General features: G+C 60.5%; 60 protein-coding genes and 1 pseudogene (2 of these 61 cut by a window edge). 4 read left to right on the top strand and 57 right to left on the bottom strand.

Annotation, left to right across the window (positions count from 1 at the left end; genetic code table 11):
- A protein-coding gene (locus C6382_RS15150; protein ID WP_107025223.1) for a DMT family transporter crosses the window boundary here: on the bottom strand, positions 1-332 show its beginning. It extends 610 nt beyond the left edge of the window; only the first 332 of its 942 coding nucleotides appear in the window; its start codon is at positions 330-332; the stop codon falls past the left edge of the window.
- A 154-nt stretch (positions 333-486) separates the two neighbouring features.
- Between C6382_RS15150 and C6382_RS15145 the strand changes: the two genes are divergently transcribed.
- Positions 487-1,380 carry a LysR substrate-binding domain-containing protein gene (locus C6382_RS15145; protein WP_107025222.1) on the top strand — a complete coding sequence of 298 codons (894 nt, stop codon included), beginning with the start codon at positions 487-489 and terminating at the stop codon, positions 1,378-1,380.
- Between the two features lie 70 nt (positions 1,381-1,450).
- Here C6382_RS15145 and C6382_RS15140 read toward each other — a convergent pair whose 3' ends face one another.
- The 14 genes and pseudogenes from C6382_RS15140 to ccmA form a co-directional block, all read right to left on the bottom strand.
- Positions 1,451-1,870, bottom strand: a complete 420-nt coding sequence (locus tag C6382_RS15140) for a hypothetical protein (protein ID WP_107025221.1) — start codon at positions 1,868-1,870, stop codon at positions 1,451-1,453.
- Positions 1,871-1,924: 54 nt separating this feature from the next.
- A complete protein-coding gene (locus C6382_RS15135; protein WP_107025220.1) occupies positions 1,925-3,166 on the bottom strand; it encodes a hypothetical protein in 1,242 nt (413 codons plus the stop codon).
- Between the two features lie 147 nt (positions 3,167-3,313).
- Positions 3,314-3,721, bottom strand: coding sequence for a GFA family protein (locus C6382_RS15130; protein WP_107025219.1), 408 nt, complete (start codon positions 3,719-3,721; stop codon positions 3,314-3,316).
- Between the two features lie 112 nt (positions 3,722-3,833).
- Positions 3,834-4,025: pseudogene (locus tag C6382_RS15125) on the bottom strand (2-hydroxyacid dehydrogenase); the annotation flags it as partial.
- 45 nt (positions 4,026-4,070) lie between these two features.
- Positions 4,071-4,487, bottom strand: a complete 417-nt coding sequence (locus C6382_RS15120) for a hypothetical protein (RefSeq protein ID WP_107025218.1) — start codon at positions 4,485-4,487, stop codon at positions 4,071-4,073.
- Positions 4,488-4,497: 10 nt separating this feature from the next.
- Complete coding sequence (ccmI, locus tag C6382_RS15115; protein WP_107025217.1) at positions 4,498-5,703, bottom strand: c-type cytochrome biogenesis protein CcmI; 1,206 nt, start codon at positions 5,701-5,703, stop codon at positions 4,498-4,500.
- Complete coding sequence (locus tag C6382_RS15110) at positions 5,696-6,172, bottom strand: cytochrome c-type biogenesis protein (protein ID WP_107025216.1); 477 nt, start codon at positions 6,170-6,172, stop codon at positions 5,696-5,698. The genes ccmI and C6382_RS15110 overlap by 8 nt, the downstream gene beginning before the upstream one ends.
- Positions 6,169-6,705, bottom strand: coding sequence for a DsbE family thiol:disulfide interchange protein (locus tag C6382_RS15105; RefSeq protein WP_107025215.1), 537 nt, complete (start codon positions 6,703-6,705; stop codon positions 6,169-6,171). The genes C6382_RS15110 and C6382_RS15105 overlap by 4 nt, the downstream gene beginning before the upstream one ends.
- Positions 6,702-8,675 carry a heme lyase CcmF/NrfE family subunit gene (locus C6382_RS15100; protein WP_178082788.1) on the bottom strand — a complete coding sequence of 658 codons (1,974 nt, stop codon included), beginning with the start codon at positions 8,673-8,675 and terminating at the stop codon, positions 6,702-6,704. Before C6382_RS15100 ends, C6382_RS15105 begins: the two co-directional genes overlap by 4 nt.
- A gap of 11 nt (positions 8,676-8,686) precedes the next feature.
- Positions 8,687-9,142: a cytochrome c maturation protein CcmE gene (gene ccmE / locus C6382_RS15095; RefSeq protein ID WP_107025213.1), complete on the bottom strand. Its 456-nt coding sequence runs from the start codon at positions 9,140-9,142 to the stop codon at positions 8,687-8,689.
- Positions 9,139-9,315: a heme exporter protein CcmD gene (ccmD, locus tag C6382_RS15090; protein ID WP_107025212.1), complete on the bottom strand. Its 177-nt coding sequence runs from the start codon at positions 9,313-9,315 to the stop codon at positions 9,139-9,141. The genes ccmE and ccmD overlap by 4 nt, the downstream gene beginning before the upstream one ends.
- Complete coding sequence (locus C6382_RS15085; RefSeq protein WP_107025211.1) at positions 9,312-10,088, bottom strand: heme ABC transporter permease; 777 nt, start codon at positions 10,086-10,088, stop codon at positions 9,312-9,314. The genes ccmD and C6382_RS15085 overlap by 4 nt, the downstream gene beginning before the upstream one ends.
- Before the next feature lie 43 nt (positions 10,089-10,131).
- The gene (ccmB, locus tag C6382_RS15080) at positions 10,132-10,800 is read right to left on the bottom strand and encodes a heme exporter protein CcmB (RefSeq protein ID WP_038616869.1); all 669 of its coding nucleotides are present in this window, start codon (positions 10,798-10,800) and stop codon (positions 10,132-10,134) included.
- Complete coding sequence (gene ccmA, locus C6382_RS15075; RefSeq protein ID WP_107025210.1) at positions 10,797-11,429, bottom strand: cytochrome c biogenesis heme-transporting ATPase CcmA; 633 nt, start codon at positions 11,427-11,429, stop codon at positions 10,797-10,799. Before ccmA ends, ccmB begins: the two co-directional genes overlap by 4 nt.
- A 163-nt stretch (positions 11,430-11,592) precedes the next feature.
- Here ccmA and C6382_RS15070 point away from each other — a divergent pair, with 163 nt between their 5' ends.
- From C6382_RS15070 to C6382_RS15060, 3 genes are all read left to right on the top strand, one after another.
- Positions 11,593-13,161, top strand: a complete 1,569-nt coding sequence (locus C6382_RS15070; protein WP_107025209.1) for a flagellar hook-length control protein FliK — start codon at positions 11,593-11,595, stop codon at positions 13,159-13,161.
- Positions 13,158-13,490 carry an EscU/YscU/HrcU family type III secretion system export apparatus switch protein gene (locus C6382_RS15065; RefSeq protein ID WP_107025208.1) on the top strand — a complete coding sequence of 111 codons (333 nt, stop codon included), beginning with the start codon at positions 13,158-13,160 and terminating at the stop codon, positions 13,488-13,490. Before C6382_RS15070 ends, C6382_RS15065 begins: the two co-directional genes overlap by 4 nt.
- 73 nt (positions 13,491-13,563) lie before the next feature.
- Complete coding sequence (locus C6382_RS15060; RefSeq protein WP_107025207.1) at positions 13,564-16,317, top strand: dermonecrotic toxin domain-containing protein; 2,754 nt, start codon at positions 13,564-13,566, stop codon at positions 16,315-16,317.
- A gap of 66 nt (positions 16,318-16,383) precedes the next feature.
- Here C6382_RS15060 and C6382_RS15055 read toward each other — a convergent pair whose 3' ends face one another.
- The 42 genes from C6382_RS15055 to rffA form a co-directional block, all read right to left on the bottom strand.
- Positions 16,384-16,779 carry a DUF2802 domain-containing protein gene (locus C6382_RS15055; protein ID WP_107025206.1) on the bottom strand — a complete coding sequence of 132 codons (396 nt, stop codon included), beginning with the start codon at positions 16,777-16,779 and terminating at the stop codon, positions 16,384-16,386.
- 1 nt (position 16,780) lies between these two features.
- Positions 16,781-17,260: a chemotaxis protein CheW gene (locus C6382_RS15050; RefSeq protein WP_028945467.1), complete on the bottom strand. Its 480-nt coding sequence runs from the start codon at positions 17,258-17,260 to the stop codon at positions 16,781-16,783.
- 61 nt (positions 17,261-17,321) lie between these two features.
- Positions 17,322-18,188, bottom strand: coding sequence for a CheW domain-containing protein (locus C6382_RS15045; RefSeq protein ID WP_107025205.1), 867 nt, complete (start codon positions 18,186-18,188; stop codon positions 17,322-17,324).
- Positions 18,188-18,976 (bottom strand): ParA family protein, encoded by a 789-nt coding sequence (locus tag C6382_RS15040; protein ID WP_107025204.1) that lies wholly within the window; start codon positions 18,974-18,976, stop codon positions 18,188-18,190. Before C6382_RS15040 ends, C6382_RS15045 begins: the two co-directional genes overlap by 1 nt.
- Before the next feature lie 44 nt (positions 18,977-19,020).
- Positions 19,021-19,908: a flagellar motor protein MotD gene (gene motD / locus C6382_RS15035; protein ID WP_107025203.1), complete on the bottom strand. Its 888-nt coding sequence runs from the start codon at positions 19,906-19,908 to the stop codon at positions 19,021-19,023.
- Between the two features lie 3 nt (positions 19,909-19,911).
- Positions 19,912-20,652: a flagellar motor protein gene (locus tag C6382_RS15030; protein ID WP_107025202.1), complete on the bottom strand. Its 741-nt coding sequence runs from the start codon at positions 20,650-20,652 to the stop codon at positions 19,912-19,914.
- Positions 20,652-21,758 (bottom strand): chemotaxis response regulator protein-glutamate methylesterase, encoded by a 1,107-nt coding sequence (locus C6382_RS15025; protein ID WP_107025201.1) that lies wholly within the window; start codon positions 21,756-21,758, stop codon positions 20,652-20,654. The genes C6382_RS15030 and C6382_RS15025 overlap by 1 nt, the downstream gene beginning before the upstream one ends.
- Positions 21,759-21,803: 45 nt before the next feature.
- Positions 21,804-24,023, bottom strand: a complete 2,220-nt coding sequence (locus C6382_RS15020; RefSeq protein WP_107025200.1) for a chemotaxis protein CheA — start codon at positions 24,021-24,023, stop codon at positions 21,804-21,806.
- Between the two features lie 12 nt (positions 24,024-24,035).
- Complete coding sequence (locus tag C6382_RS15015) at positions 24,036-24,824, bottom strand: protein phosphatase CheZ (protein WP_107025199.1); 789 nt, start codon at positions 24,822-24,824, stop codon at positions 24,036-24,038.
- Between the two features lie 19 nt (positions 24,825-24,843).
- Positions 24,844-25,218 carry a chemotaxis response regulator CheY gene (locus C6382_RS15010; RefSeq protein ID WP_036990294.1) on the bottom strand — a complete coding sequence of 125 codons (375 nt, stop codon included), beginning with the start codon at positions 25,216-25,218 and terminating at the stop codon, positions 24,844-24,846.
- 104 nt (positions 25,219-25,322) lie between these two features.
- Complete coding sequence (gene fliA, locus C6382_RS15005; RefSeq protein ID WP_107025198.1) at positions 25,323-26,063, bottom strand: RNA polymerase sigma factor FliA; 741 nt, start codon at positions 26,061-26,063, stop codon at positions 25,323-25,325.
- The gene (fleN, locus tag C6382_RS15000; RefSeq protein ID WP_016393812.1) at positions 26,060-26,893 is read right to left on the bottom strand and encodes a flagellar synthesis regulator FleN; all 834 of its coding nucleotides are present in this window, start codon (positions 26,891-26,893) and stop codon (positions 26,060-26,062) included. The genes fliA and fleN overlap by 4 nt, the downstream gene beginning before the upstream one ends.
- 119 nt (positions 26,894-27,012) lie before the next feature.
- Positions 27,013-28,323, bottom strand: coding sequence for a flagellar biosynthesis protein FlhF (flhF, locus tag C6382_RS14995; protein WP_107025197.1), 1,311 nt, complete (start codon positions 28,321-28,323; stop codon positions 27,013-27,015).
- 11 nt (positions 28,324-28,334) lie between these two features.
- Positions 28,335-30,464, bottom strand: coding sequence for a flagellar biosynthesis protein FlhA (gene flhA / locus C6382_RS14990; RefSeq protein WP_107025196.1), 2,130 nt, complete (start codon positions 30,462-30,464; stop codon positions 28,335-28,337).
- 126 nt (positions 30,465-30,590) lie between these two features.
- Positions 30,591-31,724 (bottom strand): flagellar biosynthesis protein FlhB, encoded by a 1,134-nt coding sequence (gene flhB / locus C6382_RS14985; protein WP_107025195.1) that lies wholly within the window; start codon positions 31,722-31,724, stop codon positions 30,591-30,593.
- 2 nt (positions 31,725-31,726) lie between these two features.
- The gene (gene fliR, locus C6382_RS14980; protein ID WP_107025194.1) at positions 31,727-32,503 is read right to left on the bottom strand and encodes a flagellar biosynthetic protein FliR; all 777 of its coding nucleotides are present in this window, start codon (positions 32,501-32,503) and stop codon (positions 31,727-31,729) included.
- A gap of 7 nt (positions 32,504-32,510) precedes the next feature.
- Entirely contained in the window at positions 32,511-32,780 is a 270-nt protein-coding gene (gene fliQ, locus C6382_RS14975) for a flagellar biosynthesis protein FliQ (protein ID WP_038613343.1), read from the bottom strand.
- A 21-nt stretch (positions 32,781-32,801) separates the two neighbouring features.
- Entirely contained in the window at positions 32,802-33,554 is a 753-nt protein-coding gene (fliP, locus tag C6382_RS14970; RefSeq protein ID WP_107025193.1) for a flagellar type III secretion system pore protein FliP, read from the bottom strand.
- A complete protein-coding gene (gene fliO, locus C6382_RS14965) occupies positions 33,554-33,958 on the bottom strand; it encodes a flagellar biosynthetic protein FliO (protein ID WP_107025271.1) in 405 nt (134 codons plus the stop codon). The genes fliP and fliO overlap by 1 nt, the downstream gene beginning before the upstream one ends.
- A gap of 48 nt (positions 33,959-34,006) precedes the next feature.
- Positions 34,007-34,474 carry a flagellar motor switch protein FliN gene (gene fliN, locus C6382_RS14960; RefSeq protein ID WP_107025192.1) on the bottom strand — a complete coding sequence of 156 codons (468 nt, stop codon included), beginning with the start codon at positions 34,472-34,474 and terminating at the stop codon, positions 34,007-34,009.
- Positions 34,475-34,522: 48 nt separating this feature from the next.
- Positions 34,523-35,491, bottom strand: coding sequence for a flagellar motor switch protein FliM (gene fliM, locus C6382_RS14955; protein WP_107025191.1), 969 nt, complete (start codon positions 35,489-35,491; stop codon positions 34,523-34,525).
- A gap of 9 nt (positions 35,492-35,500) precedes the next feature.
- Entirely contained in the window at positions 35,501-35,998 is a 498-nt protein-coding gene (fliL, locus tag C6382_RS14950; protein WP_107025190.1) for a flagellar basal body-associated protein FliL, read from the bottom strand.
- 185 nt (positions 35,999-36,183) lie between these two features.
- Positions 36,184-37,482: a flagellar hook-length control protein FliK gene (locus C6382_RS14945; protein ID WP_107025189.1), complete on the bottom strand. Its 1,299-nt coding sequence runs from the start codon at positions 37,480-37,482 to the stop codon at positions 36,184-36,186.
- 82 nt (positions 37,483-37,564) lie between these two features.
- Positions 37,565-37,912, bottom strand: coding sequence for an Hpt domain-containing protein (locus C6382_RS14940; RefSeq protein WP_178082785.1), 348 nt, complete (start codon positions 37,910-37,912; stop codon positions 37,565-37,567).
- Positions 37,913-37,937: 25 nt separating this feature from the next.
- Positions 37,938-39,638, bottom strand: a complete 1,701-nt coding sequence (locus C6382_RS14935) for a fused response regulator/phosphatase (RefSeq protein WP_107025188.1) — start codon at positions 39,636-39,638, stop codon at positions 37,938-37,940.
- An 8-nt stretch (positions 39,639-39,646) separates the two neighbouring features.
- Positions 39,647-39,952 (bottom strand): STAS domain-containing protein, encoded by a 306-nt coding sequence (locus tag C6382_RS14930; RefSeq protein ID WP_107025187.1) that lies wholly within the window; start codon positions 39,950-39,952, stop codon positions 39,647-39,649.
- Between the two features lie 93 nt (positions 39,953-40,045).
- Positions 40,046-40,498, bottom strand: coding sequence for a flagellar export protein FliJ (gene fliJ / locus C6382_RS14925; protein WP_107025186.1), 453 nt, complete (start codon positions 40,496-40,498; stop codon positions 40,046-40,048).
- A gap of 6 nt (positions 40,499-40,504) precedes the next feature.
- Positions 40,505-41,869, bottom strand: coding sequence for a flagellar protein export ATPase FliI (fliI, locus tag C6382_RS14920; protein ID WP_107025185.1), 1,365 nt, complete (start codon positions 41,867-41,869; stop codon positions 40,505-40,507).
- Positions 41,859-42,620 (bottom strand): flagellar assembly protein FliH, encoded by a 762-nt coding sequence (fliH, locus tag C6382_RS14915; protein WP_107025184.1) that lies wholly within the window; start codon positions 42,618-42,620, stop codon positions 41,859-41,861. The genes fliI and fliH overlap by 11 nt, the downstream gene beginning before the upstream one ends.
- Before the next feature lie 86 nt (positions 42,621-42,706).
- Complete coding sequence (gene fliG / locus C6382_RS14910) at positions 42,707-43,726, bottom strand: flagellar motor switch protein FliG (protein ID WP_107025183.1); 1,020 nt, start codon at positions 43,724-43,726, stop codon at positions 42,707-42,709.
- Entirely contained in the window at positions 43,719-45,500 is a 1,782-nt protein-coding gene (gene fliF, locus C6382_RS14905) for a flagellar basal-body MS-ring/collar protein FliF (RefSeq protein WP_107025182.1), read from the bottom strand. Before fliF ends, fliG begins: the two co-directional genes overlap by 8 nt.
- 15 nt (positions 45,501-45,515) lie before the next feature.
- Positions 45,516-45,842 carry a flagellar hook-basal body complex protein FliE gene (gene fliE, locus C6382_RS14900; protein WP_010224994.1) on the bottom strand — a complete coding sequence of 109 codons (327 nt, stop codon included), beginning with the start codon at positions 45,840-45,842 and terminating at the stop codon, positions 45,516-45,518.
- Between the two features lie 120 nt (positions 45,843-45,962).
- Complete coding sequence (locus C6382_RS14895; RefSeq protein WP_107025181.1) at positions 45,963-47,342, bottom strand: sigma-54 dependent transcriptional regulator; 1,380 nt, start codon at positions 47,340-47,342, stop codon at positions 45,963-45,965.
- On the bottom strand, positions 47,339-48,553 hold the full coding sequence (locus tag C6382_RS14890) for a PAS domain-containing sensor histidine kinase (RefSeq protein WP_107025180.1): 1,215 nt from the start codon (positions 48,551-48,553) through the stop codon (positions 47,339-47,341). The genes C6382_RS14895 and C6382_RS14890 overlap by 4 nt, the downstream gene beginning before the upstream one ends.
- A 204-nt stretch (positions 48,554-48,757) precedes the next feature.
- Entirely contained in the window at positions 48,758-50,233 is a 1,476-nt protein-coding gene (locus C6382_RS14885) for a sigma-54 dependent transcriptional regulator (protein ID WP_107025179.1), read from the bottom strand.
- 170 nt (positions 50,234-50,403) lie between these two features.
- Positions 50,404-50,700, bottom strand: coding sequence for a flagellar protein FliT (fliT, locus tag C6382_RS14880; RefSeq protein WP_107025178.1), 297 nt, complete (start codon positions 50,698-50,700; stop codon positions 50,404-50,406).
- Between the two features lie 9 nt (positions 50,701-50,709).
- Positions 50,710-51,105, bottom strand: coding sequence for a flagellar export chaperone FliS (fliS, locus tag C6382_RS14875; protein WP_107025177.1), 396 nt, complete (start codon positions 51,103-51,105; stop codon positions 50,710-50,712).
- A 126-nt stretch (positions 51,106-51,231) separates the two neighbouring features.
- Entirely contained in the window at positions 51,232-52,617 is a 1,386-nt protein-coding gene (gene fliD / locus C6382_RS14870) for a flagellar filament capping protein FliD (protein ID WP_107025176.1), read from the bottom strand.
- A gap of 69 nt (positions 52,618-52,686) precedes the next feature.
- On the bottom strand, positions 52,687-53,043 hold the full coding sequence (locus C6382_RS14865) for a flagellar protein FlaG (protein WP_107025175.1): 357 nt from the start codon (positions 53,041-53,043) through the stop codon (positions 52,687-52,689).
- A gap of 73 nt (positions 53,044-53,116) precedes the next feature.
- A complete protein-coding gene (locus C6382_RS14860) occupies positions 53,117-53,980 on the bottom strand; it encodes a flagellin domain-containing protein (protein ID WP_107025174.1) in 864 nt (287 codons plus the stop codon).
- A gap of 261 nt (positions 53,981-54,241) precedes the next feature.
- Entirely contained in the window at positions 54,242-55,177 is a 936-nt protein-coding gene (locus C6382_RS14855; RefSeq protein ID WP_107025173.1) for a ketoacyl-ACP synthase III, read from the bottom strand.
- A gap of 276 nt (positions 55,178-55,453) precedes the next feature.
- Positions 55,454-56,462, bottom strand: the 3' portion of a protein-coding gene (rffA, locus tag C6382_RS14850) for a dTDP-4-amino-4,6-dideoxygalactose transaminase (protein WP_107025172.1). Its footprint extends 137 nt past the window's final position; only the last 1,009 of its 1,146 coding nucleotides appear in the window; its start codon lies beyond the right edge, outside the window; it ends in the stop codon at positions 55,454-55,456.

Raw genomic sequence — 56,462 nt, 5'->3', positions numbered from 1 at the left:
TGGCGGCCATAGAGGGTGATGGTCAACGGCAAGACACCGACAATCAGCGAAGCTGGCGCCACACCAAGGTGTTGAATGGCCGCCACCAGGCAGATGAAATAAAGCAAATTACCGACCAGCGCCAAGCGCCCAAGCATCCACAGGTCTGCCAGGGTCAAGCGCCCTACGGCCCGGCGCATTGGCAGCGCCAGAATCAGGGTGACCAGGCCGAACAGCACGAAGCGCGCACAACTGAGCAGCACTGGACTGAACTCTGGCAACAATTGCGGCACCATCAGCACCATTCCCCACATCGCCCCGGCTATCCCGGCGTAGGCCACACCCTGTTTCACTTGCCTGCTCCTGTTCAAAGAAGTGCGCAGGCTAACGCTTGGTCAGTGTCTGGACAAAAGATCATTCGGCACGCAGCCATTCCCATAGGGAATGGCTTTAACCCTGAAAGTATCGACTCTATGATGTAGCCATTCCTCAGAACGGACCATCAACATGAGTCGCTTCAGTCGTCACCTGCCCCCGCTGGACACCCTGATCGCTTTTGAGGCGGTGGTACGCACCGGCAGTTTCACCCGTGCCGCCAGCGAGCTGTACCTGACCCAGAGCGCCGTGAGCAAACAAATCAAGCTGCTGGAACAACACCTCGGCGCGGTGCTGTTCGAACGCCGGGCCCGCGGCATCGCCCTGACCTCGGCCGGGGAAGGCTTCAACGCGATTGTCGAGCCGATGCTGGAGAGCCTGTTGGCCAACGTGCTGCGCCTGAAAGCCGGCCATAGCAGTCGCAATGTCAGCGTCATCTGCACCCATGCCGTCGCCCAGTACTGGCTGTTCCCGCGCTTGCTGCGCTTCAACGAGCAGCACCCTGAGCTGACCGTGAATATCCATGCCAGTAACGAGATCAGTGAAAGCGATATTGCCCACTACGATTTCGGCATTCTCTATGGCCACGGCCATTGGAGCTCACTCAAGGCCGACAAGCTGTTCGACGAAACCATCTACCCGATTGCCAGCGTCAAGCGCGCCCTGCCCGCGATCGACTCGCTGGAGGCGCTGCAAACCTTGCCACTGATTCAACTGGATGCTTCGGCCTGGAACTGCCTGGACTGGCAGGACTGGTTCAGCCACCAGGGCCTGCGTTACCAGGCGCCCGCCGATGCGGTGACCTTCAACCAGGTCAATCTGGTGTTCGAAGCGGTGTTGCAAGGCATGGGGGTGGGGCTTGGCTGGGAATTCATGGCCCGCGAGCGCATCGATCAGGGTGCGATCCGCCAGGTATCGGCGTTTGTCGTGCACACCGGGCAAGCCGACTATCTGGTGCACGATAAACAAGCGCCCTGCTCACCGGCAGCGCTGGTATTTGCAGACTGGTTGCTGGCGCTCAGTTGAACAGAGCTTCGACTTCGGCACCGGTCATGATTTTCATCTGGTTGGCAATTAACGGTGTATTTTCTACCTGTTACCAGTCTATCCGGTACAACGCGGGGAAACGGTTACCGCCCTGGAATGAGGCCCCGTCGAAGTTGGGAGCAGGGTTTTGCAGGTCAACCGCCCATGCATGATCATTGGTGCCAATATTGTCCCCCGACCAGTAGTGCTTCAGTGGCCATTTCAGTAGTGCTGGCACACTCTTGCTTTGATCCTCATCCTTGTATTGTTCCCAAAATTGGCGCATCTGGGCCCGACTCAAAGCATTGCCTTGCGGGCGCACGTAGCTGCCTGGCGTGGTCCACCAACGATCATCTTCCCGCTTAACCAAGCGCACCCCGCTAAACGTGATGGTGTAACTCGCCTGATCACCGTTAGCATCGATCACTGTGATCACTGACGAGCCATTGTTAGCTGCGACCACAAAGCCTGTCTGATCTACAGTGGCCATTTCGGGTTTGCTTGACTGATAGATGTAAGGTGGCATACCGCCCGTGGCCTGCCGCTAGCTCCCTGCCGAAGTAGCGGCTGGGCGTAGAGGTGGACGATCAATTGCGATGATGTAGGAGGCATTCACAACTTGTGTATGCGCCGCTCCGATGTCCAACGACGTGTTAACCACGACGAACGTACTCTGGGAACTGATAACGTGGGCCCCAGCTGTTTTTTCTGGATCAGGGACTATCGCTCCTGCATTCGTTTCGTCAGGAGACATCCGTGACTTGAGCCCTTCCACGGTTGCACCGAAAGCCACCTGCACCTGCACTGTCAACTGTGAGTTACGCCCTAACCTCTCCAGTTCTGTTCGCAGCATGCTTTTGCTCAACCCCGCACCTACCTCGCTGTCGCTGACGCTCTGGTTCTGCGCAACGTAGAAACTGTACGGCGCTTCGTTCTCCAGTGTGCCGCTGACCTTGATCCAATAGCGCTGCCCTGCGGCAATCAACGGCCAGACCTTGACCGTGACGCTGGCATCGCCCGTGAAACGGGCGAGATCAAGCGGGCCGGCGCTGGCCTGGGGTACGCTTGGAGGTTGCAAAGCGCCCTGGGGCAGCTCACCGACAACCAGTGAGAGCGCCTTGGACAGCACACCCGGATTGCCCCTGCGGACAACGGCATAGCGCACCGTGATCGTCTTGCCTTGACTGGCTGCCACCACTGCGACCGGAATGGCGAAGTCAACGTAACCGAAGGGGCTGCCTGGCTGTTGCGCGGATTGATATGAATCCGCCCCGCCCTCACCCTGCCAGTCCACGGCCAGTTCGTCGTCAAGCAGCATGCCGGTGTAGGCGACGCGGACAGTGGCACCGTTTCTCGCCTGGATAGGGTTGAGCGTGGCGCCCGATGCTTCTCTCACCATTGGTGCCACCAGGTTTTGCTCAAGCTGCCGCTTGATCAGAAACGACAGCGCCTGCGAGGTGGCGGTGCGGCCGTTCTGGCGTTTGACCTCGTAGATCACCGATACAACATTATCGAGGTTGCCGATGATGTATGGCTCATAAGCGATCCTGACCGGAATCGGAACATTGGCATTGCCCTCATCCACAGTGATGGTGGTGGTAAAGGTGGGGCCGAGGGCGCTCTTAAACGTGAAGGTGATTACATCGCCTACAGCTTTGCGCGCGTACTGGGGGATGTTGGCGTTGGTCCCGTTGCGAACTTCGTCGAGATCGAGGATCAGGTTTCGCAGGCCGACGATGGCCTGGGTGGTGAGGCTGTCTGGGTGGGACTCATTGGACGTTGCCATCAGTGACTCCTGCAAATGAACAGCGCAGCATTAGTAGATTGCTGGGTATTCTGCAGGGAGCCTGGGCATCGGGTAACTGGTAAAAATACTAGGTGGCCTGTCCCTGGCCAACCGCAAACCGGGTGCAATCCGCCAGGTTGCTGGCGCTCAGTTGAACAGGGCTTCGACTTCGGCGCCGGTCATGGTTTTGGTATCGTTGGCAAAGCAGTAGTACGTCGGCTTCTCGTCGATGTACACCTGCAGGTCGAACACCCAGTCGGTACCGCCTTCCAGCACACCTGCCGACACCGAATCGAATTTGCCGTTTTTCAGCCGGTACAGCAGATGCGTACCGCAGGTGCCGCAAAACCCGCGCTGGGCCCATTCGGAAGAGTCGTAGAACACCGGTTGTCCGGCAGTGAATGTTACCGGCTCCATACAGTGCACCGAAAACAGCGGTCCACCGCCCCATTGCCGGCACATGCTGCAATGGCAGACGTCGACGCTGGCTTTTTCCAGGCTGACGCTCAGTTTGACGGCGCCACACAGGCAGCTGCCGTGTTTTTCCAGGGCCATGGTCAAGGCTCCTTGCTGGGAAGGTAGGCGATTAGTCTAGCACCGGAATCAACACCGGCTCACCGGCAAAAAACGCCTGCACCATATCAGCCGTGCTGACCACACTGGCGCGGGCGATGATTTCATCGGCTGTCAGGCCCAATGGGCCACAGGTCCGTACGGGCGTCGACTTCATTGGCGTGGTGGGAGATGGCCTCGGCGCGCCGTTGTGGCGTCTGGGCACGAATCAGACGATAACCCGCCTGTTCCAGCAAGGCAGGTAATCGTCAACGCTTTCCACCAGTACCAGAACTGTATTGCTCATGCCACCCTCCGGCTCAATGCGAGGAGGCATTATGCGCAGCTTGGGCTATTGCGCGAAAGCCCGGCCCAGACCGCCTGGCACACCGCTGCTGTCGGTTTCCTGCCAGGGACCGTTGAGGTTGGTCGACCAGCTCCAGCCGTTGTTCCAGCGGTAGTAGGTACGCTGCCGATAGAAGGTGTTGGTTTTACCTTCAAGCACATACACCCCCAAGCGCGGGTCCCAGTGACTGGCGCCACCGGGCGGTGGTGCGAAGCTGGCCGAGGTGCGCGGCATGGGTTTGGGCGCCGGAGTGACCACTGCCGGTTTGCTCGGTACCGTGCTCGGGCGCGGCACCGGTTTAGTACTTGGCCCCGGCGGTAACGTCTCGATCGGCGGCGCGGTCGGTTCGGAGGGCTGATGAACAGTACACGCGCTCAGGCCCACGGCCAGGGAAAGAAGGGCAAGGCGTGCGATGCTGTTCATAGTGATTCTCTTACTGGTCCGGGCTGTCGATGGTCAGGTGCTGCGCGGCGGTAGTGCTGCTGGCCAGCGGGCTGCTGCGACCGATCCACTCACCCTGGGTCGGCTGGCCAGCGCGTGAAACACGCGCAACCAGTTGGACTTCAGGAAAGCTCGACAGTTTCATGCTCGGCATCATGGCGTCGCTGTCGCTGAGTTCCACTTCAATCGGCAACTGCGCCACAGTCACGCGCTTGGCCGCCAGCGGCATGGGCGGGCCGGAGCTGGCGCGGGCGAAGATGAACACTGTGTCGTCAGGCTTGACCTTGTCTTTGAGCGCTGGTGCCAGCTCGACCCGCACTTTCAACCGGGCACCCGCTGCCGCCACTGGCGGCGCAGAGGCGACTTTGCCTTCGCCCGCCTTGAGCTTGTCCTGGGCGCGCTCGATGCCGCCCTGCAAGGCAGCCCGCGAGGCATCGCCTTCCGGCAACTGCACCAACAGCCGATTCCAGTAGTCGATGGCTTGCTGGTAACGCTCGCTCTCAAAGGCTGCGATACCCAGCAGGCCAAGGCTGGTGACCTCGTTAGGATCGGCCCTGAGTGCTTCGTCGGTGAGGGCCTGCAACTGCGCCGTCCACTGCTTGCCGTTGGCGAAATACAGCGCCTGGGCCCATTGCCCGAGCAGCTCCGGCTGCCGATCGGCCAGGGCGGCGGCACGCTCGAAGACCTTGGCGGCATCGGCTGCCCGCTCCTGGGCCATATAGGCGCGACCAAGGAAGTACAGGCCTTCGGCTGAATCCGGTTGCGCTTCGACGGCACGCTCAAGACGCGTGGTCATCTCTTCCATGGACTGCGGCGCCTTGGCAAACTGCTGGGTCAGTTCGACCTGCTCGCTGGCACCGAAATGCAGGTACAGGCCCAGACCCATTAGCGGCACCAATACTGCGGCCAGCAACGGCAGCGGCTTGCCCATACGGCCCAGGCGCTGGGGTTCAGCGTTTTCGGTGTCGGCCAACAGCTCGCGGGCGGCTTCATCCCGGCCCTTGGCCAGTTGCGCTTCATCAAGCACGCCAGCCACCTGCTGGGCAGTCAGCTCGGCAACGCGCTCCTGATACAGGGCGACGTTCAGTGCGGTACGGTCTTCTTCCAGTTGCGCACGACGGCCACGCAACACCGGGATCAGTAAAAAGCTCAGGGCCACCAGCAACAGCAGGCCTGCAGCAAGCCAGAAATCAGTCATGGGTGTGTTCTTTGTCCAGCAATTTGGCGAGGCGCTCGCGCTCCTCGGGGGAAAGGTCGACAGAGCCACCAGCGCTCTGCGCCCGACGCTTGCGCACGATCAGCGCGAGCAGGCCGAAGCCGCCCACCAGCAACACGCCCGGACCAAACCACAGCAACCAGGTGCGGGCTGTCAGCTCAGGCTTGTAGCGCACGAAATCACCGTAACGATCAACCATGAAGTCGATGATCTGCTGATTGCTCTTGCCCTCGCTGAGCATACGGAAGATCTCCCGACGCAGGTCAGCGGCAATTGGCGCGTTGGAGTCGGCAATGTCCTGGTTCTGGCACTTGGGGCAGCGCAGTTCCTTGGTCAGGTCGTGGTAACGCTCGCGTTCGGCGTCATCGGCGAACTGATAGGTATCGATCGCCGCCTGAGTCACCCCGGCCAGGCTCAGGCCAAGCACAGCGGCTGCAAGCCAGCGCTTCATGGTTTGGCCTCATCGACCAGGCCCTGATACAGCGGCGCCAGTTGTTCACGCCAGACGGTAGCGTCGACCACACCGACGTGTTTGTAACGGATGATGCCCTTGGCGTCGATCAGGAAGGTTTCCGGTGCGCCGTAGACGCCCAGGTTCAGGCCCAGACTACCTTGGTCGTCAGCGATATTCAGCTGATAAGGGTTATGGAGCTCGGCCAGCCACTTGATCGCTGCGCCGTTGTCATCCTTGTAATTGACCCCGTGGATGACCACGCCCTGCTCGGCCAGCTTGTTCAGGTACGGGTGCTCGACCTTGCACGACGGGCACCAGGTGGCCCAGACGTTGACCAGCGCCGGTTTACCGATCAGCTCGGCCTGGGTCAGGGGCTTGCCGTCCTGCACCGATTTCAGCGCAAAGGCCGGGAACGGCTTGCCGATCATCGCCGACGGCAGCTCGCTGGGATCGAGAAACAGACCGCGGTAGAGAAACACCGCCACCAGCAAAAACACCGCCAGCGGCAGCACCATGATCCAACGCTTCATGCAGTTGCTCCAGACATGCCCAGTACTTCACGCACACGGGCTTTGACCTTGACTCGATAACGCCCGTCCATGGCCGCCAGCAGGCCACCCAGACCGGTCAGCAGACCGCCCAGCCAGATCCAGCGCACGAAGGGTTTGACGTGTACGCGCACAGCCCAGGCGCCGTTGTCCAGCGGCTCACCGAGGGCAACGTAGAGATCACGGGTGAAGCCGGCATCGATGCCGGCCTCGGTCATCATTGACTGCTGCACGGTATACAGGCGTTTTTCCGGATGCAGCACGCTGATTTCGCGGCCATCCTCGACGACCCGCACGGTGCCTTTGTCAGAGGTGAAGTTCGGCCCTTCGAAGTGCTTGGCGCCTTCGAAGATGAACTGGTAACCGCCCAGCTCAACCGATTCGCCCGGCGCCAGGCGCAGGTCACGTTCGGCACTGTTGTTGCTCGACAACACCACACCCAAGGCACAGACCGCCAAGCCCAGGTGCGCCACGTGCATGCCCCAGTAGCTGCGATTGAGGCCACGCAGGCCTTTGAGCAGCCCCTTGTGGCGGGTCTTGTCGAAAATATCACGCACGCCGGCGAGGACGATCCACGCGGCCAGGGCGAAGGTGGTCAGCACCTGCCAGTCAAAGTCATCAACCAACAGTCCACCCATCGGTGCCAGCACGGCTGCGCCGATAAGCACCGGGGTCAGCATGCTCAGCAGCCATTTGCTTGGTGTGTCTTTCCAGCGTACCAGCACACCGATCGCCATCACCGCCATGAGCAAGGCCATCAGCGGGATGAACAGCGCATCGAAGTACGGCGGACCGACCGACAGCTTGGCGCCGGTCAGGGCATCAAGGATCAGTGGGTACAAAGTGCCGAGGAGGATCATCGAGGCGGCGACCACCAGCACGATGTTGTTGGCCAACAGCAGCGTTTCACGCGACCACAGGGCAAAACCGACCTGGCTCTTGACCACCGGTGCGCGCAGGGCGAACAGGGTCAGTGAGCCACCGACGACAAACAACAGGAAAATCAGGATGAACACACCGCGCTCTGGATCCGAAGCGAAGGCGTGCACCGAGGTCAGCACCCCGGAACGCACCAGGAAGGTACCCAGCAAGCTCAACGAGAACGCCGCAATTGCCAGCAGCACGGTCCAGCTCTTGAACACGCCACGCTTTTCCGTGACCGCCAGCGAGTGGATCAGCGCCGTACCCACCAGCCAAGGCATGAACGAGGCGTTTTCCACCGGGTCCCAGAACCACCAGCCGCCCCAGCCCAGTTCGTAGTAAGCCCACCACGAGCCGAGGGTGATGCCGATGCCCAGGAAAGCCCAGGCGACCAGGGTCCAGGGCCGTGACCAGCGCGCCCAGGCGGCATCCAGACGACCGCCGAGCAAGGCAGCGATGGCGAAGGCAAAGGCCACCGAAAAGCCGACATAGCCCATATACAGCATTGGCGGATGCACGATCAGGCCGATGTCCTGCAGCAGTGGGTTGAGGTCGGCGCCGTCAGTCGGCACCTGCGGCAGCAGGCGCTGGAACGGGTTAGAGGTGACGATCAGGAACGACAGGAAACCGACGCTGATCATGCCCATCACCGCCAGTACGCGGGCCAGCATCACCTGTGGCAGCTGTCGGGAGAAGATCGAGACGGCGAAGGTCCAGCCACCGAGGATCATCGCCCAGAGCAACAGCGAGCCTTCGTGGGCTCCCCACACGGCGCTGAACTTGAAGTACCAGGGCAAGGCGCTGTTGGAGTTGTTGGCGACATAGGCGACCGAGAAGTTGTCGGTCATGAAGGCATGGGTCAGGCAGGCAAAGGCAAAGGCCAGGAAGGCGAACTGGCCCCAGGCTGCGGGCCGCGCCAGGCTCATCCACAAGCTGTCGCCGCGCCAGGCGCCGAGCAGCGGCACCGTGGCCTGCACACAGGCGAAGCAGATCGCCAGAATCATTGCCAGCTGGCCGAGCTCAGGAATGATCAGCGCCGCGTTCATGGCTTGGCTCCCGCGTCGGTTGCCGCCTGACCGCTTTCCTTGAGGGCTTTGGTCACCTCTGGCGGCATGTACTTCTCGTCGTGCTTGGCCAACACCTCATCGGCCACCACCACGCCCTCGGCATTGAGCTTGCCCAGGGCGACAATACCCTGCCCTTCACGGAACAGGTCAGGGAGAATGCCACGGTAGGTGATCGGCACCGACTTGCTGAAGTCGGTGACCACAAAACGTACGTCGAGCGAGTCACCCGAACGCTGCAACGAGCCCTTCTCAACCATGCCGCCAGCACGAATGCGGGTATCGAGCGGTGCTTCGCCGTTGGCGATCTGGGTCGGGGTGTAGAACAGGTTGATGTTCTGCTGCAGGGCGCTCAAGGCCAGGCCCACGGCGATGCCGACCCCGGCCAGCAGGCCGAGAATGATAAACAGGCGCTTCTTGCGTTGCGGATTCACTGGTTGTTCTCCCGGCGCAGACGACGCGCCTCTTCTTGCAGGTAACGACGCCGGGCCAGCACAGGCGAGGCAACGTTGACGGCCAGCACCAGCAGGCAGATGCCGTAGGCCGACCAGACGTACAGGCCGTGATGGCCCATGGCGAGAAAATCACTGAAAGAGGCAAAACTCATCGTGCCACCTCCCGGCCCAGGCTGTTCATCACCTCCTCCCTGACCCAGCTGGTGCGCGCTTCGCGCTTGAGCACTTCAAGGCGCATGCGCAGCAACAGCACGGCACCGAAGAAACAGTAGAAACCCAGCACCGTCAGCAGTAGCGGCATCCACATTTCGGCCGGCATGGCGGGTTTCTCGGTGAGGGTGAAGGTGGCGCCCTGGTGCAGGGTATTCCACCACTCCACCGAATACTTGATGATCGGGATGTTGATCACCCCGACAATCGCCAGCACCGCGCAGGCCTTGGCCGCGCTCTCGCGATTGCTGATGGCCTGGCCCAGGGCAATCAGGCCGAAATACAGGAACAGCAGAATCAGCATCGACGTCAGGCGCGCATCCCAGACCCACCAGCTGCCCCAGGTCGGCTTGCCCCAGATAGCTCCGGTGACCAGCGCCACGGCGGTCATCCAGGCGCCAATCGGCGCGGCACACTGCAAAGCGACGTCGGCAATCTTCATTTTCCACACCAGCCCGACCACCCCGGCCACCGCCAGCATCACGTAGCAGGACTGCGCCAGCATGGCGGCCGGTACGTGAATGTAGATGATGCGAAAACTGTTGCCCTGCTGATAGTCCTGGGGGGCGAAGGCCAGGCCCCAGATCACACCGATGCCGATCAACAGGATCGCGGCCACCGTCAGCCACGGCAGCATGCGCCCGCTGATGGCATAGAACCACTTGGGCGAACCCAGTTTATGAAACCACGTCCAGCTGATAACGCTGCTTTTCATCACGGTACATCCAGGGTCTTTGCTGGGCAGGGCCCAGACCTCATTATTCGCCGACGCTGATCTTCAGGCCAGCCGCTATTGCAAAGGGTGCCAGAGTTACTGCCAGGGCGGTCAGGCTGCCAAGCCAAAGCAGATAACCGGTCGCCGGCATAGCTTGCAATGCCGCCTGCAAGGCGCCACTGCCCAGGATCAATACCGGGATATATAACGGCAAAATCAGTAGCGCCAGCAGCAGGCCGCCACGTTTCAGACCGACTGTCAGGGCCGCACCCACAGCGCCCAGCAGGCTCAGCACCGGCGTGCCGAGCAACAACGATGCCAACAACACCGGCAGGCAGGCCGACGGCAAACCTAGCATCAGTGCCAGCAAGGGTGCCAACAATACCAGTGCCAGACCGGAAAAGGCCCAGTGTGCCAGTACTTTTGCCAGTACCAGAAGAGGCAGGGGGTGCGACGAAAGGACCCACTGCTCCAGCGATCCATCCTCGAAATCACTGCGAAAAAGCCCGTCCAGCGAGAGCAGAACCGATAAAAGGGCCGCGACCCAGACCAGTCCCGGAGACAAGGTTTGCAACAATTGAGTCTCGGGGCCGACCGCCAGCGGAAACAAAGCGATGACGATGGCGAAGAACACCAGCGGGTTAGCCAGCTCCGCCGGACGTCGGCACAACAGACGCGCTTCACGACGTAACAACAGGACAAAGACACTCATGCGGCCCACTGCCCCAGGTTCAGTTCACGGTAACCGGACGGCTTGCGCTCGAGGCTGTGGTGAGTGGTCAGCACGACCATTCCGCCCTGCTCGCAATGGGCCGCCAGGTGCGCCTCAAGCTGGGCCACACCCTGCTTGTCGAGGGCGGTGAAGGGTTCATCGAGGATCCACAACGGCGGGCTGTCCAGATACAAGCGGGCCAAGGCTACACGGCGCTGCTGGCCAGCCGACAGGGTGTGACAGGGGACGTCCTCGAAACCGCGCAGACCGACCGCTTCAAGGGCCTTCCAGATCGCATCAGGTGCCGCCGGACGATGCAAGGCGCAGAGCCAGGCGAGGTTCTCTTCAGGGCTGAGCAGGTCTTTGATACCGGCGGCATGGCCGATCCACAGGAGGATTTTCGCCAGTTCGTGGCGTTGTTCAGCCAGAGGGTTACCGTCGAGGCGAATCTGCCCGGCAGTCGGGCTCATGAGCCCGGCCAACAGGCGCAACAAGCTGGTTTTGCCACTGCCATTGGGGCCGCTGATCTGCAGCATGTCGCCTGCAGCCAGATGCAATTCGAGGTTTTCGAACAGCATTCGCCAGTCGCGCTCGCAGGCCAGGCCCACGGCTTCGAGATGAGGGGTCACAGTTTCGCCTTATGCTTGGGGTGCCTGTCTCAAGTCGGCCCTGGCCCTGCCGTTATACTGGCAGTGCAGATACAGCCCGGCCGCTCTGATCGCGAAAGATCGGGCGGCATTATACATGTGATGTCCTACTGCAAAGAGGGCTATTTCAACAGGTTGGCAGCTGATGACAGGCGAAATTAACAGCCTTGGCCCACAGATTCCGGCAGCGCCCCAGTTGCGTTCGGCGATGACTGGCGAACTGTTGCGTCTGTTGCAACCGCAACAGGCCTTGCTGGCCCCCGGTGAAACCGCCAAGGCCGAAGTACTGGCGCTGCGTCAGGTTGGCCAGGATTTCCAGATGCTGCTCAAACTGACTCAGGACAACGGCAGGCAGACCAACGTCCAGGCCAGCAGCAAGCAGCCACTGGCGCAAGGTAGCCAGTTGGCGGTGAGCCAGAGCAGCAGCTCGAACCTGACCATCAGCGTGCAACAGGCGATCGCCAGCAACGTTGCCAGCCTGACCCGTATCGACACCCGGGAATTGCCCGTCGGCACCTTGCTGCAAGGCAAGGTCCTGACCAGTCAGGCGCTGCCCCAGGCCGTCGGCCAGCTCGCTCAGTTCCGTTCGCTGGTGAGCCTGCTCAGCGGCCCTCAGGCAGGCGCCACCCTGACCATCGACAGCCCTCGCCCACTACCAGTGGGCAGTCTGCTCAGCGCCCGGGTGCAGGGCGATCAGTCGTTGACGTTCGTGCCGCTGAGCGGGCGCCAGGAGCAGTTGGCTATCACCCAGCACTTGAGCACCCAGCAGAGTCGCCAGGCGTCGCTGCAAGGCTTGCTCAGTGGCCTGCAACAGATGCGCGACGACAACAATTCGTCCAGCGAACTGCGCACCACGGTGGACAAGCTGCTGTCCAGCCTGCCGGACGTGCGTCAGCTCAGCGACCCCAAAGGCCTGGCCCAGGCCTTGAACAACAGTGGCGTGTTCCTGGAGGCCAAGCTGGTTGCCGGCATGCCCGCCGACCTCGCCCCCGACCTCAAGGCCCAGGTGGTGCGTCTGGTGGCACAGTTGCTGCCCGGCTTACCCGGCAACACTCAGTTCAACCCGGTCGCCGCTGCCAACACCTTGGCCCAGGTGATGCCGGGCATGGTTCGCAATGCCCTCGGCATGCTTGGCCAGGTCAGCCCGCGCCCGCTGCCTGGCGGCTTCCCCCTGCCCTCGCGACCGCTACAAAACCAGGACGGCGAAGGCGACCTGGAGCACCTGCTGCGCCTGGCCGCCGCCGCTATCTCTCGCCTGCAAAGCCATCAGCTGGCCAGCCTGGAGCAGACCGGCACCACCGCCGATGGCAATCGGCAGACCACCTGGCAGTTGGAAATCCCCGTGCGCAGCGGCCAGGATTTCCTGCCACTGCAAGTCAAGCTGCAACGTGAAGAAACGCCGGAGCAGCAAAGCGATCCGCAACGCGAGCGTCGCGAACCGCTGGAAATGCTATGGCGTATCGAACTGTCTTTTGATCTGCATCCGCTGGGGCCACTCCAGGTTCAGGCACAGATTAGCCAGGGTAGCTTGTCCAGCCAGCTGTGGGCCGAACTGCCAAGCACTGCACAGCTGATCGACAGTCAGCTGGGTAACTTGCGCGAACGCTTGCTGGCCCGCGGCCTTAACGTAGCTGAGCTGCACTGCCATCACGGCACACCGCCGCAAGGGCCGCGTACCCGATTGGAACAACGCTGGGTGGATGAAAACGCATGAGCGACAAGACCCCACGCCAGGCCATTGCCCTGAGCTACGACGGCCAGCAGGCCCCAACCCTGACAGCCAAGGGCGATGACGAGCTGGCCGAAGCCATCCTGGCTATCGCCCGCGAACACCAAGTGCCGATCTACGAGAATGCCGAGCTGGTACGCCTGCTGGCACGCATGGAGCTAGGCGAGCAGATTCCCGAGGCGCTGTACCTGACCATTGCCGAAATCATCGCCTTTGCCTGGCAGTTGCGCGGCAAGGTGCCGGACGGATTTTCCGACGAACACGCCACTGAGCGAGACGTGACGCCCATGGCGTTACAACTGCCACCCAAGTAATAACTAATTAGGCCCAAGCAGCGCAACATCAGGTTCACCTTTGCCCCTTCAATCCTCGGCAAAGGCAACCAACATGAGCGCCGCCCATGTAAACGCAGCAGGCGTCCAGTACGTCCGCGAGCATCTTGTGAACTTTCCCCGCCCCGACCGGGCCGCCGCCGATACGCTCAAGCAGTTGCTATCAGCGCGGGGCATCAGCATCGATCCCGACCAGCTTGATGTCGTTACCTTGCATTATCAGGTCGGAAAGGACTACGGCTGGACAGGTATCGTCGCACAACGGCTCAGCCTCACCCAGGCAATGCTGAGCAACTGGCAAGCCGAACGCAACAACAACGCCGTCCCTCATTTCCTTGAAACCCAACAGCCGAGCGGCAGCGACCGGGAGATTCGTCTTGTTCCTACGCTGCGACCACCTGCTCACGAAGGCGCGCAGAACTATTACGTGTTCAGCGGAGTATTTCGCCGCACACACACCGAAGAATACAGCGACAAAACCCGTATAGACCTGCCGATCGAAGTCTTCGAGCGCTTCGTCTGGAACCTGGATTTCCATACTGTCTACAAAGCCATGCTGAAAGACTATTGGTCAAATCATCTGGAAAGCTACGGCACCAGCGCAAAGCTCAACTTTCTTGCAGCCTGCAACCAGCAAGCTGGCGAAGGTAAGCTCAGCCGTGCCGGCACCCAGCTAGCCTGGCGGGCAGCGGGAGTGCTGAGCGATGGCGTTCAGGTCCAGGTGCGCCCCCTGAACGTCTATGGCTACGTCGCGACCGATCTGTTGTGTTTAAAGGGCAAGGGCAGTCCGCTCATGCTGCTCTACATTCCCGGCAATACCTACCCTCTGCACGAGTTTACCGATCAAGGTCAACTGCAGGACTGGTTTGCACAGCAGTGCAAAGACCCGGAAAAACGCCAGGCACTGATGGCGCACTTCGCCCATGGGGATGAACCCGATGGCTTGAGTTTCAGTGGCCTGGCCACAGCCCTCGAAGGGCTTGCGGTGTACCCGCGCAGCGTTCACCTGGACAGCCATCGGGAGGGATTCACTACCGAAGGCGTCTGGGCGCCGCGAACCTACATCAACTACAAGATGAGCACCTACAGCCCAGCCCTGTCCGCGGATCTGTTTCGCGCCTTGGCCGAGCGTCAGCGCCGCCGCAGCTATAGCGACGCCGACTCGATCATCACCAGCGACAGCGAGGTGAGCAAAGCCAGATGGCGAGGCTATCTCAACTCGGCGATCAACTACCTCTCGCCATTGGCACTGATAGTACCGGAGCTGGCGCCGTTGTTTGCCCTTGGTGGCATCGCCCAATTCGGCCTGGGGCTTGACCAGGCCATCAACGGCAAGCACCAGCAGCAGCAAGCCGCCGGCGTCGGTGATGCGGTGTTCGGCCTGCTCAATGCGGTGCCGCTGGTGCATGCGCTGGTCACCGAGCGGCCGCTGCTGTTTCGCTTCAAGAGCGAACGTTTTGTTGCGCCAAGCCGCATCAATGGCCAGCTGGGCTATCCCATGGGCCCGGACAGCCCTCCACGCTTGCCAAACCCTGACTTACAGAGCTTCTTTGTCGACGCGGACGCAATCCCACCCTTGCCTGAAGCGAATTCGGCGGTCGCCGGCGCTGTGATCAGGCTGCCAGAGTATGACGGCAATCCCGACCGCCTCGAAGCCTGTATTGATGGATACAACTCGAACGTCGTCTATGATCTGGAACGTGATGCTTTTTTACTTGAAAGGGAGCTGAACGAAGTCACCCACAACTACTACATTGCTCCCGAGTCAGGCATCAATATGCAGCCGCTGAAAAATGCCGATTCGCGCCTGGTCACTGATGAAATGCGCATGGCCAGCCTTCGCGCCCTGGGGGTAGACCTGCGCTTGCCAATCGAGCTACCGCCAGCACCTGCCGAGCCGCTCCAGCCGATTCCAAAACGGGTCATGGGCATCTGGGTCGGCGACCGGGTGATTAGCGATGATCTGCTGGCCAACATCGGGCGCAACGCCGAACAGCTCAAAAACACTGAATATGCCTTCCAGTTGTATCTATCGAACGCCAATACCGCAGCATTCGAAGAAAACCTGCGCCTGCTGGCCGAACATGCACCTTCCCTTGAGGTTTTGCCCTTGGAACAACAACCGTTCTTCGAACAGTTTCGGCAAAGCCCGTACCACGCTCAGTATCAGGCTGCCCTGGAGGGAAACGGCAGTACAAGCAGCAACCCGGCCTCCGCTGCAGATATTCTGCGTTATCGTCTGCTCGATCATCAGGGCGGTCTTTACATGGATGTCGATGACACCCTGCTGGCCCCAGGCGAGCACCCGTACACCCACGACGGTAACACCGAGGGGCTGCCCGGTGAGGCGCTGGACCAGGTGGACCTGTCCACTGCTCCGGACGGACTACTTTTATTCCCACCGGCGTCCAACCAGAAGATGGGCATGAACTGGTTGTACAACAACAGCCTGATCGGAAGTCACGCCAACAACCCTACGCTCACGGCCATCTCCGAAGAAATTCTGACGCGCTTTCGCAGCGAGCCCGAGTTCTACGCCAGCAAGCCATCCCTTTCACAAGACCCGCAGGCTTTCTACCGCTATGCCAACAAACTCTGTCGCCTTACCGGGCCCGGGGTGCTCACCGACATCGTCGACCGACGCTTGCCCGCACTGCATACGCTACGCCAGATCAATAATCTGTTTGCGCTGCGGCAAGTAAACGCAGTGGCTTATCTCGACTCGGAGCACTACCTGAGTGCAGTAAGCAGGCTGCTGCCGCTTGACCGCATCGCCAAAATCGGCGGTGCCCAAACCTGGGCGAAGTAGCGCAGATCAACGACCATCATGAAAGGGATGAGGCAAAAAAGCGGCGACCCACGGGTCGCCGCTTTTTCACTCGCTACGATGCACCTTGCTCATCAACTCCGCCTCAGCCTGAGTCAGGCCGCAGGACTGGGTGAGTTCGTCAACGCTGGCACCCATGCCCACCAGCCGCGCCGCTTGAGCGAACGACAAGCTGTTGGGATCACGCTGCTCCAGTTGCAGGAGCTTGTCCGGCAAGGGCGCCACCGTCGCGCGCAATTCGTGCAGGGCCTCGCCCATGCGCACGCTGCCGTTCTGGTAGTCGTCCAGACGTTTGGCCAGGTCTTTGATGCGTTGATCACGCAGCGCATCACCCTGGGCCTGCTGGACAGCCAGCTCGCGCTGGCGCTTGCTGTGGTTGAGGAAAAACCACACGCTAAGCGCCCAGAGCAGCGCCAGAAATATGACTGCAACCTCAAAGATCAACTCAGATATTCTCCAGCTCGGACCACTCTTCCTCGGTCATCATCTTGTCCAGCTCGACCAGGATCAGCAGTTCGTTGTTCTTGTTGCACACCCCCTGGATGAACTTGGCCGACTCTTCGTTACCGACATTCGGTGCGGTCTCGATTTCCGACTGGCGCAGGTAAACCACTTCGGCAACGCTGTCGACCAGGATACCGACCACTTGCTTGTCGGCCTCGATGATGACGATGCGGCTATTGTCGGTGATTTCACTCGACATCAGGCCGAAGCGCTGGCGGGTATCGATCACAGTCACCACGTTGCCACGCAGGTTGATGATGCCCAGCACGTAGCTCGGAGCACCGGGAACCGGGGCGATTTCGGTGTAGCGCAGGACTTCCTGCACCTGCATCACATTGATGCCGTAGGACTCGTTGTCCAGCTTGAAGGTTACCCACTGCAGGATCGGATCTTCGGAACCTTGTGCAGACGACTTTTTCATTCCCCTATCCCTCAAAATCCGCCTTCGGCGGAGTGCTCAGTGCGATCGCAGGCGCGACCGATTAGTTATGCTTGGCATGCAGTTGCTTGACCGCACCGCTGGCGATCAACTCGGCCAGTTCGGCAACGTCGAGCAACGCGCACATGTGTTCAATGACGGTACCGGCCAGCCACGGCCGTTGGCCGCGCTGGCTACGCCACTTGATCTCGTTGGGGTCCAGGCGCAGCGAACGGCTGACCTGATGCACCGCCAGGCCCCACTCATAGCCCTGAACCGAAATCACGTACTGCAGGCCCTGGCGAAAGTCCTCGCGGTAACGGTCGGGCATGACCCAGCGCGCAGTGTCCAGGACCTTAAGGTTGCCGCTCTGGCTCGGCAGGATGCCCAGGAACCAGTCGGGTTGGCCAAACAGCGGCGTGAGCTCGTGACCGGCCAGCGAATAGATCGAGCCCAGGCACACCAGCGGCACCGCCAGGGTCAGCCCGGCGACATCGAACAACAGGCATTCGAACGGCTCGGCTGCCCAGGCCGGGCGACCGTCAACGGTGCTCGGCGGTACTGGCTGGTTGGGCGCCGGGGGTAGATGGACTTCCACCAACGGTTCGACCGGTGCAGGCAGTTCGGCGACCACTTCGACACTGACCGGCTTTGGCGCTGGCTCTGGCGCTACAACCGACATGACTGCCGGGAGTACCACGAGCGCAGGCTCGGCAAAGGGCAAAGGCGCGACCTGGACGGCTAACGGCTTGTGCAGCCGGACGACCTGGGCGTCACGTACCTGCTCCTCAAGCACCGCCGCCTGGAAATCATCGATCTCAACCGACGGTTCGGCCAGTTCAAGCACTTCGGTGGCCTCGTGCAGCAAGCCATCAAGGTACGACTGCAGCGCCAGTTGTGGGCCAGTAGCAAGCTTTTGCGGGCGATTCATCAGGCCACCTGCTGGGCGGTATTGTGCGTCAACAGGTGCTTGAGCAGCGCCCGGTAGGCCACCACCCCGCGGCTCTTACCATCGAACTGCGACGGCGTCAGGCCGGCCCGACTGGCATCGCGCAGACGAGTATCGACCGGGATGTAGCCTTGCCAGATGCTCTCCGGATACGCGTCGCGCAACACCCGCAAGGTGCCCATAGAGGCCTGGGTGCGACGGTCGAACAGGGTAGGCACGATGTGGTAAGGCAAGGCCTGCTTGCGCGAACGGTTGACCATCGCCAGGGTGCTGACCATGCGCTCCAGGCCCTTGACCGCCAGGTATTCGGTTTGCACCGGGATCACCAGTTGCTGGCTGGCCGCCAGCGCATTGACCATCAGCACGCCAAGCAAGGGCGGGCTGTCGATGATGGCGTAGTCGAAATCCTGCCACAGCTGCGCCAGAGACTTGGCGATCACCAGGCCCAGGCCACTTTGCCCGGGCGACTGGCGCTCAAGCACGGCCAGCGCGGTGCTGGAGGGTAACAGGGATATTTTTTCGTCACTGGTCGGCAGCAGCAGTTGCCCCGGCAAGCCTTCGGGGACCTTGCCTTTATGCAGGAACAGGTCGTAGCAGCTGTGCTCCAGCGTGTCCGGGTTGTGTCCGAAGTAACTGGTCATGGACCCGTGCGGGTCGAGGTCGACCACGACCACGCGCTTGCCCGCCTCGGCCAGCAAGCCGGCCAGGGCGATGGAGGTGGTGGTCTTACCGACACCACCTTTTTGGTTGGCTACTGCCCAGACTCTCATTCGTTGCTTCCTCCCGGTACGGCAACCTGCCCTGCCGGGAACGGTTATAGGGTCGGTGACGGAGGATTGACGCGATTGCCCCCCACCGTCGGTGATAGCGCTGGCGGTGCAGTTTGTGTGCCAGCCCGCTTCATTGCCGCGTCTGGCGTGGCGTTGGCGCTGCCGGTACCGGTCAGGCTGCGGCGCACTTCGAGGTTGCGGGAAATCACCAGCACCACCCGGCGATTGCGCGCGCGGCCTTCGGCGGTGTCGTTGGTCGCGATCGGCTGGAACTCGCCATAGCCGACCGAGGCCATGCGCGCCGGGTTGACCCCTTCCATTGCCAGCAGGCGGACAATACTGGCGGCACGTGCCGAGGACAGCTCCCAGTTGGTCGGGTATTGCGCGGTGCGGATCGGCAGGTCGTCGGTGAAGCCTTCGACATGCACCGGGTTGGCGAAGGGCTTGAGAATCTTCGCCACCTTTTCAATGATATTGAACGCAACATCACTGGGCATGGCGTCACCACTGCCGAACAGCAGCGAAGAGTTGAGCTCGATCTCGACCCACAGCTCGTTACCGCGCACGGTCATCTGGTTGGATCTGATCAAGTCGCCAAACGCGTCGCGCACGTCATCGGTGATGGTTTTCAGCGGATCGCTGCTGGTTTGCGCAAGGCCGGCGTCCACCTGATCACTGTCCTTGATCAGCGGCTCGGCCGGCTTGACAGTCAGCGGCCGCTCATCGCCGATAGGGATCGGGCGCATGCTCTTCTCAGGGTCGTTGAACACCCCGATCAAGGCCTGGGAGAGGATCTTGTACTTGCCCTCGTTGACCGAGGAAATCGAGTACATGACCACGAAAAAGGCGAACAGCAAAGTGATGAAATCCGCGTAGGACACCAGCCAGCGTTCGTGGTTTTCGTGTTCCTCAGGTTGTCGACGGCGCGCCATGTATTACTCCATGAAGCCCTGAAGCTTCAACTCGATCGAGCGCGGGTTCTCGCCCTCGGCAATCGACAGCAGGCCTTCCAGGAGCATTTCCCGGTAGCGCGACTGACGCATGGCCAGTGCCTTGAGCTTGTTGGCAATCGGCAGCAGGATCAGGTTGGCACTCGCCACACCGTAAATGGTGGCGACAAAGGCCACGGCAATACCGTTACCCAGTTGCGAAGGGTCGGCCAGGTTGCCCATCACATGAATCAGGCCCATGACCGCACCGATGATACCGATGGTCGGTGCATAGCCACCCATGCACTCGAACACCTTGGCAGCCTGGATGTCGCGGCTTTCCTGGGTGTAGAAATCCACCTCAAGGACGCTGCGGATGGCTTCAGGTTCAGCACCGTCTACCAGCAATTGCAGGCCCTTGCGCGCGTAGGGATCAGGTTCGGCATCGGCCACGCCTTCCAGACCCAGCAGGCCTTCCTTGCGTGCGGTCAGGCTCCAATTGACCACCCGGTCAATGCCGCCAGCCAGGTCGATGCGTGGCGGGAAAAGAATCCAGCGCACAATCTGCAACGCCCGCTTGAAGGCACTCATGGGTGACTGCAGCAGCGCTGCGGCCAGGGTGCCGCCCAGCACGATCAGGGCCGCTGGGCCGTTGAGTAGCGCCGAGAGGTGACCACCCTCGAGGTAATTACCACCGACGATCGCGACAAACGCCAGGATGATCCCGATCAGGCTCAAGACATCCATCAGACGCACGCCTCGACCAGGTGTTTGCCGATCTCGTCCAGGCTATAGACCGCGTCGGCCAGATTGGCTTTGACGATGGCCATGGGCATGCCATAGATCACGCAACTGGCTTCATCCTGGGCCCACACCGTGCTGCCGCCCTGCTTGAGCAGGCGCGCACCTTCACGGCCATCGGCGCCCATACCGGTGAGCACTACCGACAGCACCTTGTCGCCATAGGATTTGGCCGCCGAACCGAAAGTGATATCCACGCACGGCTTGTAGTTCAGGCGCTCGTCACCCGGCAGGATTTTCACCGCACCGCGACCGTCGACCATCATCTGCTTGCCCCCGGGAGCCAGCAAGGCCAGGCCGGGACGCAGCATATCGCCGTCTTCGGCTTCCTTGACGCTGATCTTGCACAGCTTGTCGAGGCGCTCGGCAAATGCCTTGGTGAACGCGGCGGGCATATGCTGAATCAGTACGATCGGCGCCGGGAAATTGGCTGGCAGCTGGGTCAGGACCCGCTGCAGCGCCACCGGGCCACCGGTGGAGGTGCCGATGGCCACCAGCTTGTAAGGCTTGCGCTTGGGTGCAGGCGAGGCCGCAGACACCGCACGTGCCGGTGCTGCAGGCCGTGGTGCCGGGCTGCTGCCCAGGCTACTGACACTTGGCTGAGTGTGGCTGACCGGTTGCGGCGTCGGCGCGGCATAACTGCTCAGACGCCGGTTGCTGCGGGAAATGGTATGCACCTTTTCACACAGCAGCTGCTTGACCTTCTCCGGATTACGCGAGATGTCTTCGAAGTTTTTTGGCAGGTAATCGACGGCACCGGCATCCAGGGCATCGAGGGTCACCCGCGCGCCTTCGTGGGTCAGCGAGGAGAACATCAACACCGGGGTCGGGCAACGCTGCATGATATGACGGACAGCGGTGATGCCATCCATCATCGGCATTTCGTAGTCCATGGTGATGACATCGGGCTTGAGCGACAGTGCCTGGTCGATCGCTTCCTTGCCGTTGGTCGCGGTACCGACGACCTGGATAGTCGGGTCCGCTGAAAGAATTTCCGAGACTCGGCGGCGGAAGAAACCGGAATCATCCACCACCAGGACCTTGACTGCCATAAACACTCCATTAGGGGGCGCGGCGTGCGGGCCGCGCCACCAGAATCAAATACGCCGGGCGGCGTAACGCTTGAGCATGCTCGGAACGTCGAGGATCAGCGCAATGCGCCCGTCACCGGTAATGGTGGCGCCCGACATGCCCGGCGTGCCCTGGAGCATCTTGCCCAGCGGTTTGATGACCACTTCTTCCTGACCCACCAACTGGTCGACGACAAAGCCGATCCGCTGGGTGCCGACCGAAAGGATCACCACGTGCCCTTCGCGTTGCTCTTCATGAGCGGCGGAACTGACCAGCCAGCGCTTGAGGTAGAACAGCGGCAAGGCCTTGTCGCGAACGATGACCACTTCCTGGCCGTCGACCACGTTGGTGCGCGACAGGTCCAGGTGGAAGATCTCGTTGACGTTGACCAGCGGGAAGGCGAACGCCTGATTGCCAAGCATGACCATCAGGGTCGGCATGATTGCCAGGGTCAGCGGCACCTTGATGACGATCTTCGAACCCAGGCCCTTGGTCGAGTAGATATTGATCGAGCCGTTGAGCTGGGAGATCTTGGTTTTCACCACGTCCATGCCCACGCCACGCCCGGAGACATCGGAGATCTCGGTCTTGGTCGAGAAACCCGGGGCGAAGATCAGGTTGTAGCATTCGGTTTCGCTCAGGCGATCGGCGGCATCCTTGTCCATCACCCCACGCTTGACCGCAATGGCGCGCAGGACGTTGGCGTCCATGCCCTTGCCGTCATCGGAGATCGACAGCAGGATGTGATCGCCTTCCTGCTCGGCCGACAGCACCACTTTACCGCCACGGGACTTGCCCGCCGCTTCGCGCTCTTCCGGGGTTTCGATGCCGTGGTCGACTGCGTTGCGCACCAAGTGCACCAACGGGTCGGCCAAGGCCTCGACGAGGTTTTTGTCGAGATCGGTCTCTTCGCCGACCAACTCCAGGTTGATCTCTTTCTTCAACTGCCGGGCCAGGTCGCGAACCAGGCGCGGGAAGCGCCCGAAGACCTTCTTGATCGGCTGCATGCGGGTTTTCATCACCGCGGTCTGCAGGTCGGCGGTCACCACGTCGAGGTTCGACACCGCCTTGGACATGGCTTCATCGCCGCTGTTCAGGCCCAGGCGTACCAGGCGGTTACGCACCAGCACCAGTTCGCCGACCATGTTCATGATCTCGTCCAGGCGTGCGGTATCGACCCGTACGGTGGTTTCCGCTTCGCTGGCTGCCTTGTCGCCAGCCAGCGCAGCTTGCCGCGCCGGGGCTGGCGCTGCGGCCTTGGCCGGTGCGGCGCCAGCGGGTGCGGCTGCAGGCTTGGCTACAGCTGGTGCCGGGGCTGCGGCAGGCTTGGCGGCAATGACAGCAGCGGGCACGGCGGCAGTTGCAACGCTGTCCGGGGCGAACTTGCCCTTGCCGTGCAGCTCATCGAGCAAGGTTTCGAATTCATGCTCCGAGATATGATCGCCTGACGCAGCAGCGGCTGGCTCTGGAGCGGGCGCTACAGCACCCGGCAAAGCATCGACGGCGAAGCTGCCTTTGCCATGCAGCTGGTCAAGCAACGCCTCGAACTCATCATCGGTGATTTCGTCGCTGGTGCTCTGAGCGGGTTGCGCCACCGGCGCAGGGGCGCTGACGCTGTCGGGAGCAAATTGGCCCTTACCGTGCAACTGATCGAGCAGCGACTCGAATTCAGCATCGGTGATTTCGTCGCTGGCCGCAGCCGGCACCTGCACCTGCGCCTGCACTTCGGCTTCAGCCTTGACCGCATTGAGCGAGTCAAGCAGCTGTTCAAATTCGGTATCGGTAATGTCCGCTTCGGCGGGCGCTTCCGGCGCCTGTTCCAGCACTGGCTCAGGTGCGGCGACCGGCTCGTCACCGGCAGGCTCGGCCAAACGCGACAAGGCCGCCAGCAGCTCAGGCGTGGCCGGGGTGATATCGCTGCGCTCGCGTACCTGGCCGAACATGCTGTTGACCGTGTCCAGGGCTTCCAGGACCACATCCATCAGTTCGGCATCGACGCGTCGTTCACCCTTGCGCAGGATGTCGAAGACGTTTTCGGCGATGTGGCAGCACTCCACCAGCTCGTTAAGCTGGAGGAAGCCGGCGCCCCCTTTTACAGTGTGAAAACCGCGAAAGATCGCATTGAGCAAATCGGCATCATCCGGACGGCTTTCCAGCTCGACCAGTTGCTCGGACAGTTGCTCAAGAATCTCTCCGGCTTCTACCAGAAAATCCTGAAGGATTTCTTCATCGGCGCCGAAGCTCATTAAACGTGCTCCCTAAAAACCCAGGCTGGACAGCAGATCGTCGACATCGTCCTGACCGGACACAACGTCTTCACGTTTATCGGCATGAATCTGTGGACCTTCACCCCGAGTCGGATGTTTTTCTTGATCTTTTTCAGCACGTAGCTGCTGGTGGTCATGTTCGATACCGGCAAAGCGGTCGACTTGACTGGCCATCAGCACGAGCTTGAGCAGATTGCTTTCTACTTCGGTGACCAGTGCTGTGACACGCTTGATCACCTGACCGGTCAGGTCCTGATAGTCCTGAGCCAGCAGAATGTCGTTGAGGTGACCGGCGACCTTGCGGCTGCCTTCCTCGCTGCGCTCCAGGAAGCGGTCGACGCGGTGCATCAGCTCGCGGAACTCCGGCGCGGCCACTTCACGGCGCAAGAAGCGCTGCCAGTCGGCGCGCAGATCGCGGGCTTCGTCACTCAGCTCGTGGAGTACCGGAGTACTCTCCTCGACCAGGTCCATGGTCCGGTTCGCCGCGCCCTCGGTCAGCTTGACCACATAGGACAAGCGCTCGGTCGCATCAGTGATCTGTGAGACTTCCTCGGCCTGCGGCATTTGCGGGTCGATCTGGAAACTGACGATCGCACTGTGCAGCTCGCGCGTAAGCTTGCCGACTTCCTGATACAGGCCACGGTCACGGGTCTGGTTCAGCTGATGGATCAGTTGCACCGCGTCGCCGAATTTGCCCCGTTCGAGACTGTCAACCAGTTCTTGGGCATGCTTCTTCAGTGTCGACTCGAAGCCGTCCAACGATGAATGTGTTTGCTCCATAGCGCCCCCGTGGCGTGTCTTAGCTGTTGACGCGCTCGAAGATCTTCTCGATCTTTTCTTTCAGCACCTGGGCGGTGAACGGCTTGACCACATAGCCGTTGACGCCAGCCTGGGCCGCTTCGATGATCTGCTCGCGCTTGGCTTCGGCAGTCACCATCAGCACTGGCAGGTGCTTGAGGCGCTCGTCGGCACGCACTTTGCGCAGCAGGTCGATACCGGACATACCCGGCATGTTCCAGTCGGTCACGAGAAAATCGAAATGACCGCTTTCGAGCATCGGCAGCGCCGTGTTGCCGTCGTCGGCTTCCTGGGTGTTGGTGAAGCCCAGGTCACGCAGCAGGTTCTTGATGATCCGCCGCATCGTCGAAAAGTCGTCGACGATGAGGATTTTCATGTCTTTGTTCAATTAGACCTCCAAGCAGTCTTTAACGCGCTCAATGCTGAACGCGCATTCAATCAATTCGGGCACTACATTTCACGACTGCATTGAACCTGCGTTCAACGCGCCCGCCATTCCCCCAGGCGACCACGCAAACGCGCCGCGCACTGGCTGTGCAACTGGCTGACGCGCGACTCGCTGACACCCAGGACCTCACCGATTTCCTTGAGGTTCAGCTCTTCGTCGTAGTACAGCGCCAGTACCAGACGCTCGCGTTCAGGCAGGTTGGCGATGGCATCGGCCAGGGCTGCCTGAAAACGCTCATCTTCCAGATCGCGCGAAGGCGAGAGCTGGGCACTGGCGCCGTCCTCGTGCAGGCCTTCATGTTCGCCGTCCTGTAACAGGTCGTCGAAACTGAACAGGCGGCTGCCCAGGGTGTCATTCAAAATCCCGTAATAATCATCGAGACTCAATTGAAGTTCGGCAGCAACCTCGTGATCTTTAGCGTCACGGCCGGTTTTTGCTTCAATTGCACGAATCGCGTCACTGACCATGCGGGTGTTGCGGTGAACCGAACGTGGCGCCCAGTCCCCTTTACGTACTTCGTCAAGCATTGCCCCACGGATGCGGATACCCGCGTAAGTCTCAAAACTGGCACCCTTGCTCGCGTCATACTTGTTGCTGACTTCGAGCAGGCCGATCATGCCGGCCTGAATCAAGTCCTCAACCTGTACACTGGCCGGCAAACGCGCCAGCAAGTGATAGGCGATACGCTTGACCAACGGTGCGTAGCGCTCGATCAACGCATACTGACCATCGCGAGACGCGTTGCTGTACATCCGGTATCCGCTGGCGTTCATAGCACCGGTCCCGCGCTCGTCGGCTGCACCAGGCGCTCGACAAAAAACTCCAGATGACCACGCGGGTTGGCAGGCAGCGGCCAGCTGTCGACCTTCTGGGCAATGGCTTTGAATGCCAGCGCGCACTTGGAACGCGGAAAGGCTTCATAGACCGCCCGCTGCTTTTGCACCGCCTTGCGCACACATTCGTCGTAAGGCACCGCGCCGACGTATTGTAGGGCGACGTCAAGGAAGCGATCTGTGACCTTGGTCAACTTGGCGAACAGGTTGCGCCCTTCCTGCGGGCTCTGCGCCATGTTGGCAAGAACCCGGAAACGGTTCATGCCGTAATCGCGATTGAGCAGCTTGATCAGCGCGTAGGCGTCGGTAATCGAGGTCGGCTCGTCGCACACCACCAGCAGCACCTCCTGCGCGGCACGGACGAAACTGACTACTGAGTCACCAATACCGGCAGCGGTATCGATCACCAGCACATCGAGGTTGTCGCCGATCTCGCTGAAGGCCTGAATCAGACCAGCATGCTGGGCAGGCGCCAGGTGCACCATGCTCTGCGTGCCGGAAGCGGCGGGCACAATGCGCACGCCACCCGGCCCCTGCAGCAGCACATCGCGCAGCTCGCAGCGACCCTCGATCACGTCGGCCAAGGTGCGCTTGGGCGTCAAGCCGAGCAATACGTCGACGTTGGCCAGGCCCAGGTCGGCATCCAGCAGCATGACCCGACGGCCAAGCTCTGCCAGTGCCAATGACAGGTTCACCGACACATTGGTCTTGCCGACGCCACCTTTGCCGCCAGTCACGGCGATCACCTGTACGGGATGCATGCTACCCATGTTTGTTCATTACCTTGTCTTGCTTAGACCGAGGCCACATGACCGGCTGCGCTTTCAACACCTGAAAAATGCCTGGCAGTCCATCAATGCAGATACTTTGCAACGTCTTCACAATCACCTCAGCCAACACGCTTGCCGGGGCTGTGGTAGAGATCAGCGAACATATCGGCCATTGCCTCTTCGCTGGGCTCGTCCTGCATCTGCACACTCACCGCGCGGCTGACCAACTGGTGCCGGCGCGGTAGGTGCAGATCGTCAGGAATGCGCGGCCCATCGGTAAGATAGGCCACTGGCAATTCGTGACTGATGGCCAGGCTCAGGACTTCGCCGAGACTGGCTGTTTCATCAAGTTTGGTCAGGATGCACCCTGCAAGCCCACAGCGCTTGTAGCTGTGGTAGGCCGCGGTGAGCACCTGCTTCTGGCTGGTTGTCGCCAGCACCAGATAATTTTTAGACGCAATTCCGCGTCCAGCCAGGGTTTCCAGCTGCATGCGCAGGGCCGGATCACTGGCCTGCAGGCCAGCGGTATCGATCAGCACCACGCGCTTGCGCAGCAAAGGCTCCAGTGCCTGGGCCAGAAACTGGCCGGGATCGACGTGAGTGACCGATACATTGAGGATCCGCCCCAGGGTCTTGAGCTGCTCCTGAGCGCCGATGCGGAAACTGTCCATACTCACCAGCGCCAGGTTCTGCGCGCCATACTTGAGCACATAACGCGCCGCCAGCTTGGCCAGGGTAGTGGTCTTGCCCATGCCCGCCGGCCCGACCATGGCGATCACTCCGCCCTCTTCGATCGGCTCGACTTCCGGCACATCGATACGCCGCGCCAGGTGGGCGAGCAGCATGCGCCAGGCATGACGGGGCTCCTCGATGCCGGCGATCTGCGCCAGCAGGTCATGCGCCAGCGGACCAGACAGGCCGATACGCTGCAGACGACGCCAGAGGTTGGCCTGCTGTGGCTGACTACCCTGCAGCTGACTCCAGGCCAACGAGCCGAGCTGAACTTCAAGCAGCTCGCGCAGCCCGCTGAGTTCCGAACGCATGGCATCGAACAGGCGCGGGTCAACCGGCGCGGCAGCCGCGGCAACCGCCGCAGCCGGCGTCTCGACAAGTGTCTCGACCAGCGGCTCGGAGGCGGTCAGCGGCAAGCCGGCAAACAGCTGGCGGTTGCCGTCTTCGCTTTCGCTGCGGCTACTGAGCTCGGCCTGGGCGGTGACGATGCGCGACTGGGTCTTGCGCAGTTCATCTTCGAGCTCGACATTCGGAACCCGTGGCGCCAGGGCGGACAGCTTGTAGTCCAGCGCAGCCGTCAGCTCGACACCGCCAGCAATCCGTCGGTTGCCGATGATGGCGGCATCAGCCCCCAGCTCATCTCGAACCAGCTTCATGGCCTGACGCATATCGGCGGCGAAAAAACGCTTAACTTGCATAACCCACTACCTCAGCCGTTGGGGCCTACTGTGGCAACGATGGTAACTTGCTTGTTGTCAGGTATTTCCTGATACGCCAAAACATGCAAATTCGGTACAGCCAGGCGACCGAAGCGCGACAGCATCGCCCGTACCGGTCCTGCGACCAGCAGGATCGCCGGTTGCCCTTGCATCTCTTGCCGCTGGGCAGCCTCAATCAACGAACGCTGAAGCTTTTCAGCCATGCTCGGTTCAAGAAGAACACCGTCTTCCTGACCTTGCCCGGCCCTTTGCAGACTATTGAGCAAAATCTGTTCCAACCTTGGCTCAAGGGTGATCACAGGCAGCTCGGACTCAACGCCGACAATGCTTTGCACGATAGCGCGACACAATCCGACGCGGACCACGGCGACCAACGCGGCGGTATCTTGACTCTTGACCGCATTGTTGGCGATCGCCTCGGCAATGCTGCGAATATCACGCACCGGCACCTGCTCGGCGAGCAACGCCTGCAGGACCTTGAGCAGCCCCGACAACGAAATGACGCCCGGCACCAGCTCTTCGGCAAGCTTGGGCGAGGCCTTGGCCAACACCTGCAGCAGTTGTTGGACTTCCTCATGGCCAATCAGTTCGTGGCAGTGCTTGTGCAGAATCTGGTTCAAATGGGTCGCGACCACGGTGCTGGCATCCACCACGGTGTAGCCCAGCGATTGCGCCTGACTGCGCTGATTGACGTCGATCCACACCGCTTCGAGGCCGAACGCCGGGTCGCGGGCAGCAATACCGTTGAGGGTACCAAAGACCTGCCCAGGATTGATAGCCAGCTCGCGATCGGGATAAATCTCGGCTTCGGCCAGGATCACCCCCATCAGAGTCAGGCGATAGGCGCTAGGGGCCAAGTCGAGGTTGTCGCGGATATGCACCGTGGGCATGAGAAAACCCAGGTCCTGGGAGAGCTTCTTGCGCACCCCCTTGATCCGCGCCAGCAACTGCCCACCCTGATTGCGATCAACCAGGGGAATCAGCCGATAGCCGACCTCCAGGCCGATCATGTCAATGGGCGTAACGTCGTCCCAGCCCAGCTCCTTGGTTTCCATGGCGCGCTGCGGCGAGGGCAGCAAATCCTGCTGGCGCTGAACTTCTTCCAACGCTTTGACCTTGGCCAGGTTCTGCTTGCGCCAGAGCCAATAGGCACCGCCAGCGGCCACCAGCCCCAAGCTCAGGAAGGCGAAGTGCGGCATGCCCGGCACCAGGCCCATGACGATCATGATGCCCGCCGACACCCCCAGCGCCTTGGGCGAATCGAACATCTGCCGATTGATCTGGTTACCCATGTCTTCAGAACCGGAGGCACGGGTCACCATGATGGCGGCAGCGGTGGACAACAGCAGTGATGGCAATTGCGCCACCAAACCGTCACCAATGGTCAGCAAGGCATAGACTTTACCGGCATCGCCGAAGGTCATGCCATGCTGGAACATACCGACCAGCACGCCGCCGATCAGGTTGATGAAGAGGATCAGCAAGCCGGCGATGGCGTCACCGCGAACGAACTTGCTGGCACCGTCCATCGAACCGTAGAACTCAGCCTCCTGGGCTACTTCAGAGCGTCGTGCCTTGGCCTGGGCCTGATCGATCAGGCCGGCATTGAGGTCGGCGTCGATGGCCATCTGCTTGCCCGGCATTGCATCGAGGGTGAAACGCGCGCTCACCTCGGAAATACGCCCGGCACCTTTGGTTACCACCACGAAGTTGATGATCATCAAAATCGCGAACACCACGATACCGACCACGTAGTTGCCGCCGATCACCACCTCACCGAAGGCCTGGATCACTTTACCGGCAGCGGCATGACCATCCTGTCCATGGAGCATGACCACCCGCGTGGAGGCCACGTTCAGGGCCAGGCGCAACAAGGTTGCCACCAGCAGGATGGTCGGAAACGCAGCGAAATCGAGGGGGCGCAGGGCGTAGACGCAGACCAGCAGGACCACGATCGACAAGGCAATGTTGAAGGTGAAGAACACGTCGAGCAAAAACGGCGGGATCGGCAACATCATCATTGCCAGCATCACCAGCAGCAACAGCGGCACACCCAGATTCCCCCGACCTAACCCGGCCAGGTTGTTACGGGCATTGCTGATTAACTGAGAGCGGTCCACCGGTATTCCTCGTCTAGCTCAAGCAAAACTTTGACGCGTTTCTGACGCGCGCTGCGCTGCCTTTGCAAGAAGCTTTCCAACTTTGAGCAATGGGGTGTTTTTGATGAGAGCGGTCTGGCAGAGATATTAATCGTGCTGCAAATCCGGCGGAATCGGCAGATCCTTGAGCGGCTCCGGCGGCTTGCCCTTGCCTGCCCGGTACTGACGGATCTGGAAGACGTAGGCCAGTACCTGGGCCACCGCCAGGTACAGCCCGGCGGGAATCTCTTCCTCAAGCTCGGTGGAGTAGTAAATCGAACGCGCCAACGCCGGCGACTCAAGCACCTGAATCTTGTGCTCTTTGGCAATTTCACGAATTTTCAAGGCAATGAAGTCAGCCCCTTTGGCCAGCAGCAAAGGCGCAGCGCCCTTCTCCGGGTCGTACTTGAGTGCCACGGCATAGTGGGTCGGGTTGGTGATAATCACGTCCGCCTCAGGGATCGCCGCCATCATCCGCCGTTGCGACGCTTCGCGCTGCAGTTGGCGGATACGCTGCTTGACCTCCGGCTTGCCTTCGCTGTCCTTGTACTCGTCGCGCACTTCCTGCTTGGTCATCAGCAGTTTTTTGTGCGCCTGCCAGAGCTGGATCGGCACGTCCGCCGCAGCAATCAGCAGCAAGCCGGCCGCCATCCACATCGCACTCCAGCCCACTACCTGAACGCAGTGAATGATCGCCTGATCCAGTGGTTCATTAGCGATTGCCAGCAGGTCGTCACGGTCCGCCGACAGCACGACCAAGGCAACGATCAGAGTCATGAAGAACTTGGCCAAGGCCTTGAGCAACTCGGACAAAGCATTGACCGAGAACATCCGCTTGATCCCGGCCAGCGGATTCATGCGGCTGAACTTGGGCTGCAAGAGACTGCCGGAGAACAGAAAACCGCCCAGCGCCACTGGCCCGATGATCGCTGCCACCAGCAATACCAGCAACACTGGCTGAACCATGAGCAGTGCAGACTTACCGGCAGCCATGAGGAAAATCCCCATGAAACGCTCATCGGTGATCACTTCACGAGACAAAATGAAGTTGCTGCGCATCAACTCCATCAAGGCCTGAGCCATTCCACCGCCAAACGCCAGCAATGCGCCGGCGCCCGCCAGGGTCACTGCCACCGTATTGAGTTCTTTGGAGCGCGCGATCTCGCCCTTTTCCCGCGCGTCCTTCTTGCGCTTGTCGGTGGGGTCTTCTGTTTTGTCCTGACCGCTTTCGCTCTCTGCCATGCTCAGCGCGCCCTTGCCAGCTCACGCATCCACTGCAAGGCCTCAGAGGCCAGTGCCTGGTAATGCGGAAGAATGTCAGCCAGGGTAACCCAGAAAATCCCCAGCCCCAGCACCAATGTCAGCGGAAAACCGATGGAAAAGATGTTTAGCTGCGGCGCCGCACGGGTCATCACGCCAAAGGCGATGTTGACCACCAGCAATGCGGTGATGGCTGGCAGCACCAGCAACAGCGCAGCGCCCAGCACCCAACTCAGGCGCCCGGCCAGATCCCAGAAATGATTGACCAGCAAACCACTGCCCACCGGCAAGGTGGTGAAGCTCTCGGTGAGCACCTCAAACACCACCAAGTGGCCGTTGATAGCAAGAAACAACAAGGTCACCAGCATGGTCAGGAACTGGCCGATCACCGCAACGTTGACGCCGTTGGCCGGGTCAACCATCGAGGCGAACGCCATGCCCATCTGGATCGCGACAATCTGCCCGGCAATCACGAATATCTGGAAAAACAGCTGTAGCGACAGACCGAACAGCGCGCCAATGATGATTTGCTCGGCAATCAGCAGCAGTGCACTGAGGTCCAGCGCGTGGACTTCAGGCATTGGCGGCAAGCCGGGCACGATCACCACGGTAATTGCCAGGGCGAAGTACAGGCGAACACGCGCTGGCAGCAAGGTGGTGCCAAACACCGGCATGGTCATCAGCACTGCGGTCACGCGAAACAGCGGCAGAATGAAACTGGCCACCCACGTGCTTATCTGCGCATCGGTCAGCTCGAGCATGGAGGCGTCAGCCGATCAGCTGCGGAATGCTGCCGTACAACGACAGGATGTATTCCATGAACTTCTGCACCAGCCACGGCCCGGCCACGATCAGGGTCACCAGCATCACCAACAGGCGCGGCAGGAAACTCAGGGTCTGTTCGTTGATCTGCGTCGCCGCCTGGAACATCGCCACGATCAACCCCACCAGCAGGCTCGGCACCACCAGTACGGCGACCATCAGGGTGGTCAGCCACAGCGCGTCACGAAACAGATCGACGGCGACTTCAGGGGTCATGGTCTATTTCTCCTCGCGGCGTCAGACGCCGCCGAAACTGCCGGCCAGGGTGCCCATGATCAAGGCCCAGCCATCGACCAGCACAAACAGCATGATCTTGAACGGCAACGAGATGATCAGCGGCGAGAGCATCATCATACCCATGGCCATCAGCACACTGGCCACTACCAGGTCGATGATCAGGAACGGGATGAAGATCATGAAGCCGATCTGGAAGGCGGTTTTCAGCTCCGAGGTAACGAACGCCGGCACCAGGATGGTCAGCGGCACCTGATCGGGGCTGGCAATGTCGGTGCGCTTGGACAGACGCATGAACAGGTCCAGGTCACTCTGGCGAGTCTGCGCCAGCATGAAGTCCTTGAGCGGCACCTGGGCCTTGGCAATGGCGTCCTGGGCCACCATCTGCTCGTTCAGGTAAGGCTGCAGGGCGTCCTTGTTCACTCGGTCGAACACCGGCGCCATGATGAACATGGTCAGGAACAACGCCATGCCGGTGAGGATCTGGTTCGACGGCGTCTGCTGCAGGCCCAAGGCCTGACGCAGGATGGAGAAGACAATGATGATTCGGGTGAAGCTGGTCATCAGGATGACGAACGCCGGAATGAAACTCAGCGCCGTCATGATCAGCAGGATCTGCAAGCTGACCGAGTACTCCTGCTGCCCGTCCGCACCATTGGACAGGGTAATGGCCGGAATCGACAACGGATCGGCAGCCAGGGCCAGTGGCGCTGCCAACAGCAACAGCAGCGTCAACATCATGCGCAATGCGCCCATTACGACCTACCCTTCTGATCCTTGCCCATCAGCTCCATCAGGCGCTGGGCGAATTCTGGTGTTGCCTGACGCGCACCGACAGGCACCTCGACCGGTTCGGCCAAGACGTGCAACGCCTCGATGCTGCCAGGCGTATGACCGATCAGAATCTGCTCCTTGCCGACCTGTATCAGCAACAAGCGATCCCTGGGCCCCAAGGTGCGACTACCGAGAATTTCAATGACCTGGCCTGAGCCAGGCGCGGCGTTCTGAACACGGCGCAACAGCCAGGCGAGCAGGAAGATCAGCCCCAGCACCAGCAGCAATCCCAGCACCAACTGGGTCAGTTGCCCGGCGGCACTGCCGCCACTGCTCGGCGCCACCACAGTGGCGGCCGGCTGCACAGTGGCCAGGGCCACGTCCATATACAGGGTGGCGGCCAACGCCAGGCCGCAGTGCAGGAAACGCCTCACTCAGCGCAGCTTCTTGATACGTTCGCTCGGACTGATCACGTCAGTCAGACGAATGCCGAACTTTTCGTTGACCACGACCACTTCACCGTGGGCGATCAGCGTGCCGTTAACCAGCACGTCAAGCGGCTCACCGGCCAGACGATCCAGCTCGATCACCGAGCCCTGGTTGAGCTGCAACAGGTTGCGGATGTTGATCTCGGTGCTGCCGACTTCCATGGAGATGCTCACTGGAATGTCCAGGATTACGTCCAGGTTCGGGCCATCGAGCGTCACCTGCTCGTTGCTGCGCGGCGAGCTGCCGAACTCTTCCATAGGCAGGCGACTGGACGCCGGCGCACCGCCGAGGTCAGCGGCCAGCAAGGCGTCAATATCGGCCTGGCCGGCGTCGCCGGTTTCTTCCAGGGCAGCCGCCCACTCATCGGCCAGGGCCTGCTCTTCCGGAGAGGTGATGTCGTTTTCGTTAGCCATTTTGTCCTCGACGGGCAATCAATTCGGAGTTGGAACAACCGGCGCCGCTCAGCGGCGCTCGATCGGATCGATAATCTGCAGGGCCAGGGTGCCTTTGTGCGAACCCAGCTTGGCCTTGAACGACGGCACGCCGTTGGCCCGCAGGATCAGCTCATCAGGCAGCTCGACCGGAATCACATCACCGGGCTGCATGTGCAGGATGTCGCGCAGCTTCAGCTGGCGGCGGGCGACCGTGGCGCTCAGCGGCACGCTGACATCCAGTACGTCTTCGCGCAGGGCTTTGATCCAGCGCTCGTCCTGGTCATCCAGGTCAGACTGGAAACCGGCATCGAGCATTTCGCGCACCGGCTCGATCATCGAATACGGCATGGTCACGTGCAGGTCGCCGCCACCGCCATCGAGCTCGATGTGGAAGGTCGACACCACCACCGCCTCACTCGGCCCGACAATGTTGGCCATGGCCGGGTTGACCTCGGAGTTTATGTACTCGAAGTTGACCGGCATGATCGCCTGCCAGGCTTCTTTGAGATCGACGAATGCCTGGTCCAGCACCATGCGCACCACGCGCAGTTCGGTCGGGGTGAACTCACGCCCCTCGATCTTGGCGTGACGACCGTCACCACCAAAGAAGTTGTCCACCAGCTTGAACACCAGCTTGGCATCAAGAATGAACAGCGAAGTACCGCGCAACGGCTTGATCTTCACCAGATTCAGACTGGTTGGCACATACAACGAGTGCACGTACTCACCGAACTTCATCACCTGCACACCACCAACCGCAACGTCGGCAGAGCGACGCAACAGGTTGAACATGCTGATACGGGTGTAACGGGCGAAGCGTTCGTTGATCATTTCCAGGGTCGGCATGCGTCCGCGAACGATGCGGTCCTGGCTGGTCAGGTCATAGCTTTTGATGCTGCCAGGTTCGGCGTTGCTCTCGGTTTGTACCAACCCATCGTCGACACCATGCAACAAGGCATCGATTTCATCCTGGGACAGCAGGTCCTGCACGGCCATCGGTGGCTCCTACTGCAATACGAAATTGGTGAACAGCAACTGGTCGATGACCGGCTTGCCGATTTCCTTCTGGGCAACTTCCTGAACGCTGGCGGTCGCCTTCTGCCGCAACATCTCCTGGCCAACAGGGCTTGCCAGGGTGTCGAAGCCCTGCCCGGAAAACAGCATCACCAGGTTGTTGCGAAGCACCGGCATGTGCACCTTCAACGCATCCAGCGCAGCCTGGTCACGCCCCTGCAAGGTGATGCTCACCTGCATGTAGCGCTGCCGGCCGTTCTGGTTGAAGTTGACCACGAAGGCGGGCGCCAGTGGCTCGTAGATCGCCACAGGCTTGAGGTTGCCGGTCTGCGCCGGGTCTGCCGTCGGCTTGTCCGCCGACTTGTGCAGGACGAACCAGGTGGCACCCACCGACAGACCGATGGCCAGCAGCAATGCCAGCACCAGTAGCAGGATCAGCTTGAGTTTGCCTTTCGCGGCGGGGTCTTTCTCTGCGTCGCTCTTCGCCATGCCAATATTCCGTCATTCATCGGAGAATTCAGTCACATGGCGTGGGTTGAGCAAGTGTTATGCCAACCTGGCTAACGGCCGGCGCCCCTGATGGGGCGGACTTGCTGTGGGAGCGGGCTTGCCCCGCGATGCGATGTGGCTGACCGTCTGCAATCGCGGGGCAAGCCCGCTCCCACAGGGAGAAATCAGGCGTAGTAGTCGACTGCGCTGGAGCCGATCACGGTCCGCCGCTCGACAGGGGCAGCGCTTGCAGCAACCTCACCTTCTTCGCCCGCCGCATTACGCCGCGCCGCCACACCGCTCAAACGCGGCGAGTCAGGGTTGCCCTGCTGTTGCTGCTGGCCACGCGATTGATCGGCGACATTGACATCCGGCTGGCCGAGCCCTTGCTGGGCGAACATTTCCTTGAGGCGGTGCACCTGGTTTTCCAGCGCTTCACGCACGCCAACATGGCCACTGGTGAAGGTGATCTGCGCCTGCTGCTCAGGTGCCAGGTTGACACGAATGTCCAGACGACCCAATTCTGCCGGCTCCAGCTGGATGTCGGCTGACTTCAAACTCTGGCTGGACAGGTACATCACTCGATTGACCAAGCCTTCGGTCCAGCCACCCTGGTTCATCGCCAGTGGCTGATGCAAAGGCGCTGCGGCGACCGGCACAGCATTGGCGGTTTTTGCCGTGGCCGCCTGGGTCAGAGTGCTCAAGCGCTCAGCAAAGTTATCCACGCGGGTGTCACTGGAGGCACTCTTGAGGTCCTTGAGGCCATCATCGAGCAACCCGGAAAACGCTTTCTCGCCCGCCTCGCCCTGCTCGGTATCAGCACCCGGTTTATCAAGCAGCGCCGCCAGGGTATTGACGGCAGGCTGGGTTGGCGCTGCTTCAGGCTGAGCTGTCGCCGGTTTAGTGGCGGCGTGCGCCGAGGTGGTTCCCTGCGCCTGCGCGCTCTGCTCAAGCGCCATGCGCAAGGCTGGCAGGTCGGCCAGCGGATCGGCCTGCGGATCGAACTCAGGCGCTACTGCGAGGGTCGCTGCCGGCGCAGCCTGGGCTTGTAGCTGGGCCGCCTGGACAACCGGCGCCACCGCCTCAGCCTGAGCCTGAATCAACTGGGCACCAGGCTGCGCATCGGTCACTTGACCGGCCACCAGATTGGGATCGAGAAGCGTCGGGTCTGCACTTTCGCCGTCAACGGCAAGTGTACCCTCCTGGCCCTCAGGCAATGCCTTGCCGCTGTCGGCAAACTTCGACTGCTCGGCGGCAGCCCCCTTGCCGCCGGCAACGTCCTCCCCCTCCGGAACACGGTGCTCACGATTGAGGCTGTCGGCGGCCGCAGACGACTTTTCCCGGGACTGCTGCGCATACACACTGGAAAAGCCCGAGGCTTTGTCGTTCGCCGCCTGCAGCGGCTTGTCCGGCTGGCTGACGGCAGCGCGTGACGCCTTTGTCGCAGCACTGACCTGCAGCAATGGATTGGAAGCGACCGGCATGTAGGATTCTCCGCGACAGAGGGTCTTGAATAATAACTATCGAGAACTTAGCAAGAGTCGCGCCAAGATCAAAAGCGCAACCTCAGCCAATCGAAACTCGCCGACGCTCAACAGCGTACAACTGGCGAACAGCCTCATATTCGCGATCGATCTGATTAATCAGGTCTTCGATGTCATTCAGCGGTGGTTGCTTGACGCGCTCTTCCAGCTGCCGGCACAACTCGGCCAGAGCCTTGGCGCCCATGTTGCTGCTGCTGCCCTTGAAGCTGTGCGCGGCATAGCCTAGCTCTTCGGGACTGGTGGCCTTGCGCAACTGGCCAAGGCGTTTATCGGAATCATCAAGAAAGGTATCGAGCAACGTCAGGTAGTCATCTTCCATGACCTCCTGCAAGCCGTTTAACACCTCGTGATCGATGTGGATATTGGACACTTGCTCACTCCTTGATCAAGTTGGATTATGCCAGAGCCTCCCAGGCGAACTCCACGCATACGCGGCGCCCTTCGTCAGCCCATTCGGCACGCCGGCTCAGCCTGCGTATCAGGTTCAGTCCGCGCCCATACAAGCCCTGCTCTACCAGCGGACGGGCGAGCACCGTAGCCACACTGAAGCCCTTGCCGCTATCTTCGACTTCAATGCACAGACGCCCTCCCAAGCCTTGCGGTTCAACACGCAACCCTATTCGAATATAGCCGCTGCTCAGCGCCTGCAAACGCTCATTGCGCCGACGGTAGTATTCGCCGAACCCCTGGGCATCGCGCTTGAGCTCAGAATCGAGCCCCAACACCCCATGCTCCAGGGCATTGGAATACAGCTCGCTGAGCACACTGTGCAACGCTCCGCTCTGGGCACGCAAACCATGTATCTCCTGTAGCAACTGCAACAGATACGGTAACGGATTGAAGCGCTTGATCGTCTCGGCGCGAAACTCGAACTGCAGCGACCAGTCCAGCGGCGTGGATTGCCCGCTGTCAGAATAGATCACTGACGGTGGCGCCAATGCATCCGGCTCGACAACCGCAATCTCCAGCAAACTCACATCATCACGCGAGCAGCCGCGGAACGCCTCCAGTGCCTGATTGATCTCCTCGAACAAAAGATCCGGCTGGCGATTATCACCAAGCACCTGAAGCAGCCGCTCGACCCCGAACAGCCGGTCGCTCTCGTCACTGGTATCAACCACGCCGTCGGACAGCAACAACAGGCGTTCGCCCAGAGCCAGGGGCAGGACCTGAGTTGAATCGTCGAAGCGTTCCGGGGCCAGCACACCCAGCGGCAAGTGCCGGGACACCAACGGCAACGGCGCACCGCCGTCAGCAGACAACAGGTAACCATCGGGCATACCGCCGTTCCACACCTCGACCATGCGTCGCTGGAAACTCAGGTTGAGCAGCAGCGCGCAGCAGAACATATCCACCGGCAGGATGCGTTTGAGCTTGGCATTCATCTCGCGCAGGGTTTCGGCCAGGCCATACCCCTTGGCCGTCATGCCGTAGAAAACCTCGGCCAGCGGCATCGCACCGACGGCGGCGGGCAAACCATGCCCGGTGAAGTCACCCAGCAGCACATGCATGTCACCGGACGGGGTAAATGCCGCCAGCAGCAGATCACCGTTGAACAGCGCATAAGGTGACTGCAGGTAGCGGATATTAGGGGCATTCAGGCAACCGGCGTGGGCGACTTTATCGAACACCGCCTTGGCCACCCGCTGTTCGTTGAGCAGGTGATGGTGATGACGGGCGATCTGATCACGCTGCTCCAGCACCGTGGCCTGCAAGCGGCGCAGGCGATCCATGGCCTTGATTTTGGCGGCCAGGATCACCGGGCTGTAGGGCTTTGCCAGAAAATCGTCGCCCCCCGCTTCCAGGCAGCGCACCAACGCTTCGTCTTCACTGAGCGAGGTCAGAAAGATGATCGGCACCAGCGTCTCACCGGCCAGTGCCTTGATTTGCCGCGCCGCCTCGAAACCATCCATCACCGGCATCAGCGCATCGAGCAACACCAGTTGCGGACGCTGCTCGGCAAACAATGCCACCGCCTGCTCGCCGTTTTCAGCGGTGAGCACCGCATGACCCTGCTTGCTGACGATTCGTGCCAGCAGCAGACGATCCGCCGCACCATCCTCAACGATCAGCACGGTCAGGCGTGATTCAGGCATGGCCTGGATCAACTGATGTCGAACAGTTTGTCGAAGTTGGAGATGGCGAGGATCTTGCGCACGTCCGAGTTGGTGTTGACCACCCGCACGTCCGACGCTTCACCGCCGACGTAATCGCGCAGCATCAACAGCATGCCGAGCGCCGAGCTGTCCAGGTAGGTAGCGTCCTTGAGGTCGACCACCACCAAGCCTGGCTTCTGGCCCTTGCGATCATAGGCATTACGAAATTCCTGATGCTTGCCAAAGTCAAAGCGCCCTTTGACCTGGATCGTCAGCTTTTTCCCATCCTGGGACATTTCAGATTCAACTGCCATGTTGGCGATTCCTTCCTTTACGACGATTGCAGACACCAAGAAGGTTTAGCAGTCCGACAGCCCGGGGGCAACCCCTCCCGGTCAAGGCCTGCGTCAATAGCGATCATGACGCGGCAAGCGCTGGGACAACTCGTCGAGCAGTTTTTGCTCGCGCTTGTCTTCGATCATCCGCGCCTCGTCAATATAGCGCTGGACCAGCTTGCGCAGCCCTTCGACCCGGGCATAGGCCTGTTGCCAGGTGCCACGGGCGTTATTGAGGTTGTTCTGGTGCCAGGCCAGGCTCTGGCGCTGCTGGGTCATGGCGCTCTCCAGTTGCCCGAGAAAGCGCTGGTAGTTGACCAGCCAACTGCCGGAAACGCCCTGCCCGCCGCGGTCGATCCATTGCAGCTGGTAATCTTCGCGAAAGCGGTCGAGTTCGGCGAGCTTGGTCTGCGCCAAATTCACCTGTTGCTGAAACTGCCCCAGACGCTGAGCAGCCTGGCGCTCGGCATTTTCGGCCATTTCCACCACAGGGGTCAGACGCGCGGCACGACTGGCCTGGGCCATGGCCTATCAGCCTGCGTCGGATTTAGGCTGGGCGAACACACTGGCCAGATGCTCGCGACTCTGCTGCATACCCACATTGTCGTTCAGGCCCTGACGCAGGAAATGCACCAGTTTTGGTTGCAGCGCGATGGCCAGGTCAGTTTCGGCATCACCACCGGCCACGTAAGCGCCAACGCTGATCAGGTCGCGGCTCTGCGACAGGCGCGACCACAGCTGCTTGAACTGTTGCGCCTCGCGCATCTGCTCAGGACTGACCACCTGAGGCATGACCCGACTGATCGAAGCTTCGATATCAATGGCCGGATAATGCCCTTCTTCAGCCAGGCGCCGCGACAACACGATATGCCCGTCGAGCACACCGCGCGCCGAGTCAGCAATCGGATCCTGCTGGTCGTCACCCTCAGACAGCACGGTATAGAACGCGGTAATCGAACCACCGCCCGCCTCGCCATTGCCGGCTCGCTCCACCAGTTTGGGCAACTTGGCAAACACCGAGGGCGGATAACCCTTGGTCGCTGGCGGCTCGCCGATGGCCAGGGCGATTTCCCGCTGGGCCTGGGCGAAACGGGTCAGCGAATCCATCAACAACAGGACGTTCTTGCCCCTGTCACGAAAGTATTCGGCAATCCGCGTGCAATACATGGCGGCACGCAGACGCATCAGCGGCGCATCGTCAGCGGGCGAGGCCACGACCACCGAGCGCTTGAGGCCCTCGGTGCCAAGAATATGCTCGATGAACTCCTTGACCTCACGACCCCGCTCACCGATCAAACCGACCACGATGATGTCGGCTTCGGTAAAGCGAGTCATCATCCCCAGCAGCACACTCTTGCCCACCCCGGTACCGGCGAACAGGCCCAAGCGCTGGCCACGACCTACGGTCAGCAGGCCGTTGATGCTGCGGATACCGACATCCAGCGGCACACTGATCGGGTCGCGATTGAGCGGGTTGATGGTCGGACCGTCCATCGGCACCCAGTCTTCGGCCTTCATCCCGCCTTTGCCATCCAGCGCCCGGCCAGCACCGTCAAGGACCCGACCGAGCATGCTCATACCCATGGGCAGACGGCCGTTGTCGGCCAGCGGCACAACCCGCGCCCCTGGCGCGATCCCAGCGACACTGCCGACCGGCATGAGGAACACTTTGCTGCCGGCGAAGCCCATGACTTCCGCCTCGACCCGCACCGGGTGGTAGCTGTCGTCGTTGATCACCACGCAGCGGCTGCCAATCGCAGCACGCAGGCCTTCGGCTTCCAGGGTCAAGCCGACCATGCGCAGCAGGCGACCCTCGACGACGGGCTGGTCAGGCAACTTTACGCTGTTGGCATAGGTGCCCAGGCGCTTGCCGAAACTGGTACGTTCAAGGCGCATTGGTGTCGTCCAGATCGACCGTCAAATCAGGCGCCGCCGGATGCAAGCCTTGGTCGTGCATTTGATCGAACAGTTGCGCCAGGGCCTTGTCGATACGGGTTTCCATGGTCGCATCGATGCGGCTATGATCGGTTTCGATACGGCAGCCACCCGGCAGTAGCGCCTCGTCTTCAATCAACTTCCAGCGCTCTTCGTGACGCTCGCGCAAGGCCTTGGCCTGCTCGAAGTCCTGCGGGTTGATATGAATACGGATGTTGTCAGCGCCCATGGGCAGCAGCTTCAGGGCCTCACGCAGCACCTGGCCGATCTGACTGGAGTCGCCGCGCAGCTCACGGCCGATGACTTCCCGGGCCATGTGCGCGACCAGTTTGACCAGGGCTTTCTCGATCTGGCTGTCCTGCTCGGCAATTGGCTCCAGCAGGTTACCCATCAGTTGTTCGAGGCTGGCCAATTTGGCCGCCAGCGCAATTTCAGCTTCCTGACGGACCTTGAGCTGGGTGCTGTGGAAGCCCTCGCGCTCACCGGTGGCAAAGCCTTCGTTGTAGGCTTCCTGACGAATGCTTTCGAGCTCCTCGAGGGTCAGCGGCTGGACTTCCTCCAGCGGTACTTCCTCGATTTCTTCCTGAACCACTTCAGGCTCAGGTTCCGGCTCAGGTTCGGGCTCCGGGTCGAAGCTGGGCAGCGCCCAGCGATTGAAGGCCTCGACTTCATCGGCGCGAATCAGTTCACTCAGGTGCTCGTTGGTTGACATGATTGCACGCACTCAAAAAAATCGCGGAGCAAGCCGGCTCCCACAGAGCCCTCCCCTGTAGGAGCGGGCTTGCCCCGCGATAGACTTTAGATCATCTCTTCGCCGCCCTTGCCACCGAGCACGATCTCTCCGGCTTCGGCCATACGGCGGGCGATAGTGAGGATTTCCTTCTGCGCCGTCTCGACATCGCTGACCCGTACCGGCCCTTTGGCCTCCAGATCGTCGCGCAGCAGTTCCGAGGCACGCTTGGACATGTTCTTGAAGATCTTGTCCTTGACCCTCTCGTCGGCGCCCTTGAGGGAAACCACCAGCACGTCGGAGGAGACCTCGCGCAGCAGCGCCTGGATACCGCGATCGTCGACATCGGCAAGGTTGTTGAAGACGAACATCAGGTCTTCGATCTGCTCGGAGAGATCGCCATCGATGTCGCGGATCGCGTCCATCAGCTGGCCTTCCACGGAGCTGTCGAGGAAGTTCATGATGTCAGCAGCACGCTTGATACCACCCAGGGTGGTGCGCGCCGCATTGGAATTGCCGGAGAACTGCTTCTCGAGGATCTGGTTGAGCTCCTTGAGCGCCGCCGGTTGCACCGTATTGAGCGAGGAGACGCGCAGGATGATGTCCAGGCGCACCTTATGGTCGAAGTTGCCCAGCACTTCACCGGCCTGGTCAGGGTCCAGGTAGGCGACAACAATGGCCTGAATCTGCGGGTGCTCATAGCGGATGACATCAGCCACGGCACGCGGCTCCATCCACTTGAGGCTGTCCAGGCCACTGGTGTTGCCACCGAGCAGGATGCGGTCGATCAGGCCGTTGGCCTTGTCTTCACCCAGGGCTTGAGTGAGCATCTTGCGGATGTAGCCGTCGGAGCCGACACCCAGGCTGGTCTGGTCGCCGACAATCTCGACGAACTCACTCATTACCTGCTCGACCTGCTCGCGATGCACGTTACCCATCTGCGCCATGGCCACGCCAACTCGCTGCACTTCCTTGGGCCCCATGTGCCGCAGCACTTGAGCGGCATCGGTTTCGCCCAGGGACAGCAGCAGGATCGCCGCCTTGTCGACCCGGGTGAGTTTGGCGGTAAGGGCTCGGTTGTCACTCATCGGCGTTGATCCACTCTTTCACGACCTGTGCCACACGACCCGGATCTTCAGCCACCAGGCTCTTGATTGCGTTGAGCTGCGCATCGTAGCCCTCGCTCGGGCTCGGCAACAGAATGCTTTGCGGACCACCCAGGCTCACGCGGTCGTTGGCCAGTTCGCCATCCAGACCGAGCATACCGCCCAGTTCCATGTCGCCATCGGCACCGGCGTTTTGCTTGCCATTGCCGGTGATGTTGTTAAGTACCGGGCGCAGCACACCGAACACCAGCACGAGGATGAACAGTACCCCCATGACCTGCTTGATGATGTCCCAGAACCACGGCTGCGAGTAGAACGGAATTTCGGCGATCACCTCGCCACGGTCAGCGGCGAACGGCACGTTGATCACGCTGACACTGTCGCCACGACTGGCGTCGAAGCCCACCGCGTCCTGCACCAGACGGGTGAAGCGCGCCAGGTCTTCAGCGCCCCAGGGTGCACGGGTGCTGTCACCGGTGGCCGGGTCAATCTTGACCTGATCATCAACCACCACCGCCACCGACAGCCGGTTCAGGCGGCCCTGTTGCTGACGGGTATGGCTGATGGAGCGGTCCAGCTCGAAGTTCTTGGTCGACTGCAGGCGCTTGTCCGCAGGATAAGGCGCGAGCATCGGCTGGCCGGTGGCCGGATCCATGATCTGCTGGCCGTTGGCATCGAGCAGTGGCTGCCCAGGCTGGACCGCGGCAGTGGCCCCTGGCGTACCACCAGTGGTTTGCGGCGCGGAAGCCGGGCCAGGCGGCTGGTTGCTCAGGGCGCCCGGCACACCTTGCGGGCTCATGCTGCTGGAGCGTTGCTCATTGACCGACTGCTCACTGCGCAACGCCGGCTGATCAGGGTTAAACTGTTCAGAAGTGGATTCGACGGCACTGAAATCGACATCGGCCGACACTTCGGCCTTGTAGCGATCATTGCCCAGCACTGGCAGGAGGATATTGTGCACACGCTGGGTGAGCATGCCTTCCATGCGGCGGCTGTAGTCGAACTGTTTGCCAGCCATGGTCAGTTCGGAGCTGGCGAGCTGTTCGGAGAGCAGGTTGCCCTTCTGGTCCACCACGGTGACCTGGGACTTGTCCAGTTCCGGCACACTGGTTGCCACCAGGTTGACAATCGCCATCACCTGACCGGCCTCCAGAGCGCGGCCCGGATACAGTTCGACCAGCACCGAGGCACTCGGCCGACGCTCGTCACGGACGAACACCGAGCTCTTCGGTATAGCCAGGTGCACGCGAGCGGCTTTGACGTTATTGAGGCTGGAGACGGTGCGCGCCAGCTCACCTTCAAGGCCACGGCGATAACGGGTGGCCTCCATGAACTGACTGGTACCCAGACCTTGTTCCTTGTCGAGAATCTCGAAGCCGACATTGCCGTCGCTCGGTGCCACACCGGCGGCGGCCAGCTTCAGGCGGGCACGGGAGAGGTCGTCAGCCTTGACCAGCAAGGCGCCGGAATTGGGTTCGACGTTGTAGGGAATATCGGCAGCGGCCAGGGTTTCCATGACCTGCTTGGTGTCCATGCCCGCCAAGCTGCCGTACAGTGGACGGTAGTCGGGCTGCTGCGACCAGAGCACCACGGCAAAACCGATGGCCACACTCGCGGCCAGACCGACCAGCAGGCCAACCTGACGCAGCATGGGCATCTGCGAGATGTTTTCCAGGAACGACATGCCGAACAACGGCGGCTTGGGCGCTGATGCGCTGCCTTTGGCGGGCACGTTATCGACGACTGCTTCGGCCATGACTCAATCTCGCCCTTATACCGGCATCTGCATGATGTCTTGATAGGCCTGGACCAGCTTGTTACGCACCTGGGTCAAGGCTTGAAAGGATACCGAGGCTTTCTGCGAAGCAATCATCACGTCGGTCAGGTCGACACCGCTCTTGCCGATTTCGAAGGCGTTGGCCAGTTGCGTGGAAGCCTGCTGAGTGTCACTGACCTTATTGATGGCCTGCCCCAGCATGTCGGCAAAATTACTTGAACCGAGCTCAGGCGCAGCTGCCGCTTTCGGCATCGACATGGCGTCCATTTGCATGGCCCGCATGTCTAACATCAATCGATTAAACTCAACACCTTGGCTCATGGACTTCTCTCTCCGACGGCCCGCATTTTTTTGACACTCACGCAGCGGATACGCAGGACTTAGCAACAAAAGTGCCAGCTCTGCGTACAAGCCGAATAAAAGCGTGAATATTCCCACCCATCAGCTGGCGAACAGGCTGGCCTCGACATCCATCCCGGCATCGCGCATCTGCGCCAGCTTGTAGCGCAGGGTCCGCGGACTGATACCCAAACGCTCAGCCGCTTCCTTGCGGCGCCCGCGTTCGGAGCGCAGGGTATCGATGATCATCTGGAACTCGTGACGACGCATGTCATCACCCAAACCACCTGGCGCCTCAACCGGCGGCGGCACTGACGTTGCGCTCAGCGGGGCAGCAGTGAACATCGGCATGGCACCGGCCAGACAAAAATCCGCCGCTTCAATTACCCCACCCTGCTGCAGAATCAGCGCCCGTTGAATGGCGTTATCGAGCTCGCGCACGTTGCCTGGCCAGGCATACCCCTGCAGGCAAGCTTTAGCCTCAGGCGACAGGCGCACCGGCGCATGCTTCATTTTATTGACGTGACGCGCCAGCAGGCGCTCAGCCAGCGGCAGAATATCGGCGCTACGCTCGCGCAGCGGTCGCCACGCCAGGGGGAACACCGACAGTCGATAGAACAGGTCTTCACGGAAACGACCGGCTGCTACCTCCCCCGCCAGATCACGGTTGGTGGTCGCAACGACGCGGATATCCAGGGCAATCGGCTTGCGCCCGCCGACCCGCTCCACTTCCCGCTCCTGCAACACACGCAGCAGCTTGGCTTGCAGCCCCAGAGGCATCTCGGAAATTTCATCGAGCAAGAGCGTACCGCCATCAGCCTGCTCGAACTTGCCCGCCTGGGCGGCGATCGCCCCGGTGAAGGAGCCCTTTTCGTGACCGAACAGGGTCGCTTCGAGCATGTTGTCCGGAATCGCCGCGCAGTTAATCGCCACGAACGGCTGACTGGCCCGGGTTGATTGCTGGTGGATAAACCGCGCCAGCACTTCCTTGCCAGTGCCCGACTCGCCGGAGATCAACACCGTGGAATCGCTACGCGCCACGCGCGTGGCCAGCTCCAACAATTGCGCACTGGCCGGCTCACAAGCAATCGGGCCTTCATCAGTCACACTGGCGGCCACTCCAAGGGCATGACGCGCCACCAGTTCAAGCAATGCCCGCGGCTCAAACGGCTTGACCAGATAATCCACCGCCCCTTGACGCATGGCTTCGACCGCGCGCTCGACGGCAGCATGAGCGGTCATCAACAACACCGGCAATTGCGGCTGACCCGCACGCAAGCGGGCCAGCAACTGATGCCCATCCATACCCGGCATATTGACGTCGCTGACCACCAGGCTGAACGTCTCTTCAGCCACAGCCTCCAGCGCCTCTTCGGCCGAGCCGACCGCACGATAAGCAAATCCACCCAGCTCCAGGGTATCGCCCAAGGCCTGACGCAGTGCCCGATCATCCTCGACCAGCAGCACCTTGATTGCCTTCATTGCTCATTCTCCATTTTCAGCACATCAATCAGCGGCAACGTCACCAGCGCACAGGTGCCACGACCCGGCCGCGAACGTAACTGCAAAGTCCCCTGATGCGCCCGCGCCACCGCCTTTACCACTGCCAGGCCAAGGCCAGTACCGGTGGCTTTGGTGGTAAGGAACGGCTCACCCAGACGTGCCAGCAACGCGCTGTCGATCCCCGCCCCGGCATCACTGACACACAGACGCAGCAGCTGCCCGCGACGATACAGATGCACCTTCAGGCGCACCGGCTCGCTGCTGGCCTGCAGGGCATTTTCAATCAGGTTGAGCAAGGCGCCGACCAAGGTGTCGCGATTGCACAGCAACTCTCCCAGGTGACTGTCGCACTGCCAGCGCACCGCATGCCCCTGGACATGGGCCTGGGCGGCCTGCTGCAGTGCTTGAAACAGCGCCTTGGGTGTCACCCGCTCAGTCAGCGGCAGCTCGCCGCGAGCGAACACCAGCATGTCGCGCACCTGATGCTCGAGCTCATGCAGACGCTCTTTGAGACTGCCGGCAAAGCGCTGCTGGGTTTCCAACGGCAAGCTCTGCTCAGCCAGGTGACTGGCGTACAGCAAGGCCGCCGACAGTGGCGTACGGATCTGATGCGCCAGCGAGGCGACCATCCGCCCCAGCGACGACAAGCGCTCATGGCGGGCCAGCTCACCTTGCAAGTGACGGGTTTCGGTCAGGTCATTGAGCAGCACCAGCTGCCCAGGCTCGGCATCCAGCGAGCGGGTGGCAATCGACAGGCGCCGGCCATCGCGCAGCGACACCTCATGGCCGTCGTCCTCACGCGGGGCGAAACTGCGGGCGATCACCTGGCGCCACAACTCACCCACCAGCGGCTCACCAAGCAAATCACAGGCGGCAGGATTGGCCTCGCGCACACGACCCTGGCCATCAATGACAATGACCCCACCCGGCAACAGATCAAGCAGGTTCTGCAGGCGGTTGGCCAGACGCTCCTTCTCAGCGAGCTCGGCCATGCGCTGGGCACTGACCACCGCCAGCTCGCCCTTGAGTTCGCTGACCCGGGCTTCGAGCAGGTTATAGGATTGATTCAGCTGACTGGAGACCTGGTCGAACAGAGCAAAGGCCTGCTCCAGGCCAAGGCGACTTTCCTGCTCGGCAGCGTTCTGCCCCTTCGACTTGGGGACACTGGAGATGGGGGCGGCCTGGGGCATCATGCTCTCTCGCGTGGCTGACCGTCATAAAACGGTATGTTGCCTGCGTTATAGCAATAGCCGTGCCGGATAACTTGGCGCTTTGTGCCGCAGACCATCAGACAGCGCAGCAAAGGCAGATGAGACGGGCGCTACAGCCCTTGGAAAGGTAGGGATATTGTGCACAGCGGAGCGTCCTTGCTCTCCACCATGACAGGCCAGGCGTCAATCCTCCGCCTGTTCATCTCCATCACGACGGCTCATGCCGTACTTGCGCATCTTTTCCACCAAGGTCGTGCGCCGGATGCGCAGACGCTCGGCGGCGCGCGCGACAATGCCATTGGCATCATCCAGCGCCTGCTGGATCAGCCCTTGCTCCAGCCCGCCCAGGTAGTCTTTGAGGTCCAGACCCTCGGGCGGCAGCATGGCATGGGTAGCGAAGCTCGGCGAGCTGCCGTTGATTGCCACACGCTCTTCCAGATCCGAACGCAGACTGTCGACCAGATGCTCGTCCTCGTCATCAACGTAGCGGAATTTCTTTGGCAGCTCCGTCACGCCAATCACACCGTAGGGGTGCATGATCGCCATGCGCTCGACCAGGTTGGCGAGTTCACGGACGTTGCCCGGCCAGCCATGACGGCACAGGGACATGATCGCCGCCGAATTGAAGCGGATCGAGCCGCGCTTTTCGTGCTCCATGCGCGAGATCAGCTCGTTCATCAGCAGCGGGATGTCTTCGACACGCTCACGCAGCGGGGCCATCTCGATGGGGAACACGTTCAGGCGGTAGTACAGGTCTTCGCGAAAGGTACCCGCCTCGATCATGCTTTCCAGATTCTTGTGGGTCGCGGCGATGATGCGCACATCGATACCCTGGGTCTTGTTGCTGCCAACCCGCTCAAAGGTCCGCTCCTGCAGCACGCGCAGCAGCTTGACCTGCATCGGCAGCGGCATGTCGCCGATCTCGTCAAGAAACAGGGTACCGCCATTGGCCAGCTCGAAACGGCCGGCACGACTGGTGATAGCACCGGTAAAAGCGCCCTTCTCGTGACCGAACAGTTCGCTTTCCAGCAGCTCGGCCGGGATCGCACCGCAATTGACCGGCACGAATGGCGCTTCGCGGCGCTTGGAGTGGTAGTGCAGGTTACGCGCAACCACTTCCTTGCCCGTGCCCGACTCGCCGAGGATCAGCACACTGGCATCGGTATCGGCCACTTGCTGCATCATCTGGCGCACATGCTGGATGGCGCGACTGGTGCCTACCAGGCTGCGAAACAGATTCGGCTCACGCTGGCGACCGCGCTCGCGGGCCTGGTCATACATCTCGCGATAGACCTGGGCACGATGCAACGAGTCAAGCAGCTTGCTATAGCTCGGTGGCATTTCAAGGTTGGAAAGAATGCGGCGGCGCAGCTCTTCCGGCAGCTCTGCAGAAGAAATTTCACCCAAATGCAGAACCGGAAGGAACTCATCCCACGCAGCCACTGTCTTAAGCAAGCCCACGAGACTTGCCGGAGCGTTCACGGTCCCGACCAGGACACAGAGTACTTCACGACTGGATGACAACGACTCAACCACCTGCTGCCAGTCTTGGCTTGTGCAGGGTAGATTTTCTTCGCCAAGAAAATTCAAAACCACCGCCAGGTCGCGGCGGCGAGTGCTATCGTCATCGATCAGCAGAATTTTGGTTTCACGCCACATGCAATAGCAACTTCCCTAGTCATCTCGGCGCCCTATTGTGGGCAAGCTCGACATCATTCCGACTGAACGGTCAGTGTTCGGACGTCTGAAATTTGAAAACAGCCACTAGTTAAGTCAAAAAACCGCACAGAGTCAAATTTATGGCGCCCTGTTTCTGGTTTTGCCCAGCTTCAGCTGAACAAATGGTATACCTTTGCCGCGTTTTTGGCTTGCCGGATCTGCGTCATCTCATCGACTATTGTTTGACGCTCGTCACTTGCAACCTCAATTAGTTGCCGGTAGACCCCAAGCAACTCTTCAAGGCTGCTACGCAACACTTCTTCGTTGACTGATGCTTCGGCCAGCACATCATCGACACACAACCGGCAGTTGACGTCGAGCTCGCTGATCGCCTCCCAGTCGCGACTGGCCAGGGCACCCAGCAGTGCTTCGCGGGTTTGTTCGATACGTTCGAGCACGACACTCATCACAGCCTCCTAGACGTCGGCGGATTGATCGCCGATAGCGTCCCAGCCTTCTTTGACGGTAATCAGCAAACGGGCCACCTCGTTGAGGATTTCCGGGTCATTCTGTACGTTGGCCTCGACCAGGCGTTTGCTCATGTAGGAATACAAGTTGTCCAGATCGGTCAACGAGTCTGCATGGTTTTCCAGATCCAGACCCTCGCGCAGGCCGCCGACGATACCGATAGCCTTGCCGATCAAGATGCCGCGCTGGGCGATGTCATTGCGCGCCATCGCACCCTTGGCCTGAGCAATACGGTCCAGGCCGCCCTGCATCAGCATTTGTACCAGACGATGCGGGCTGGCCACGGAGGTCTGCGCCACGCCGTTGACTTTCTGGTACTGGCGAAGGGCCAACATAGGGTTCATGTTCTACCTCGTCACAACTAAAAGGTTTCGTATACCGCTTATATCGCCTGGGCGTCAAAAAACTTTAGCGGAAAAGAAAAAGCCCGACGCATCCGAAGGATGCTGCCGGGCTTTTGGCGATCAATATCACTTCTTGGCTTGAGCATTCATGGCTTCGAAAAGCGAGGTAATACCATCCGCCTGAGACTTGAGCTTGCCGACCACGACATCCATCGCGATATATTTCTTGGTCAGTGAGTTGGTCAGGCTTTCAATTCGAAAATCCAGCGCTTCCTGCTGCGAAGCCAGATAACGCTGCGAGCGATTGAGCGCATCGTTACGCTTATCGAGCGAGCCACCCGACTGCAGGAACGGATCAATGGCCTTGTTCATCCGCGCGATCACACCATCGTCCTGGGTGAACAGCTTCTGTACTTCACCGCCCAGCTTCTTGTCGTTCAACGCTGCCTTGAACTTGGTGTCATTGAATTCGAGGGTACCATCCTTGGCAGTGTTGATGCCCAGCTGACTCAGCGAGGTCAGGCCACCACCGGATTGCGCAACTGCCAGCTCGGAGCGTAGCGCAGCCAACAACGAACGCGAGGTCGGATCACCGGTCAGCGACCCCAGTACCGTCTTGCCATCTGCATCTTTGCTCGTTGCAGTCAGACTGTTAACCGTCTGGACCAAAGCGTTGTAGGCATCGACGAAGGACTGCACGTCTTTCTTCAATCCGTCGCTATTGAGGCCGACTGTCACCGTCGACTTCTCACCTTCAGCCTTCAACTCCAGGGTCAAACCACTGACAGTTTTATCCAGCTTGTTGGATTTGCTGCTAATCGCCATACCGTCGATCATGACCTCGGCATTTATTGCCAGCTCACCGATACGACCAGCCGCATCACCCGCCATCACAACATTGTTATTGATGACCAACTCGGGAATGCCACCAACCGAAATGTCCGACCCTAGCCCTGTGGTGGTCGAACCAAACACCAGCCGCGACTTGCCACCATCATTGATAATGTTGGCGGAGATGCCATCTTTGCTCAACGTGCTGTTGATGCTGTCGCGCACCGTCTGCAGGGTCGCATTGGCGCCTACTTCGACCTTGTAGACCTTGCCGTTCTGAGTAATCTCAAGAGTGCCTGGGGAAATCGGCGCGTCGAAGCCCGCAAACGTCTGACTGGCTACTCGCGAAGAGGTGGCAAGCTTGAGAACTTCGATCTGGTAGGTACCGGCCACCGCCGAGTTGTTGGCTGTCGCCGTCACAGCCTTTTCATTGCCGCTGGTTGCAGCAAAGGCGAGAAAGGCTGGCGCGTCTTTATCATTGAGCTTCTTCATCGCCGCCTGATAAGTCGACAGCGCACTCTTGAGCGAGGCAACGCCAGAGATCATCGCCGAGTTATTGGCCGTCTGGCGCTTGATCTGACTCGACTTCGCCGCAGTATCAGAATCAACCAGTACTTTGACGATTGCACCAATGTCCATGCCTGAACCGGTGCCGATGCTCGCTGTAATTGGGCTTGCCATGAGTAACTCCCTCTCCGTTGCGCTGCTCCCTAGCAAACAACTCTAGCGAACATTTGAATCTTTAAGGTATCAGACCTTGGCGTTGAACAGCAGACTGTTCACGTCGCTCAGGCTGTGGGCGATGCGCAGCACTTCTTCCGATGGAATCTGGCGGACCAGTTCACCGGTTTCGCTGGCGATCACTTTGACAACAATTCTGCCGGACTCTTCATCCGTGGAGAATTCAAGATTGCGGCGGTTCGAGGCGAGAAACTTCTCGATATCCTTGACCGCGGTTTTCACTTGTTCAGTTTCAGACGTTTTGTCCCCGGCAGGCGCCTGGGCTTCATTAGCCGCCTGGACCACCTGGGTCGCCGACTTGTCGGTGGCCTGTTCGGCCGGGCGTGCAGCCGGATAAGACAAGTTCAGCTTGACGCTCATATCCATGTCTACCACCTCTTAATGCAAAAAGCGGGGAAGCACCACACGTGCACTCCCCCGCTCACAGCCGTTAAGCAGATTAGCCCAGCAGCTTCAGTACAGCCGACGGCAGCTGGTTAGCCTGGGACAGAATCGAAGTCGAGGCTTGTTGCAGAGTCTGCTGCTTGGTCAGCTGGGCAGTTTCAGCAGCGAAGTCGGTGTCCTGTACACGGCCACGGGCAGCTTCGGCGTTTTCGTTGATGTTTTGCAGGTTGTTGATGGTGCTGGTCAGACGGTTTTGCGCGGCACCCAGGGCAGCACGGTTGTCGTTGATCGCATCCAGTGCGGAGTCGATGGCGGTCATGGCGTTGCTGAAGCTAGTTTCAGCGGCAGCGCTAGTGGCACCCTTGATGTTTTTGCCAGCCAGTGCGGTCAGAGCCGGGTTGGTACCACCGGCAGTCTTCATCGCACCGCTCAGGGAGATGGTGATCTGGTTTGCGCCACCGGTGTTCGAACCGACCTGGAAGGTCATGACGCCAGCAGAGCCGTCCAGCAGGTTTTTGCCGTTCAGCTGGGTGCTGTCAGCAATACGGTCGATTTCCAGCAGCATTGCCTGGAACTCTTTGTCCAGTGCGTCACGGTCAGTCGAGCTGTTCGAGTCGTTTCGCGACTGAACGGCCAGTTCACGCATACGCTGCAGGATGTTGCTCTGCTCTTGCATCGCGCCTTCAGCGGTCTGGGCGATGGAAACACCGTCGTTGGCGTTTTTGATCGCCATGGTCTGACCACGGATCTGCGAGGTCATGCGGGTAGCGATCTGCAGGCCTGCGGCGTCGTCTTTAGCGCTGTTGATTTTCAGGCCGGAAGACAGACGGCTCATCGAGGTGCTCAGTGCATCGGAAGCACGGTTCAGGTTTTTCTGAACGCCCAGAGAGGTGGTGTTGGTGTTAACGGTCAAAGCCATGACGAATTCCTCGTTGGATTGGGTACTACGGCTTCCGGCCTTGGCAATTCGCCGAGGGTGGCACAGAGAACCTTCGTAGTAGTTATCGTCGTCAGGGCAGGTTGCTTTAGCGGATTTTCAAAAAAAATTACTGGCATCCTGCCACCCCAATGAAATCGGGGCTTCTGAGCTCAACGCCTTTACTGCAGGAGCGCTCTGCAGATGAGCCACAAATAAAAACGCCGCCCGGGAAACGGCGGCGTTTTTTACTGCATACGACTGTCAGTCGCGTCGTTCGATGATCGCAGAGCCCCACGACAGCCCCACACCAAAGCCACTCAAGGCGACGCGCTTGTGCTGCGAACCAAGCACATGCTTTTCCAGCAGCAACGGGATGCTGGACGACACGGTGTTACCGGTCTCAATCATGTCCTTGACGAATTTATCCCTGTGCTCGCCTTCCTTGAAGCGCGCAGACACGGCATCGACAATTGCCGCGCTGCCCTGATGCAGGCAATACAGGTCGATATCTTCGGCTTGAAGCTGGCTGGCCTCAAGCAGTTGCTGCAGATGCGCCGGAACTTTGACCAAGGCGAAGTTATACACCTGGCGCCCGTTCATGAAGAACTTGCCATCGGTGGTGCGCAAGTGCTCGGCACCGCCGCCATCGCTACCGAACAGTGACTTGCCGAGCTGCCAAGCGGCATCCTCACCCATCCACGTCGCCGTTGCGGCATCGCCGAACAACATGGTCGTGTTGCGGTCTTCAGGGTCGACAATCTTCGAATACGGGTCAGCAGTGATCAACAGGCCATTCTTCAGACCTGCAGCCTCCATGAAGCCCTTCATGGCATAAATGCCATAGACATAGCCGGAGCAGCCCAGAGAAATGTCAAAGGCGGCCACATGAGTTGCCAGACCAAGCTTGTGCTGGACGATGGCAGCGGTGTGCGGCAGGCCTTCGGCATCACCATTCTGGGTAACGACGATAACGACATCCACGGATGCCGGGTCCAGTGCTGGATTCCCAGCGAACAACGCCTTGACCGCCCCGACGCAAAGGTCGGAGGTTTCCTGGGCGGCGTCCTTGCGGGGCAAAAAGGTAGAACCGATCTTGCCGAAAATAAAATCCTGGTCTTTACCGAATTTCGCACCCTGGGCGTAGTTGTCCAGCCCTTCAGTTGGCACGTAACTGGCGATACTTTTAATGCCAATCATATGGCTTCCCAATTCAATAACAGCGAAATACCCACTGCGTCTTCAACGGCGTAAAGCCAGACGATACGGTTGCCCCGATCCCTGACAGCTTTTCCAAACGCGACGCAGCGGTTCCCGGTTTCGACAATATACAGTGAAGATGCGCGATCTGACTCCCGAGTCACGCGCTATTTGTCGATTCGGCACAGACTTCGCCAGGGAGAACCTGGGGGATACAACTACCGTGATCAGGCTGCTTGCTCTCGCCAGGGCGGATACGCCCCGGGCATTGCACACTCAGATCCTCGCCAAAGCGGTGGCCAGAACGTCCACCACCAGGCCTTGCTGCTCCTCGGAAAGACCGTGCCATAGCGGCAAGCGCAGCAGGCACTCTGATTGACTTTCAGTGACAGCCAATGAGCCGTGCACGCGCCCGTAGCGCTTGCCGGCCGGCGATGAATGCAGTGGCACGTAATGGAACACGGCATAGATGTCGTGGCGTTTAAGCTCACCAAGCACTGCCTGGCGGTCGATACCCGCGGCGAGCAACACATAGTACATGTGCGCGTTATGCTGGCAACTTTCCGGGACGATCGGACGGCGTAGCAACCCTTGCTGTTCCAGGCCGGATAAAGCGGCGTGGTAGCGGTTCCAGCTCGCCAGGCGGTTGTCGGTGATGGCTTGGGCTTCTTCCAATTGAGCCCAGAGAAAGGCCGCGATCAGCTCTCCCGGCAGAAACGAGGAGCCCACCTCCTGCCAAGTATATTTGTCCACTTCGCCGCGGAAGAAGCGGCTGCGGTCAGTGCCTTTTTCCCGGATTACCTCGGCCCGCATCGCCAATCCAGGCTCATTGACCAGCAAAGCCCCGCCTTCGCCGGAGATCACATTCTTGGTCTCATGGAAGCTGAACGCCCCCAGGTCACCGATGCTGCCCAGGGCTCTACCTTTGTAGGTCGACATCACCCCTTGCGCGGCATCTTCGACAACACTGAGGCCATGCTTGCGCGCAATGGCCAAGATGCTATCCATCTCGCAGGCCACGCCGGCGTAATGGACAGGTACGATGGCCTTGGTCCGCGGGGTGATCGCCGCCTCGATCAGGCGTTCGTCGAGGTTAAGCGTATCCGGGCGAATATCGACAAAAACCGGTACCGCGCCACGCAGCACAAAGGCATTGGCCGTGGAGACGAAGGTATAGGACGGCATAATGACCTCATCGCCAGGCTGAATGTCCAGCAGCAGAGCCGCCATTTCCAGCGCAGCGGTGCACGAGTGAGTCAGCAACGCCTTGTCGCAACCGGTGCGT

It is taken from the genome of Pseudomonas sp. BBP2017 (assembly GCF_003024385.1).
Classification (GTDB): domain Bacteria; phylum Pseudomonadota; class Gammaproteobacteria; order Pseudomonadales; family Pseudomonadaceae; genus Aquipseudomonas.
Note: the sequence above shows the minus strand (reverse complement) of the source record. Positions and strands in the feature narration are given on the sequence as shown.

Coding starts and splice junctions, on each gene's coding strand:
- C6382_RS15145 (WP_107025222.1), top strand. CDS start 487: ATGAGTCGCTTCAGTCGTCACCTGCCCCCGCTGGACACCCTGATCGCT.
- C6382_RS15140 (WP_107025221.1), bottom strand. CDS start 1,870: ATGGCCACTGTAGATCAGACAGGCTTTGTGGTCGCAGCTAACAATGGC.
- C6382_RS15135 (WP_107025220.1), bottom strand. CDS start 3,166: ATGGCAACGTCCAATGAGTCCCACCCAGACAGCCTCACCACCCAGGCC.
- C6382_RS15130 (WP_107025219.1), bottom strand. CDS start 3,721: ATGGCCCTGGAAAAACACGGCAGCTGCCTGTGTGGCGCCGTCAAACTG.
- C6382_RS15120 (WP_107025218.1), bottom strand. CDS start 4,487: ATGAACAGCATCGCACGCCTTGCCCTTCTTTCCCTGGCCGTGGGCCTG.
- ccmI (WP_107025217.1), bottom strand. CDS start 5,703: ATGACTGATTTCTGGCTTGCTGCAGGCCTGCTGTTGCTGGTGGCCCTG.
- C6382_RS15110 (WP_107025216.1), bottom strand. CDS start 6,172: ATGAAGCGCTGGCTTGCAGCCGCTGTGCTTGGCCTGAGCCTGGCCGGG.
- C6382_RS15105 (WP_107025215.1), bottom strand. CDS start 6,705: ATGAAGCGTTGGATCATGGTGCTGCCGCTGGCGGTGTTTTTGCTGGTG.
- ccmD (WP_107025212.1), bottom strand. CDS start 9,315: ATGAGTTTTGCCTCTTTCAGTGATTTTCTCGCCATGGGCCATCACGGC.
- C6382_RS15085 (WP_107025211.1), bottom strand. CDS start 10,088: ATGAAAAGCAGCGTTATCAGCTGGACGTGGTTTCATAAACTGGGTTCG.
- ccmB (WP_038616869.1), bottom strand. CDS start 10,800: ATGAGTGTCTTTGTCCTGTTGTTACGTCGTGAAGCGCGTCTGTTGTGC.
- C6382_RS15070 (WP_107025209.1), top strand. CDS start 11,593: ATGACAGGCGAAATTAACAGCCTTGGCCCACAGATTCCGGCAGCGCCC.
- C6382_RS15065 (WP_107025208.1), top strand. CDS start 13,158: ATGAGCGACAAGACCCCACGCCAGGCCATTGCCCTGAGCTACGACGGC.
- C6382_RS15060 (WP_107025207.1), top strand. CDS start 13,564: ATGAGCGCCGCCCATGTAAACGCAGCAGGCGTCCAGTACGTCCGCGAG.
- C6382_RS15050 (WP_028945467.1), bottom strand. CDS start 17,260: ATGAAAAAGTCGTCTGCACAAGGTTCCGAAGATCCGATCCTGCAGTGG.
- C6382_RS15045 (WP_107025205.1), bottom strand. CDS start 18,188: ATGAATCGCCCGCAAAAGCTTGCTACTGGCCCACAACTGGCGCTGCAG.
- C6382_RS15040 (WP_107025204.1), bottom strand. CDS start 18,976: ATGAGAGTCTGGGCAGTAGCCAACCAAAAAGGTGGTGTCGGTAAGACC.
- motD (WP_107025203.1), bottom strand. CDS start 19,908: ATGGCGCGCCGTCGACAACCTGAGGAACACGAAAACCACGAACGCTGG.
- C6382_RS15030 (WP_107025202.1), bottom strand. CDS start 20,652: ATGGATGTCTTGAGCCTGATCGGGATCATCCTGGCGTTTGTCGCGATC.
- C6382_RS15025 (WP_107025201.1), bottom strand. CDS start 21,758: ATGGCAGTCAAGGTCCTGGTGGTGGATGATTCCGGTTTCTTCCGCCGC.
- C6382_RS15020 (WP_107025200.1), bottom strand. CDS start 24,023: ATGAGCTTCGGCGCCGATGAAGAAATCCTTCAGGATTTTCTGGTAGAA.
- C6382_RS15015 (WP_107025199.1), bottom strand. CDS start 24,824: ATGGAGCAAACACATTCATCGTTGGACGGCTTCGAGTCGACACTGAAG.
- C6382_RS15010 (WP_036990294.1), bottom strand. CDS start 25,218: ATGAAAATCCTCATCGTCGACGACTTTTCGACGATGCGGCGGATCATC.
- fliA (WP_107025198.1), bottom strand. CDS start 26,063: ATGAACGCCAGCGGATACCGGATGTACAGCAACGCGTCTCGCGATGGT.
- fleN (WP_016393812.1), bottom strand. CDS start 26,893: ATGGGTAGCATGCATCCCGTACAGGTGATCGCCGTGACTGGCGGCAAA.
- flhF (WP_107025197.1), bottom strand. CDS start 28,323: ATGCAAGTTAAGCGTTTTTTCGCCGCCGATATGCGTCAGGCCATGAAG.
- flhB (WP_107025195.1), bottom strand. CDS start 31,724: ATGGCAGAGAGCGAAAGCGGTCAGGACAAAACAGAAGACCCCACCGAC.
- fliR (WP_107025194.1), bottom strand. CDS start 32,503: ATGCTCGAGCTGACCGATGCGCAGATAAGCACGTGGGTGGCCAGTTTC.
- fliQ (WP_038613343.1), bottom strand. CDS start 32,780: ATGACCCCTGAAGTCGCCGTCGATCTGTTTCGTGACGCGCTGTGGCTG.
- fliP (WP_107025193.1), bottom strand. CDS start 33,554: ATGGGCGCATTGCGCATGATGTTGACGCTGCTGTTGCTGTTGGCAGCG.
- fliO (WP_107025271.1), bottom strand. CDS start 33,958: ATGGACGTGGCCCTGGCCACTGTGCAGCCGGCCGCCACTGTGGTGGCG.
- fliN (WP_107025192.1), bottom strand. CDS start 34,474: ATGGCTAACGAAAACGACATCACCTCTCCGGAAGAGCAGGCCCTGGCC.
- fliM (WP_107025191.1), bottom strand. CDS start 35,491: ATGGCCGTGCAGGACCTGCTGTCCCAGGATGAAATCGATGCCTTGTTG.
- fliL (WP_107025190.1), bottom strand. CDS start 35,998: ATGGCGAAGAGCGACGCAGAGAAAGACCCCGCCGCGAAAGGCAAACTC.
- C6382_RS14945 (WP_107025189.1), bottom strand. CDS start 37,482: ATGCCGGTCGCTTCCAATCCATTGCTGCAGGTCAGTGCTGCGACAAAG.
- C6382_RS14935 (WP_107025188.1), bottom strand. CDS start 39,638: ATGCCTGAATCACGCCTGACCGTGCTGATCGTTGAGGATGGTGCGGCG.
- C6382_RS14930 (WP_107025187.1), bottom strand. CDS start 39,952: ATGGCAGTTGAATCTGAAATGTCCCAGGATGGGAAAAAGCTGACGATC.
- fliJ (WP_107025186.1), bottom strand. CDS start 40,498: ATGGCCCAGGCCAGTCGTGCCGCGCGTCTGACCCCTGTGGTGGAAATG.
- fliI (WP_107025185.1), bottom strand. CDS start 41,869: ATGCGCCTTGAACGTACCAGTTTCGGCAAGCGCCTGGGCACCTATGCC.
- fliH (WP_107025184.1), bottom strand. CDS start 42,620: ATGTCAACCAACGAGCACCTGAGTGAACTGATTCGCGCCGATGAAGTC.
- fliG (WP_107025183.1), bottom strand. CDS start 43,726: ATGAGTGACAACCGAGCCCTTACCGCCAAACTCACCCGGGTCGACAAG.
- fliF (WP_107025182.1), bottom strand. CDS start 45,500: ATGGCCGAAGCAGTCGTCGATAACGTGCCCGCCAAAGGCAGCGCATCA.
- fliE (WP_010224994.1), bottom strand. CDS start 45,842: ATGAGCCAAGGTGTTGAGTTTAATCGATTGATGTTAGACATGCGGGCC.
- C6382_RS14895 (WP_107025181.1), bottom strand. CDS start 47,342: ATGAAGGCAATCAAGGTGCTGCTGGTCGAGGATGATCGGGCACTGCGT.
- C6382_RS14890 (WP_107025180.1), bottom strand. CDS start 48,553: ATGCCCCAGGCCGCCCCCATCTCCAGTGTCCCCAAGTCGAAGGGGCAG.
- C6382_RS14885 (WP_107025179.1), bottom strand. CDS start 50,233: ATGTGGCGTGAAACCAAAATTCTGCTGATCGATGACGATAGCACTCGC.
- fliT (WP_107025178.1), bottom strand. CDS start 50,700: ATGAGTGTCGTGCTCGAACGTATCGAACAAACCCGCGAAGCACTGCTG.
- fliS (WP_107025177.1), bottom strand. CDS start 51,105: ATGAACCCTATGTTGGCCCTTCGCCAGTACCAGAAAGTCAACGGCGTG.
- fliD (WP_107025176.1), bottom strand. CDS start 52,617: ATGGCAAGCCCAATTACAGCGAGCATCGGCACCGGTTCAGGCATGGAC.
- C6382_RS14865 (WP_107025175.1), bottom strand. CDS start 53,043: ATGGATATGAGCGTCAAGCTGAACTTGTCTTATCCGGCTGCACGCCCG.
- C6382_RS14860 (WP_107025174.1), bottom strand. CDS start 53,980: ATGGCTTTGACCGTTAACACCAACACCACCTCTCTGGGCGTTCAGAAA.
- C6382_RS14855 (WP_107025173.1), bottom strand. CDS start 55,177: ATGATTGGCATTAAAAGTATCGCCAGTTACGTGCCAACTGAAGGGCTG.